The sequence below is a fragment of the Pseudozobellia thermophila genome (assembly GCF_900141855.1).
Lineage (GTDB): Bacteria > Bacteroidota > Bacteroidia > Flavobacteriales > Flavobacteriaceae > Pseudozobellia > Pseudozobellia thermophila.
Window position 1 is genome coordinate 461,373 of record NZ_FQYU01000001.1, and the last position, 57,671, is coordinate 519,043.

36 protein-coding genes and 1 tRNA gene (2 of these 37 cut by a window edge) are annotated in these 57,671 nt (G+C 48.4%); 24 read left to right on the forward strand and 13 right to left on the reverse strand.

Features of this window, described 5'->3' with window-relative positions:
* Window positions 1-727, reverse strand: partial view of a cation:proton antiporter gene (locus BUB37_RS01970; protein WP_072987676.1) — the 5' portion only. It extends 1,130 nt beyond the left edge of the window; only the first 727 of its 1,857 coding nucleotides appear in the window; it begins with the start codon at window positions 725-727; its stop codon lies off the left edge, out of view.
* A 234-nt stretch (window positions 728-961) separates the two neighbouring features.
* Here BUB37_RS01970 and BUB37_RS01975 point away from each other — a divergent pair, with 234 nt between their 5' ends.
* The 7 genes from BUB37_RS01975 to BUB37_RS02005 all read left to right on the forward strand — a co-directional run bounded on the left by BUB37_RS01975 (window position 962) and on the right by BUB37_RS02005 (window position 10,388).
* A complete protein-coding gene (locus tag BUB37_RS01975) occupies window positions 962-2,743 on the forward strand; it encodes a cation:proton antiporter domain-containing protein (protein ID WP_072987679.1) in 1,782 nt (593 codons plus the stop codon).
* A gap of 206 nt (window positions 2,744-2,949) precedes the next feature.
* Complete coding sequence (locus BUB37_RS01980; protein ID WP_072987683.1) at window positions 2,950-3,813, forward strand: MBL fold metallo-hydrolase; 864 nt, start codon at window positions 2,950-2,952, stop codon at window positions 3,811-3,813.
* A gap of 22 nt (window positions 3,814-3,835) precedes the next feature.
* Window positions 3,836-4,702, forward strand: a complete 867-nt coding sequence (locus BUB37_RS01985) for an SMP-30/gluconolactonase/LRE family protein (RefSeq protein ID WP_072989672.1) — start codon at window positions 3,836-3,838, stop codon at window positions 4,700-4,702.
* A 15-nt stretch (window positions 4,703-4,717) separates the two neighbouring features.
* Complete coding sequence (locus tag BUB37_RS01990; RefSeq protein WP_072987687.1) at window positions 4,718-6,349, forward strand: S8 family peptidase; 1,632 nt, start codon at window positions 4,718-4,720, stop codon at window positions 6,347-6,349.
* Between the two features lie 37 nt (window positions 6,350-6,386).
* On the forward strand, window positions 6,387-8,237 hold the full coding sequence (locus tag BUB37_RS01995; protein ID WP_072987690.1) for a M1 family metallopeptidase: 1,851 nt from the start codon (window positions 6,387-6,389) through the stop codon (window positions 8,235-8,237).
* A gap of 98 nt (window positions 8,238-8,335) precedes the next feature.
* Window positions 8,336-8,719 (forward strand): ribonuclease P protein component, encoded by a 384-nt coding sequence (gene rnpA, locus BUB37_RS02000; protein ID WP_072987693.1) that lies wholly within the window; start codon window positions 8,336-8,338, stop codon window positions 8,717-8,719.
* Window positions 8,720-8,756: 37 nt separating this feature from the next.
* Window positions 8,757-10,388 carry a S41 family peptidase gene (locus BUB37_RS02005; protein ID WP_072987696.1) on the forward strand — a complete coding sequence of 544 codons (1,632 nt, stop codon included), beginning with the start codon at window positions 8,757-8,759 and terminating at the stop codon, window positions 10,386-10,388.
* Window positions 10,389-10,415: 27 nt separating this feature from the next.
* On the opposite strand, the gene BUB37_RS02010 is transcribed toward BUB37_RS02005, so the two are convergent.
* Window positions 10,416-13,046 carry an MGH1-like glycoside hydrolase domain-containing protein gene (locus BUB37_RS02010; protein ID WP_072987698.1) on the reverse strand — a complete coding sequence of 877 codons (2,631 nt, stop codon included), beginning with the start codon at window positions 13,044-13,046 and terminating at the stop codon, window positions 10,416-10,418.
* A 373-nt stretch (window positions 13,047-13,419) separates the two neighbouring features.
* On the opposite strand from BUB37_RS02010, the gene BUB37_RS02020 reads away from it, so the two are divergent.
* The 4 genes from BUB37_RS02020 (at window position 13,420) to gloA2 (ending at window position 16,992) form a co-directional block, all read left to right on the forward strand.
* Complete coding sequence (locus BUB37_RS02020) at window positions 13,420-14,811, forward strand: purple acid phosphatase family protein (protein WP_072987703.1); 1,392 nt, start codon at window positions 13,420-13,422, stop codon at window positions 14,809-14,811.
* A gap of 119 nt (window positions 14,812-14,930) precedes the next feature.
* Window positions 14,931-15,824: an SMP-30/gluconolactonase/LRE family protein gene (locus tag BUB37_RS02025; RefSeq protein ID WP_072987706.1), complete on the forward strand. Its 894-nt coding sequence runs from the start codon at window positions 14,931-14,933 to the stop codon at window positions 15,822-15,824.
* The gene (locus BUB37_RS02030) at window positions 15,824-16,609 is read left to right on the forward strand and encodes an SDR family NAD(P)-dependent oxidoreductase (protein ID WP_072987709.1); all 786 of its coding nucleotides are present in this window, start codon (window positions 15,824-15,826) and stop codon (window positions 16,607-16,609) included. The genes BUB37_RS02025 and BUB37_RS02030 overlap by 1 nt, the downstream gene beginning before the upstream one ends.
* On the forward strand, window positions 16,606-16,992 hold the full coding sequence (gloA2, locus tag BUB37_RS02035; protein WP_072987712.1) for an SMU1112c/YaeR family gloxylase I-like metalloprotein: 387 nt from the start codon (window positions 16,606-16,608) through the stop codon (window positions 16,990-16,992). The genes BUB37_RS02030 and gloA2 overlap by 4 nt, the downstream gene beginning before the upstream one ends.
* A 23-nt stretch (window positions 16,993-17,015) precedes the next feature.
* On the opposite strand, the gene BUB37_RS02040 is transcribed toward gloA2, so the two are convergent.
* Window positions 17,016-17,816, reverse strand: a complete 801-nt coding sequence (locus BUB37_RS02040; protein WP_072987715.1) for a 3-keto-disaccharide hydrolase — start codon at window positions 17,814-17,816, stop codon at window positions 17,016-17,018.
* 36 nt (window positions 17,817-17,852) lie between these two features.
* Window positions 17,853-18,959 carry an acyltransferase family protein gene (locus tag BUB37_RS02045; protein ID WP_072987718.1) on the reverse strand — a complete coding sequence of 369 codons (1,107 nt, stop codon included), beginning with the start codon at window positions 18,957-18,959 and terminating at the stop codon, window positions 17,853-17,855.
* Between the two features lie 137 nt (window positions 18,960-19,096).
* Between BUB37_RS02045 and BUB37_RS02050 the strand changes: the two genes are divergently transcribed.
* The 7 genes from BUB37_RS02050 (at window position 19,097) to BUB37_RS02085 (ending at window position 30,210) form a co-directional block, all read left to right on the forward strand.
* Window positions 19,097-19,843 (forward strand): phytanoyl-CoA dioxygenase family protein, encoded by a 747-nt coding sequence (locus BUB37_RS02050; protein WP_072987721.1) that lies wholly within the window; start codon window positions 19,097-19,099, stop codon window positions 19,841-19,843.
* Window positions 19,844-20,707, forward strand: a complete 864-nt coding sequence (locus BUB37_RS02055) for a fructosamine kinase family protein (RefSeq protein ID WP_072987724.1) — start codon at window positions 19,844-19,846, stop codon at window positions 20,705-20,707.
* Between the two features lie 66 nt (window positions 20,708-20,773).
* Window positions 20,774-22,876, forward strand: coding sequence for a pyrroloquinoline quinone-dependent dehydrogenase (locus tag BUB37_RS02060; RefSeq protein ID WP_244526696.1), 2,103 nt, complete (start codon window positions 20,774-20,776; stop codon window positions 22,874-22,876).
* 454 nt (window positions 22,877-23,330) lie between these two features.
* Window positions 23,331-24,926 (forward strand): alkaline phosphatase PafA, encoded by a 1,596-nt coding sequence (pafA, locus tag BUB37_RS02070; RefSeq protein ID WP_072987733.1) that lies wholly within the window; start codon window positions 23,331-23,333, stop codon window positions 24,924-24,926.
* 263 nt (window positions 24,927-25,189) lie between these two features.
* On the forward strand, window positions 25,190-27,952 hold the full coding sequence (locus tag BUB37_RS02075) for an ATP-binding protein (protein WP_072987736.1): 2,763 nt from the start codon (window positions 25,190-25,192) through the stop codon (window positions 27,950-27,952).
* A gap of 260 nt (window positions 27,953-28,212) precedes the next feature.
* Window positions 28,213-29,187: a serine hydrolase domain-containing protein gene (locus BUB37_RS02080; RefSeq protein WP_072987739.1), complete on the forward strand. Its 975-nt coding sequence runs from the start codon at window positions 28,213-28,215 to the stop codon at window positions 29,185-29,187.
* A 294-nt stretch (window positions 29,188-29,481) separates the two neighbouring features.
* Window positions 29,482-30,210 (forward strand): hypothetical protein, encoded by a 729-nt coding sequence (locus tag BUB37_RS02085; RefSeq protein ID WP_072987742.1) that lies wholly within the window; start codon window positions 29,482-29,484, stop codon window positions 30,208-30,210.
* 95 nt (window positions 30,211-30,305) lie between these two features.
* Here BUB37_RS02085 and BUB37_RS02090 read toward each other — a convergent pair whose 3' ends face one another.
* Entirely contained in the window at window positions 30,306-31,514 is a 1,209-nt protein-coding gene (locus BUB37_RS02090; RefSeq protein ID WP_244526698.1) for a C40 family peptidase, read from the reverse strand.
* Window positions 31,515-31,554: 40 nt separating this feature from the next.
* Between BUB37_RS02090 and dcm the strand changes: the two genes are divergently transcribed.
* The 3 genes from dcm to BUB37_RS02105 all read left to right on the forward strand — a co-directional run bounded on the left by dcm (window position 31,555) and on the right by BUB37_RS02105 (window position 34,033).
* Window positions 31,555-32,781: a DNA (cytosine-5-)-methyltransferase gene (gene dcm / locus BUB37_RS02095; RefSeq protein WP_072987749.1), complete on the forward strand. Its 1,227-nt coding sequence runs from the start codon at window positions 31,555-31,557 to the stop codon at window positions 32,779-32,781.
* A gap of 4 nt (window positions 32,782-32,785) precedes the next feature.
* On the forward strand, window positions 32,786-33,388 hold the full coding sequence (locus tag BUB37_RS02100) for a hypothetical protein (protein ID WP_072987752.1): 603 nt from the start codon (window positions 32,786-32,788) through the stop codon (window positions 33,386-33,388).
* Window positions 33,389-33,658: 270 nt separating this feature from the next.
* Window positions 33,659-34,033 carry a hypothetical protein gene (locus BUB37_RS02105; RefSeq protein WP_072987755.1) on the forward strand — a complete coding sequence of 125 codons (375 nt, stop codon included), beginning with the start codon at window positions 33,659-33,661 and terminating at the stop codon, window positions 34,031-34,033.
* Window positions 34,034-34,085: 52 nt separating this feature from the next.
* On the opposite strand, the gene BUB37_RS02110 is transcribed toward BUB37_RS02105, so the two are convergent.
* From BUB37_RS02110 to rpiB, 3 genes are all read right to left on the reverse strand, one after another.
* The gene (locus tag BUB37_RS02110; protein WP_072987758.1) at window positions 34,086-34,532 is read right to left on the reverse strand and encodes a GNAT family N-acetyltransferase; all 447 of its coding nucleotides are present in this window, start codon (window positions 34,530-34,532) and stop codon (window positions 34,086-34,088) included.
* Between the two features lie 2 nt (window positions 34,533-34,534).
* Window positions 34,535-35,458 carry a cation diffusion facilitator family transporter gene (locus BUB37_RS02115; protein WP_072987761.1) on the reverse strand — a complete coding sequence of 308 codons (924 nt, stop codon included), beginning with the start codon at window positions 35,456-35,458 and terminating at the stop codon, window positions 34,535-34,537.
* A 100-nt stretch (window positions 35,459-35,558) separates the two neighbouring features.
* A complete protein-coding gene (gene rpiB, locus BUB37_RS02120; protein ID WP_072987764.1) occupies window positions 35,559-35,990 on the reverse strand; it encodes a ribose 5-phosphate isomerase B in 432 nt (143 codons plus the stop codon).
* A 663-nt stretch (window positions 35,991-36,653) separates the two neighbouring features.
* Between rpiB and rnr the strand changes: the two genes are divergently transcribed.
* From rnr to BUB37_RS02135, 3 genes are all read left to right on the forward strand, one after another.
* The gene (gene rnr, locus BUB37_RS02125) at window positions 36,654-38,846 is read left to right on the forward strand and encodes a ribonuclease R (protein WP_072987766.1); all 2,193 of its coding nucleotides are present in this window, start codon (window positions 36,654-36,656) and stop codon (window positions 38,844-38,846) included.
* 58 nt (window positions 38,847-38,904) lie between these two features.
* Window positions 38,905-39,585, forward strand: coding sequence for a head GIN domain-containing protein (locus BUB37_RS02130; protein ID WP_072987768.1), 681 nt, complete (start codon window positions 38,905-38,907; stop codon window positions 39,583-39,585).
* Between the two features lie 108 nt (window positions 39,586-39,693).
* The gene (locus tag BUB37_RS02135) at window positions 39,694-40,374 is read left to right on the forward strand and encodes a LysE family translocator (protein WP_072987771.1); all 681 of its coding nucleotides are present in this window, start codon (window positions 39,694-39,696) and stop codon (window positions 40,372-40,374) included.
* A 65-nt stretch (window positions 40,375-40,439) separates the two neighbouring features.
* Here the strand turns inward: BUB37_RS02135 and BUB37_RS02140 are convergent.
* From BUB37_RS02140 to BUB37_RS02160, 5 genes are all read right to left on the reverse strand, one after another.
* Window positions 40,440-40,510: transfer RNA gene (locus BUB37_RS02140), tRNA-Cys, on the reverse strand.
* A 43-nt stretch (window positions 40,511-40,553) separates the two neighbouring features.
* Entirely contained in the window at window positions 40,554-40,916 is a 363-nt protein-coding gene (gene folB, locus BUB37_RS02145; RefSeq protein ID WP_072987774.1) for a dihydroneopterin aldolase, read from the reverse strand.
* Window positions 40,917-41,000: 84 nt separating this feature from the next.
* Window positions 41,001-41,954 (reverse strand): PorP/SprF family type IX secretion system membrane protein, encoded by a 954-nt coding sequence (locus BUB37_RS02150; protein ID WP_072987777.1) that lies wholly within the window; start codon window positions 41,952-41,954, stop codon window positions 41,001-41,003.
* Between the two features lie 21 nt (window positions 41,955-41,975).
* Window positions 41,976-56,597, reverse strand: a complete 14,622-nt coding sequence (locus BUB37_RS02155; RefSeq protein WP_072987780.1) for a T9SS type B sorting domain-containing protein — start codon at window positions 56,595-56,597, stop codon at window positions 41,976-41,978.
* On the reverse strand, window positions 56,597-57,671 hold the 3' portion of the coding sequence (locus BUB37_RS02160; protein ID WP_072987783.1) for a PorP/SprF family type IX secretion system membrane protein. The gene runs 1,034 nt beyond the window's last position; the window shows 1,075 of its 2,109 coding nt (coding positions 1,035-2,109); its start codon lies off the right edge, out of view; its stop codon occupies window positions 56,597-56,599. Before BUB37_RS02160 ends, BUB37_RS02155 begins: the two co-directional genes overlap by 1 nt.

Sequence of the window (57,671 nt, forward strand, 5' to 3'; positions counted from 1 at the left end):
CGAAAACCGAAAGCACCACGGACAAAGACACCACATTCAACAAATAATGGGGTACATAGTTCTTTTTTATGGCCAGGGTCAGGGCGTGGGCAAAAGTGAAGCCAAAGGTAAAGCCCAGCAACAACACCTTTACAAACTCCAACAGTCCGGTCTGGGTATACCCCTGTCCCTCACCGATACTGATAAACTCGAAGACCAGTACCGCTACGAGCGCACCAATGGGGTCAATAAGTATGCCCTCCCATTTCAATATGGCCGATAGGTCTTTCCTTAGGGGAATATTTCTGAGAATGGGGGTAATGACCGTTGGACCGGTTACGATGATAAGGGCCGAAAACAAAAAGGAAATCTGCCATGAGAGTCCGAAAACGAAATGGGCAGCCGTACCCGCCATAAAAAAAGTCACCGCACTGCCCACCGTAATCAGCTTGGTAATTACCGGCCCCACCCGGGTCACCTCGGAACGTTTAAGGGTGAGTCCGCCCTCGAACAGAATGACCCCTATGGCCAAAGAGACAAAATGGTAAAGGCTTTCCCCGAGAAAAAGGCCTTCCTTCTCGTTCCAGATAGGTCGGATCAACTTTGTCCCGTCTTCGGTAAACAATGTAGATATCGGCCCCACCAAAAGGCCTATAAGGATAAGGGGCAAAATGGCCGGCAGTTTAAATCGCCATGCCACCCATTGTGCAACTATTCCAAGAATGATTATTCCGGCTAATTCTACCATAAAAAAATTTCAGGCAAGATAGGTTTTAATATAGAAAAAAATCCATCAACGGGAAAAAAACCTTGGGCCCGACCTAAAACAAGCCCTTCCAAATCCAATAAAAATCAAGGCCCGCATTATTTCGACGGCATAGCGCCGCACCCTCCCGCAAATTATCTTTTGCCCCCCCTTGCATGGTAATCTTTATTTGGTTATTTTTTCTACTTAATTTCCTGAACCCCAAAAATTTAACCTATGGAAGAACTTAGTATCGTCAACCTGCTATTGGTACTGTCGGCCGCCTGGATTGGCGGAATAACGGCAAAGCGTATGGGTTTCCCCTCTATTTTGGGGGAGCTCCTTATCGGAATCGTACTGGGTCCTGCCATACTCGGAATTCTCGACACCTCCGAAGCCCTTGATATTCTGGCCGAAATAGGAATCCTCTTCCTTATGGCCTATATCGGAATGGAAATCAATTTTAAGGACCTGGGCAAGGCTTCCTGGGCAGGCCTATTGGCTGCCGTGGGGGGCTTTGTGGTGCCTTTTGCCCTCGGCTACTATACCATCTTGGCCTTTGGGGGCACACAAATAGCCGGCCTGTTCGTCGGTATCGCCGTGGGCGTTACCTCTTTGGCAACAAAAAGCAGGATTTTGGTAGACCTAAAACTTTTGGACACCCGGATAGCCTATGTGCTGATGGCCGGGGCCCTGATCTCCGATACACTGGCCCTGATCATTTTTGCCGGGATCATCGGTTTTGTCGAGGCCGGAAGCATCGATGCCCTGGGCTTGGGCTGGGTAGCGGCCAAGGCCATCCTCTTCTTTGCCTTTTCGGGACTAACGGGGGTGTATCTGTTTCCCGTGATAGGAAAATTACTGGCCAAGGCCCAACTTTCGGGCCGTACGGCGCATTTCAGTATTATGGTCATTATTATCCTGGGCTTTTCCGAATTGGCGGAGCTGGCCGGACTTCACGGAATTTTAGGCGCCTTTATGGGCGGACTCTTTATACGCGATGGCGTGTTTTCAAGACCCGTACTTAAGGAGGTAACCGGGGTCTTTCACGACATTTCAATCGGCTTTTTGGCCCCCATATTTTTCGTTACGGCCGGGTTTCACGTTACCCTCGAGGTCTTTCAGACCGACCTCGCCTTATTGGTTTTGATCATCGTAGGCGCCGTTGTGGGCAAAATCTTGGGGACCACCCTTTTTTACCTGCCCAGCGGATACGGATGGCGCGAAGGATTTACCATTGGTACGGGAATGAACGGCAGGGGTGCCGTAGAGATCATTATTGCGGGTATCGGCCTGCAAATGAACATAATCTCCCAAGAGATTTTTTCCATATTGGTGTTTATGGCCATTTCAACAACCCTTACCGTACCCGTCTTTCTAACATGGACCACCAATTGGCTCAGAAAACGGGGCGAACTCGTAAAACAGGATGCCCGAAAGGGATTTCTGGTACTCGGGGCCAACCCCTTGGGCCTATACCTCTCCAAACAGCTGGCCCAACAGAACGATGTAACCCTGATCGACTCCAATAAAGACCTGGTGAACGAAGCCCTGGCGCAAGGCCTCAACGCCATACACGGAAACGGCCTTAAGGAAGATGCCTTCGAAGCCGCCGATGCCCTGTCCAAACACACCTTTATCGCCTTGACGGGCAACAGTGAGATCAACCTTCTATCGGCACAATTGGCCTACAATTCGTTCTATATACCGAACAGGATAGTGCTGATGTCGCCGGTTGAAAACGGGGCCGGACCCAACCTTTTGGGACACATCGATGCCTCTTCGCTGTTTGCCAACAAAACCGATATGGACTCCTGGTCGTATAAGATCTCAACAGGTGATTTTGAGGAAAGGACGGAAAGGATAGACAAAGAGATCAGCACCAGGGAATGGGTAAAGAAAAACGCAAAAGACCAGGAAGTGCTCCCCATTGTGATCCTCGACGGGCAAGGGATCAAGCGGCCCTTTCATTTCAACGACACGATAAAGCCCGGGGAACAAGTGGTCTACATCCGATGACCGGCATGGAGGCCACCCAGCGACCATCAAAAGGACGTCTGCCACCAAGGCTGGGATATTCCCCCCATAGAAGGGAAACCCACAAATATAACGTTAGGTATATTTATGAAGGGGCGCAGGCTGCCTTCGTTTTCCCCGATATTCCCCCATTTGTTGTACTTCATCAAGGCTTTTCTTAATTTGCGCATCTTCTAGAACCAAGACCCATGACCCTTTATCCCATAGAAACCGGAAACTTTAAGCTAGACGGCGGAGCCATGTTCGGTGTCGTGCCGAAGACCATTTGGCAAAAGACCAATCCTGCCGACGCCAACAACCTCATCGATATCGCCGCCCGAAGCCTTCTGATCGAGGATGGCGACAGGTTGATCTTGATCGATACGGGCCTGGGGAACAAGCAATCGGACAAGTTCTTCGGTTATTACTATCGCTGGGGCGACCATAGCTTGGACGCCTCCCTTGAAAAATTCGGCTTTCACCGCGACGACATCACCGATGTCTTTATGACCCACCTTCATTTCGACCATTGCGGGGGAAGCATCCAATGGAACAAGGACAGGACGGGCTATGAGCCCGCCTTTAAAAATGCCAAGTTCTGGACCAACGAGGAGCACTGGAAATGGGCCACCGAACCCAACGCCCGCGAAAAGGCTTCCTTTTTAAGGGAAAACCTCCTGCCCATGCACGAAAGCGGCCAGCTCAACTTCATACAAAGGGATTCGGGCCGTTTTCTAAAAAATTCCGAACTCGGCTTCGATATTCTTTTTGTCGACGGCCATACCGATAAACAAATGTTGCCCCACCTCAGGTACAAGGGCAAGACCCTCGTCTTCGTCGCCGACCTGATCCCCACCGTGGGCCATATTCCCCTGCCCTATGTTATGGGCTACGATACCCGGCCCCTATTGACCCTCGAAGAAAAAGAGGTTTTCTTGAACAAGGCCTTGACCGACGACTACCTGCTCTTTTTCGAGCACGACGCACACAACGAAATTTGTACCCTAAAATCCACCGAACGGGGAATTCGTTTGGACAAAACCTACACCTTCGATGAAGTTTTCAACAGTTGACCCCATCAAAATACCTTTCGGTATGTTAGTATCCGCCCTCTGGCTTTGCTCATGTGGCCCACAAAAGGCGACCAGTTCCGACTTTACGCCCGAGTGGGGCTTTACCAAGGGCATCGAAGGTCCGGCAGTCGATCAAGACGGTAAGCTCTATGCCGTCAACTACAGGGAAGAGGGCACGATAGGAATCGTATACGAAAACGGCGAAAGTGCAGTATTTACCAAACTTCCGGGTAAAAGTATTGGAAATGGCATCCGTTTTGACAGCGCGGGACACATGTATGTAGCCGACTATGTCGGGCACACGGTATACCGCATCGAAAAGGGCGGCAAAAAAGCCGAGGTCTACGCCCATAACCCCGATATGAGCCAACCCAACGATCTGGCCATAGCGCCCAACGGCACCATTTACCTCAGCGACCCCAATTGGGCCGAAGGCACCGGTCGTCTTTGGCAGGTAAAGGCCAATAAGGAAATTGTCCTGCTCGAAGACCACATGGGCACCACCAACGGCATCGAGGTCAGCCCCGATGGCAAAAACCTATACGTTAACGAATCGGTACAGCGCAACATCTGGCGATACGACATCGACCCAGACGGCAGCCTGGGCAACAAAACCCGCTTCATGACCTTCGAAGACTTCGGATTGGACGGCATGCGATGCGACGCCAAGGGCAACCTGTACGTCACCCGCTACGGAAAAGGCACCGTACTTATCGTCTCACCCAATAAAAAAATCATAAAAGAGGTACAATTGAAGGGAAAAAAGCCTTCAAATATTACCTTTGGGGGCAAAAATGGCAAAACCTGTTTTGTAACCATGGCCGATCGGGGCAATTTAGAGTCCTTCCCCGCCTTGAATCCTGGTGCATTTCACAAACGCTTACACTAATCTCAAATTGTTTATATGACACGATTATTTCCTAAATCCGTTTTTGGATTTTCAATGGCCCTTCTGCTGATGGGCTGCGGAGCCACCACCTTGGTTTCGACCCCTATCGAGAACATCGATACCACCCCCCTGAAAATATCCGACCTGACCGATGCCGAAAAAAAGCATTGGGGCCATTTAGACCTGGTTTCGGACACCATTCCCGGTATGAGCGTAGACAAGGCCTATGCCGAAATCATCAAGAACAAAAAAGGGGAAACCGTCGTAGTGGCCGTACTTGATTCCGGTATCGACCTAAAACACGAAGACCTTGACGATGTGCTTTGGGTCAATGAGGACGAAATTCCCGGAGACGGAATCGACAACGACAACAATGGCTATGTAGACGATATCCATGGATACAACTTCTTGGGCGAATCGTACAACGAACAGCTTGAAGTGACCCGTATCGTCAAATTGAAATTGGGCGATGCCGCCCTTCAGGCCAAGGCCAAGGCCAAGGTTGAGGAAGAGTACGCCAAGGCCCTACAGCAAAAACAGCAGTACGAGCAAATTTTCCAAGCCGTTAAAAATGCCGACGAGGCCGTGAAGAAGGAACTGGGAAAAGACAATTACACCAAGGAAGACCTTGCAGGAATCGCAACTGCGGACCAGGCCATGCAACAGAATGTCGGCATCTTGTCGCAAATGTTGACCTATGAGGACACCATTCCCAAAGTGCTCGAACAAATCGAAGCGGGCATCAATTACTTCACCGATCAGGTCAACTATAACTACAACGTCGATTTCGACGGAAGAAAGGTTGTTGGCGATGATCCGTACGACATCAACGATACCGATTACGGCAACGGCAACCCCCAAAGCCGTTCCGAAGATGAAAGTCACGGTACCCACGTTGCCGGCATCATTGCGGCCGAGCGCAATAACGGTATCGGCGTCAACGGGGTGGCCAACAACGTAAAGATCATGAGCATCCGTGCCGTACCCAACGGCGACGAATACGATAAAGACATCGCCCTGGGCATACGTTATGCCGTCGACAACGGTGCCAAGATCATCAACGGCAGCTTTGGAAAGGCCTACTCGCCCAAGGCCCAATGGGTCTACGATGCCATCAAGTATGCCGCCGACAACGATGTGCTTTTCGTTCATGCCGCAGGTAACGAGGGAGCCGACCTCGACGACCCCGCCAATCCCAATTTTCCGAACGACCAAGTGAACAACGGACCCGAAATTGCCGACAATGTTATTACCGTTGGTGCCTTGACGCCCAAGTACGGGTCTGAAATGGTTGCCAGCTTCAGCAACTACGGAAAGGTGAATGTCGATGTTTTCGCCCCTGGCGACGATATTTACTCGTCCATGCCGGGTAGCGAGTACGACTTTCAGGGCGGAACCTCCATGGCGGCCCCTGCCGTTGCCGGTGTTGCGGCCCTGATCCGTTCCTACTACCCCAAATTGACGGCTTCGGAGGTCAAACAGATCATTATGCAATCGGGCCTCGCCCCTCGAACCCAGGTCATAGTATCGGGCGATACCTCGAAAACGGCTACCCTGAGCGAGATATCCAAGGCGGGAACCATCGTCAATGCCTACAACGCCTTGATTATGGCGCACAATGTTTCCGCAGGAAAGATTAAATTGTAGTCGCAATAACTATTTAGAACGTTACAGATTTCGTATTATGAACTATTTCAAAGGCCTTTTTCTCTTGTTCCTCTCGGCGACGGCGATCGCCCAGAACACCTCGTATTGGCAACAACATGTCGATTATACGATGGACGTGACCATGGATGTAAAGAACTATCGATACACGGGAACGCAAAAATTGGTATATACCAACAACTCTCCCGATGCGCTTGGCAGGGTGTACTACCACCTCTACTTCAACGCCTTTCAGCCCGGTAGTGAAATGGACATCCGTTTACAGACCATCGCCGATCCCGATGGACGTATGATGACCGATGAAAACACCAGTCGAATTGCCTCTTTAAGCGAGGACGAAATGGGTTACCTCCATGTCAGTTCGCTATTGCAAGACGGGCAAAAGGTCGATTTTGTCGAAGAGGGCACCATTCTTGTGGTCGACTTGGCCAAGCCCATCCCTCCCGGGGGGAAAACGACCTTTGACATGGTGTTTGAAGGGCAGGTTCCCCTACAGATCCGAAGGGCCGGCCGAAACAGTTCAGAGGGTGTGGCCCTCTCCATGAGCCAATGGTACCCTAAAATGGCCGAGTACGACTTTGAGGGATGGCACCCCACCCCGTACATTGCCCGTGAGTTTCACGGCGTGTGGGGCGATTTCGACGTAAAATTGACCATCGACAAGGATTATGTGGTAGGCGGAAGCGGCTACCTCCAAAACCCCCAAGAAATAGGCCATGGCTATGAGGCCCCGGGAAGCAAGGTCAAAAAGCCGAAAGGCAAGACCCTGACCTGGCATTTTAAGGCCCCGATGGTGCACGACTTTATGTGGGCAGCCGATCCCGACTACCTTCACGATACCCTTCGGGTCGAGAACGGGCCCCTGCTCCATTTTCTGTACAAGGACGATAAGGACATTATCGACAATTGGAAAAAGCTACAGCCAAAAACGGCCGAGCTCATGGAGTTCTTCAACAAGAACATAGGGGAATACCCGTACGGGCAATATTCGGTTATACAGGGCGGTGACGGCGGAATGGAATACGCCATGGCCACCTTGATCACCGGACAGCGAAAGTTCGGCAGCCTCGTGGGCGTTACGGCCCACGAAATGGCCCATTCGTGGTTTCAGCACGTACTGGCCACCAACGAATCGAAACACGAGTGGATGGACGAAGGTTTTACTACGTTTATTTCCAGCTTGGCCATGAACGCCGTAATGGAAGAGAACAAGGAAAACCCGTTTGAGGGCAGCTATAAGGGCTATTACAACCTGGTGCAGTCGGGCAGGGAACAACCACAGACGACCCACGCCGATCGCTACGACCTCAACTACGCCTACGGCATCTCGGCCTACAGCAAGGGCTCCATATTTCTATCGCAACTGGGTTATGTAATAGGCCAGGACAAGCTCATGGAGACCCTTAGAAAGTACTATGCCGACTTTAAGTTCAAGCACCCCGTTCCGAACGACATCATACGCACCGCCGAAAAAGTATCGGGGATGCAGTTGGATTGGTACCTGACCGATTGGACCCAAACCACCAACACCATCGACTACGGCATCAAAGACGTGGCGGCCGAAGGCGAAAAGACCCAAATTACCCTCGAACGAAAAGGCCTGATGCCCATGCCCATCGACCTGTTGGTCGTTTATGAAGACGGTATCCAAGAAACATTCTATGCCCCGCTTCGAATGATGTACGGCGAAAAGGAAAACCCCTACCCCCAACTCAAAAGAACGGTTCTTAACGATTGGCCATGGGCGTATCCGACCTATAGTTTTACCATCGATAGGCCCCTGCAGGAGGTTAAGGCGGTAATGATCGACCCATCGCAACTGATGGCCGACGTAAAACAAGAGGACAACCTCTGGCAAAAAGCCGAATAAAGGGCGGCCACACCTCAAAGTGAAGATGCTGATGGGGCAGTCGTAAACCAACACGTTTTACGAATGCCCCATTTTTGATCAAAAATACTTCAAACCGAATGGACTTCAAATTCCCCAAAAAAGAAAAGTTAAAAAGCAAAAAGGTAATCGACCGGCTTTTTGCAGAGGGCAAGTCCGTTACCGTCTTTCCGCTCAAGCTGATCTATCTAAAATGCGAACTTCCCGAAGAGGTTCGCGCACAAGTGGGGACAGTAGCCCCCAAAAAGAACATCAAAAGTGCGGTGCGCCGCAACCGTATCAAACGCTTGATGCGCGAAAGCTATCGTTTGAACAAACATGTGGTTTTTAACAATAGTGAAGGCTCTTTTGCGTTTCTATTTTTATACCTTGGGAAAAAGATGCCCCCATATACCGAAATCGAGTCCGCCATGACGAAAACCTTGTCCAAGTTTTTAAAGGCGGAAGGGCAAAAGGGCACCTAAAAACACCTATGGTAAATCTTCAAACAATTCAGACCAAATGAAGGCTTTAGCGAAAAAAAGAATCCTGATCCCCGTAATGGCCATGACCCTGTTCGTGGTCGGAAGTGGTTTCGTAAAGACCGATTTCTTCGAAATCGCCAAACAGATCGAGATATTCACCACCCTTTTTAAGGAACTCAACATGAACTATGTCGACGAGACCAACCCGGCCGAGTTGATGGACACCGCCATAAAGAACATGCTCGACGAGCTCGACCCGTATACCAAGTTTTTGAACGAACAGGACGTGGAGTCGTACCGCATAAACAATGCCGGTGAGTATTCGGGTATCGGAGCCCTTGTCCGCTCATATGACGACAAGTTGCTCATCGTTGAGCCCTATAAGGGCTACCCCGCCGATAAGGCGGGACTCAAAGCGGGCGACGAGATCCTCAAGATAGGCGACATCGAAGTGGCCAAGTTCGACGATAACGCCAGCGAGCTCCTAAAGGGGGCCAACAACACTTCGGTCGAGGTGACCTTTTCCAGACAGGGTGAAACCAAAACCGCCACCATTACACGGGGTGCCGTCGAAGTAGACGCCGTACCCTTCTACAAAATGGCCGACGACAAAACCGGCTACATTGTCCTGTCCAAATTCAACGCCAAGGCATCGAGCCAAACCAAATCGGCCCTCATAGACCTTAAGGCCCAGGGCGCCGAAAAAATCATCCTCGACCTGCGCGGCAACCCGGGCGGCCTCCTATCGGAGGCGATCAACGTAACCAACCTATTTGTCGACAAGGGCGAGTTGATCGTAACGACGAAGTCAAAGGTGAAAAAGTTCAACAGGGAGTACAAGACCAAGAACCAACCGGTGGATACCGAAATTCCCCTGGTCGTCTTGGTCAACGGCAACAGTGCCTCGGCCAGTGAAATCGTTTCAGGGGGGTTGCAAGACCTCGACAGGGCCGTAATCATGGGCGCCCGTAGTTTCGGGAAGGGCTTGGTACAACGCCCCTTAAAGCTCACCTACGGCACCCAATTGAAGGTTACCATCAGCCGTTACTACACCCCTTCGGGAAGATGTATCCAATCGCTCGACTATTGGAACAGGGACAAGGACGGCAACGCCGTCCAAAAAACCACCTTTAACGACTTTACCACGCGCAATGGACGCAAGGTACAGGATGGTGGCGGGGTCTTGCCCGATATCGAAATCGCCTCGACCAAGGCCAATGAACTGACCTCGGCCCTAATGAACAACAATGTAATCTTCGACTTTGCCACCCAATACTATTACAAACACGCCCTGGACAGTGTAGACGATTTCGCCTTCTCCGACAGCGATTACGAAGATTTCAAAACCTTTGTCTCCGAAAGCAACTTCTCTTTTGAGACCAAAATAGAAAAGACCTTAAAGGCTGCCATGACCGACCGGGAAGAGGTAATCTTCAACGAGGCGATCGAAAGCGACTTTGAAACCCTCTTGGTCGATATCGAAAAGCGTAAGATCACGGCCCTTGAAGAATATCAAAATGAGATAAAGAGCAAGCTACAGGACGAGATCATTAAACGCTACTTTTACCGCGAAGGCCTTTACGAGTACTACCTAAAGAACGACGAGGCCATTTTGGCCGCAGCCGAACTTTTGGACAACCGATCCAAATACGACAGTATTCTTCGATAGGCCCTGGTGCAATGTTCCAAGGGATACTCAGCCCTTGTTCTGCTCCATCTCCATGATCAAATTGGCGATAAGGGCCGTCCATCCGGTCTGGTGCGAGGCTCCCAACCCCTTTCCCGTGTCCCCGTCAAAGAACTCATAAAAAAGGTGTTCGTTTTTAAAATGGGCGTCTTTGGTAAAGACCGATTGCGGGTCGTCGGAATGGTAGCGGAATTTGCCTGCCCCGTCCCGCTCGAAAAGGCGTACCAATCGCTTGGTTATTTCATCCGCGATTTGGTTGAGGTTCAACTTGTTTCCAGAACCGGTGGGAAACTCGTATACATAGGTAGGGCCGTAGTACTGGTAGTATTTTCGCAAGGATTGGACGATCATGTAATTTAGGGGCATCCATATAGGCCCCCGCCAATTCGAATTGCCGCCGAACATGTTCGATTTGCTTTCCCCGGGCTCGTACTCGATCCGGTGGTGGCCGTGATGCTCGAATACATAGGGGTTTTCCTTGTGGTATTTGGACAGTGAACGTATTCCGTAATCGGATAGAAACTCGTCTTCGTCGAGCAGTCGTTTCAATAAGTGTTCGAGCCTAAAGCCCCGCATGATGGAGAAGAGGTAGTTTCCGTCTTCGTTCGCTTCCTCAATCCGGGAAATCAGCGAAGCGAGGTCTGGCCGTGTCAACACGATCTTTGCGGCCCTTACCTTAAACTCCCTCAGCTCTTGGAAGGGGTTTTTGTGAATGACCTCAACGGCGAACATGGGAATGATCCCCACTAGGGAACGTACTTTCAATCGCTGGCTCGTACCGCTCGACATCTCCACCACGTCATAGTAGAAATTGTCCTCATCGTCCCAAAGTGAGATATCCTTGGCGCCGATATGGTGCATGGCCCAGGCAATGTTCAAAAAATGCCTAAAGAATTTGGCCGCGGCCTCTTCGTAGGCGTCGTCTCCCTCGGCCAGCTCCAACGACATCCGTAGCATGTTGAGGGTAAACATGGCCATCCAGCTCGTGGCATCGGCCTGTTGCATTCTGGTGATGCCCGGGGGCATATGGTTTCGGTCGAATACCCCGATGTTGTCGAGGCCCAAAAACCCGCCTTCGAACAGGTTCGTGCCGTGCGTGTCCTTTTGGTTGACCCACCAGGTGAAATTGACCAAAAGCTTCTGAAAGGCCTTTTCCAAGAAATTGCGGTCCCCTTTTCCCGTCCGCGCCTTATCTTTTTCGTATACGCTCCACACCGCCCAGGAATGCACTGGGGGGTTCACGTCGCTAAAATTCCACTCGTAGGCCGGTATCTGTCCGTTGGGGTGCATATAGCTTTCACGCAGTACCAGCAGAAGCTGCTCTTTGGCAAAATAGGGGTCTATCTCGACAAAGGAAACCATGTGAAAGGCCAAGTCCCACGCCGCGTACCACGGGTATTCCCATTTATCGGGCATGGATATCACATGTCGGTTGGTCAGGTGCTGCCAACTGAAGTTCCGTGCGTTGGCCCGATAGGGCTTAAGTTCGCCGGGACCACCGAACAGCCACTTAAACACATCGTAATAATAGAATTGCTTGGTCCATAACAGGCCCGAAAAGGCCTTTTTGGCAATTTCGCGGTGGGCGGCGGGCAGCTCCTTGGTCAAGGTTTCGCCATAAAATTCCTCGCACTCCCCTATGCGCTGTTCAAAAACGGCATCAAAATCCTTCCAAGGTTCGGCCACCTTCCTTTTACTAAGTCGAACCTTTATGGTCTTTGCCTTGCCCGGGCCAAGCCTAAACTTGTGCCAAACGGCAAATTTTGAGCCCGTCTTCTGCGGATTGACACTTTTTCTTTTGCGGTTGACCACCCGTTCGTTGATCCCGTCCTTTACGTATTCGGTCTCGTTCGGTACCTTGTATATTTTTTCATTGTTGGTCTCGTTTTCACAGAACAGTTGCTCTCCCTTTTGGTGGTAGAGAAAATACCTTCCGTTCCGGGTACTTCTCGATTCGACACAATGGGCATCTACTGCAGTTATCCTGGGCCGGGTAAACCGTTTGTTGTGCTTCCAGAAATTTCGAAACCAAAGGTGGGGAAGCACGTGGGCGGTAGCGGCCTTTTTCCCCCGGTTGACCACCGTTACCTTCATCAAAATATCGTCCACATCGGCCTTGGCATATTCGACAAAGCAATCGAAATAGGCATTGTCCTTAAAGCAATCGGTATCCAAGAGCTCAAATTCCGGTTCTTCGCGACTGCGGCGGTTCTGCTCTACCAAGCTTTCGTAAGGAAAGCGCTTGTGCGGGTATTTGTACAAATACTTCGAATAGGAATGCGTGGGCGACGAAACCTGATGAAAATAGAGTTCCTTTACATCTTCGCCATGGTTGCCCTGGTTGTTGGTAAGACCGTACAAACGCTCCTTTAAGATGGGGTCTTTGCCGTTCCAAAAAACCGGTGCCAAACAGAGTATTTCGCGAGAATCGCAAAAGCCGGCAATACCCTCTTCGCCCCATCTATACGCATTGCTACGTGCCTTTTCGTGGTCTATAAACTCCCAGGCATGGCCATATTCGCTATAATCCTCGCGAACGGTGCCCCACTGGCGCTCGGCCAAATAGGGGCCCCATTTTTTCCAATTCCTATAGTTATCGGGTACGGCCAAACGCTGGGCCTCGACACCTTTTTGAACCATGTATTGTTTTTTCTTTGAAATAATCGCTATTTGGAAAGACGTTACTTAAATCACTAACTGTAAAAATACCTCAAAATTGTTCTTGAACTCAGGCTTAACCCCATTAGGCCCAATGATTTGTGGATAAACAAATAGGGGCGGGACTTTATTGCCAAAATCCCATTTCAACACCAAAAAATTGGCAAATACACATTCGGGCCAAAAGAATATATCCACCAAAGGAACACAAGAAGGAGCGCTTTTTGGGCTTGGGTCCAATCGACAAATTTCCATCAATGAAAAGCAAAATTCTTGACCTACTTCACCATGCTTCTTTGTAGATTTACCCAGGTATAAACCAAGACATCCATAATCATCATACCGCCTTAAACCCATGAAAAAGTTAAAATTATCCCTTTGCCTTCTAATAGCCGCCACGGTATGTATGCCTGTTGCGGCCCAAGAGCACCAGCACGGCGACGGGCACCATACCCATTATGCCGACATCGATTCCCTTCTCGGCCATAAATTAATGTTCCCTTCCAGAACGCCCGATAGGATCATTACCAACCTTACCGTCGACCCGGCCCATAGCTTTGCGGTCAATTGGCGTACCAACCAACAGGTAAGCACGGGGTTTGTAGAGATTGCCAAGGCCACCGATGGCCCCGAGTTTCTTTTGAAGGGGGTAAGAAGGATCGAGGCAACCAGCCAAAAGTTTGAAAACCAAAACCGACGGGAACCCTTGGTCAAGAGTACCTTCCATTCGGCCATTGTCGACGGTTTGGAACCAGAAACCACCTATGCGTACCGGGTAGGAAGCGGTGAAAAGGAAAATGGCTATTGGAGCGAATGGTTCCAGTTTACCACAGCCAGTGCATCGGGCGAAAGACCCTTTAGTTTTATCTACTTTGGCGATGCCCAAAACAACGTCAAATCGCTTTGGTCGAGGGTCATACGCAATTCGTACAAACAATACCCCAATGTCGATTTTATGCTCCATGCAGGCGACCTTATCAATGACCGCGATGCCAATTTGGAATGGGGCGAATGGTTCTATGCGGGCAGTTTTATCCATGCCACCGTACCCAGTATGATGACACCGGGAAACCACGAATACAGGGACGGTATTCTTTCCTCCTTGTGGAGGCCGCATTTCACCTTGCCCGAAAATGGCCCGACCGAGGCCCTTAAGGAAACCTGCTACGCCGTGGATTACGAGAATATGAAGCTTATCTCGATCGATAGTGAAGCCTTTGACGAGCACGAAGAGGCGCGGGGCACACAGGTCCAATGGTTAGACTCGGTACTTAGCAACAACACCAAGAAATGGACGGCGATTACCACCCATTACCCCATTTATTCGACCGCCAAGGGCAGGGACAACAAAGAACTTAGGGAGGCCCTAAAGCCCCTTATCGACAAATACGGGGTAGATTTGGTCCTACAGGGGCACGACCACACCTATGCCCGGGGCAGCGATAAAAACCGAGGTCAGGGATTGACCGTAGTGAACGATGCGGGTACCGTATACGCCGTATCGGTCAGTGGGCCCAAAATGTACGAATCGCAAGACCAAGACTGGATGGTTCGAAGGGGCGAATACACCCAGCTCTTTCAAATTATATCGGTCTCAAAAGACACCCTTACCTATGGGGCCTATACCCCCATAGGAAGCCTCTACGACTCGTTTGAGCTCATCAAAAGGAACGGCAAGAAAAAACTGATCAACAAAGTGCCCGATAGCAAGATGCGCCTAAAAAAGGATTTTGTAAAGGAGAAGTAAATTCGCCCATGTAGCTCGCAGGGAGCGCAAAGGTCCTTGACTTTTCGGGGGGAAGGGCCAATGGGGTTTAAACTCGATTATCGAGTAAATTCCGTAACTTTCTTTTTGAAAACAACGGCATGCCCGAAACCTCAACCCATAAAGCGGAACCCATACTCGATAACCGGTCCTTACTTGGTGAGGGACCCGTTTGGGACGAAAGAAGCCAAACCCTGTACTGGGTCGATATCGAGGGTAAAAAGCTCCACGCCCATCGGCCCGCCACCCAACATAATGCGCATTGGGACTTTGATGAAATGCTTGGCGCGGCAGTGCCCATGGAAAATGGAAACCTGTTGCTCGCCCTTGAAAAAGGCCTGGCGGTCTTTGATGTCGATACCGGGTTTCTGCATCGACCGGGCGTGCTTGAAAACAACGACCCCATGATGCGTTTTAACGATGGCAAAACCGGACCCAACGGTCATTTTTATATCGGTACCATGCACAAAGAATTCGCGCCAAAAAGCGGCACCTTGTTTCGGGTAGACCCGACCCTGAAGGTAAAAACCGAAATTTCGGGAACCACCATTTCAAACGGCATGGCCTGGACCTCCGACCGAAAAACCTTCTATTTTAGCGACACCGACACCTATAAAATCGACCGTTACGAATACCATCTGGAAACGGGCTCCCTTTCGAACAGGCAAACGGCCTTTAAAATTCCCAGTACCTATGGGGGTGCCGACGGTATGTGCATCGATTCTGAAAATATGCTGTGGATCGCCCATTGGGGAGGTAGCTGTGTGCGCCGGTGGAACCCCAAAACCGGGGAGGTGCTGCAAAAGATAGACGTAGACGCGCCCCATGTGACCTCGTGCTGCTTCGGTGGCAAGGACCTCGACACCCTTTACATTACCACCGCCCGGAGCGGACTCAGCCAGAAGCAAATTGAAAAGCATCCAAAAAGCGGCGGATTGTTCGCCTATAGACCCAAGGTCAAGGGAAGGCCCATAACCTATTTTAAACACAGCTAATGGCCTATTCGGGAATCAAAGACAAAACAGCTATAGTTACCGGTGCCGGCGAAGGTATCGGCCGCGCCATTGCCGAAGCCCTGACAAGGCAAGGCGCCAACGTAGTTCTCAACGATATCGATACCGCCCTGTGCGAACGTTCGGCGCATGAAATCGACCAAAGCCATAAAGGCCGTTGCCTCCCTTTTGCCGGTGATGCGGGCAATGTGGGCTTTATTGACAAGATGGTGGGTTTTGCCCTGTCGCAATTCGGAAAAATAGACTTTGTGATTCCCAATGCGGGCATTACCCTTTTCGGCGATTTTCTGAAGTTCACCCCCGAATCGTTCAACAAGGTGGTTCAGTTGAACCTGCAGGGCGCCTTTTTTCTGGTACAGCGCGCCGCCAAGGAGATGATCCGGCAAAAAAGCGGCGGAAAAGTGGTGCTTCTATCCTCCCAGGTAGGCATTAGGGCCTACCGCAACCTTACCGCCTATGCAATGACCAAGGCCGCCCTGCGGATGATGGCCGTCAACCTGGCCTTCGAGCTCGACAAACACCGAATAAACATCAATGTGGTGGCGCCCGGCGCAACACTTACCGAGCGTACGCGACAGGAACAGCCCGATTACGAAGGGATATGGGGCAAATTGAACCCCAATGGGCGCGTAGGCAAGCCCGAAGACATCGCCAATACCTGCCTGTTCCTGCTTTCGGACGAGGCCGGCCATATCAACGGACAGACCATCCCCGTCGACGGGGGATGGACCACGGCGGGCAAATACCCCGAAGACCTCGGCCAATGAGCTTGAAACGCATACACCATATCGCCATTATCTGCTCCGATTATAAAACCTCCAAAAGGTTTTATACCGATATTCTGGGGCTTCAGGTCTTACGGGAAACCTATCGGGAAGAAAGACGGTCGTACAAGCTCGACCTGGCCCTTAACGGCGAATACCTTATTGAGCTCTTCTCCTTTCCCGATCCGCCCAAACGCATTTCTAGGCCCGAAGCGGCCGGACTTAGGCATTTGGCCTTCGAAGTAGACGACGTGGCCGCTGAAAGGCAAAGGCTTATGGCCGAGGGCCTCGACGTGGAACCCATCCGAACGGACGAATTTACGGGAAGGCAATTTACTTTCTTTGCCGATCCCGACGGGCTGCCCATCGAGCTCTACGAAAAGTAGTTTTGAAAGCAGGCCAAACGCTCTTACTCCTTAAGGTTTTTGATTTTTATATTTCTAAAATCAATGGGCTGGCCTTCGCTTTGTAGGGCAATCATGCCTTGGGTCAGGGGCGTGTCGTCGACCTTGTATTTGGGGTCGTAGCCGTCGACCACCCCGCCCCCGATCCGAGGTTTGGTGTATTCCAATACGGTCTTGCCGTTGATTATATGTTTGACCAAGGAGTCGCCGTAAACAATCAGCTCGGCCTTGACCCATTGGTCGCCAAAAAAGGTGTCGGAGGTAGAGTTCAAACAGTGTCCGGGATACATTTCGCCCTGAAAGTCGATTTCGGTTCCCGGGGAACACATGTTCCCCGTAGGCCGTTCCTCGCCCTCGGTTATTCCCGCCAAAAACTGCATCTCTACCGAAATGGGCCAGTTTTGCTCCTTAAGCATGGTTCTGGGGTCTTGCGAGTGAAACATTACCCCGCTGTTCTTTAAGGTATACGAAGGTGCCCCGGGATGCAATTCCCCCACAAAGCGATATTCCATCGATAGGTGAAAATGCGAAAAGGGCTTGTCGAAATACAAATGCCCGAAACGGTCGTTAAAATCGCCCTCGTACTTATCGTAGCGTACTTTAATGATCCCGTCTTCGGCCCGAAAGGTATCGCCATAGTTGTCGCCCGTTTCATAATGGTGGATTTTGGTGGTCCATCCCTCCAAATTCTTGCCATTAAAAAGATATTCCCATTCGTCGTCTGGCTTATCGCCTTTTTTTACGCCACAGGCCAAAAGAACAAAAAAGGCCAAGAAAGATAGGCTAAGGACATGTTTAAATCGCATAGTTTTAAGTTTGATGTTGAATTAAAGGTTAGGCACTTATACTTTAAAATAAATCTTGTGCTTGTCGAGAAAATAGGTAATATACCAAAAGATAAACAATACCAGTAAGGCATTGAGAACCATTATAAGCTGTTCGGACAATCCCATGGGCGCCAAGAGGCCTTCCGTCCAAATACGGCCAAAGCCCCGGAACCATTGGGCGCCAACGGTTTCTGCAAACAGGTAGATAAAAATGGAATTGGTGCCGACCACGGAAAATATTTTAAGCCAGTTCGCCTTGTACCCCCTTATATCGATAAGCCAATAGAAAAGCGTTAGCGTTAAAACGGCAAAACCCCCCGATGCCAGGGTAAAGGAACTGGTGGCTATACGTTTGATGATGGGCGTAATGTTCAATAGGTCCAAGGCAAAGCCGAGTAGCAAAATCGCCGTTCCCCAAATCAAGAAAGGCCTGATTTTTTCCTTGGCGGGAATATGCGACAACAGCATCTTGCCACAGACCACGCCCCAAATGGTATGGGCGGCCGTAGGGATAAAGTTCACAAAGACCCAATACCCGTCGTTTACTTTTCCCATAACCAGCATATCTATGTACGAACCGAAACTGTCATGCCCTTGCACATAGGGTCCTGCCGGGTTGTAGGCGCGATACAGGATTTCGGTAAGCACGAGCAGGGCCAAAGATATACCGATTTGTATTTTATTGGGCAGGTTCATGATGGCGTATGCTATCAATATCGTAAAAGCAAGTTGTACGAGCACGTTCCAAAGCTCCCAGACCAGGGCATGGCTGTACACGCAATGCAAGAGGACACCAAAGAGGAACAAAAGAAAACACCGTCTTACGATGTGCTTGGTCACCTGTTTTCTATCGCCCTGTGCCAGTCTTTTTCGCAACGAAAAGGGCATGGCCACCCCAACGATGAACATAAAAAAGGGTTGAATAAGGTCCCAAAACCTCAGCCCGTTCCACGGGTGGTGGTGCAATTGCCGGGCGAAGCCCGAAAAGGCCGTCCCTTCGACCAGTTCCGAAAAGTTATGGTGAAACCCTGCGGCCTCGGCAATCAATAAAAACATGGTAAGGCCCCGAAAAACATCCAAGGAAAAAAGACGTTTCGAAACGCTTTCGGCGAGTTGTGACATGTGGTGGGTTATTTAGCTGGTTGATTCTTCTAAAGTAACGAAAATATTGGAGTAATCTCCGCCCTGTATTTTTGCGCCATTATGGCTATCTTAGTTCCATCGTGCCAAGCGGCCCCCGCTTGTTAAAACCATACCCTATGTACCCACTGGACCACCGCCAAAAAACGTTCTTCGAAGAAGAAGGCTATCTGGTTATCGAAGACCTTTTGTCCCCTGCTGAAGTCGCCTACTACAGTGATGTTTACACCTCCTTTTTAGAGAATAGGGTCGATGCCTCCCGGTATCGTTCCGACCTATCGGGAAGCAAGGGAAAATCTGAGAAAATTACCCAGATCATGGTACCCAGCAAGGTGCTTCCGCAATTATTGGAAAAACCCTTGCACCAAAAATCCCTAGGTATCGCCAAAGCATTAATGGGCGACGATATTGCGCTCGATTTCGATATGCTCATCAACAAGGCCCCCTTTACCAACACCATAACCCCATGGCACCAAGATGCGGCCTACTGGATCGATATGCCCGACAAACGGGCGGCCAGCTGTTGGGTGGCCATCGACCCCGCCTTTAAGGAGAACGGGTGTATGTGGTATACGCCAAAATCGCATTCGCAACCGCTATTGCCCCATGTACAAACAGGGAACAAAGGCGCCTTGAAATGTGAGGGAAGCGAAGCTAATTCGGTTTGTGTCGAACTCCGTCCCGGCTCCTGCGTTTTTCACCAGGGCGGAACCTTACACTACAGTAGGGGGAATTCGACGGCCCAACACAGACGCGCCCTGATTACCAATTTCAGGCCGGCCGCCATGATCGCCCTCGAACGCCAAAAAGGGGTCGACCATACCGGTGAACGGGAAATAAAGGCCCAACAAATGCCCAAAAATTAAATGAACAAGGCCCTTAAGGAACATATTGAATACTTGCTCGGCGTAAAGGTTCGAAGAATGCAGCCCGTTTCGGGAGGCGATATTTCCGAAGCCTACCTGCTGGAAGCCGAAACGGAACGCTTTTTCTGCAAAATCAATTACGACGACAGGGCCCACGACATGTTCAAGGCCGAAAAAGCGGGTTTGCAGGCTATTGCCCAATCCAAAACCATAAACGTACCGAAGGTTTTGCTCTGTGAGCCTCTTGAAAAAGGTGGTTTTTTGGTGATGGACCATATCGAACCCAAACGGCCCACGGAAGCCGACTTTGAAGCCTTGGGCCATCAACTGGCCGCCTTACATCGCCAAGCCACTGCCAAGGAGTTCGGGTTCCCGAACGACAATTTTATCGGCAGTCTTCCCCAATCGAACTCGAAACATGCCCTGTGGTCCGACTTTTATGTTCAAGAACGCTTGTTGCCCCAGTTGAAGCTGGCGATCGACACCGGCAAACTCACATATAGCGAAATCCCCACGGAAGAAGGACTTATAAAGGGCTGTTCCCAGCTGTTTCCCCATGTTACACCGTCTTTGTTGCATGGCGACCTATGGAGCGGCAACTACCTGATTTCAGCAAAGGGCGCCCCCTATTTGATCGATCCCGCCGTGTATTACGGGCATTATGAGGTCGATATGGCCATGACCCGCCTCTTCGGGGGGTTTGGACCTTCGTTCTACCGCGCCTATCAAGAGCATTTCCCTCCTGTGGGCCACGAAAAAGAACGGAACGACATCTACCAACTCTACTACCTCTTGGTCCATTTGAACCTGTTCGGCAGTTCGTACAAAGCCTCGGTAACCCAAATACTTGACCGTTATTTTTAGGTTTTTACTTACATTTAGGGGAGCCATACCATTCTTGCCATGTCTTTAAAAAAATTAGTTTTACCCGTGTTGTGCACTGTTTTGGGAACCCTGCTTTTCAGTTGTCGATCCAACACCGAAAAAGGGCCGGCCCATAAGGCCTATAGAACTTGGTCGTCGTATCTGGGCGATCCCGGCCGAAGCCATTACTCCACGCTATCCCAAATAAACAAGGACAACGTCAAAGACCTAAAAGTGGCCTGGACCTACGAGGCGCCCGATTGGGGCCAGATGCAGATGAACCCCTTGGTCGTAGACAGTATCTTGTACGGGGTTACCGCAGCGCTCCGGGTAGTCGCCCTAAATGCCGAAACGGGGAAGGAGATTTGGCAGTTTGGCGATTCCATACAAGTGTGGCATTCTACCAGCAGGGGGGTGTCGTATTGGGAAGCGGGCGATGACAAACGGATCCTTTGTACCCGCGGGCCCCATCTCTATGCCTTGGATGCCCTTACGGGAAAGCCCATACCCACATTTGGCGATAAGGGCAAAATCGACCTGCGTTCGGGAATGCCCGAAAGCGCACGGGAAAAGTTTGTAATATCCAACACCCCCGGAAGCATCTTCAAAAACCTCATCGTAATGCCGCTTCGGCTCTCCGAAGGGGCTGGCGCGGCTCCGGGAAACCTTATGGCCTTCAACGTACTTACAGGGGCCTTGGAATGGGTTTTCCATACCATTCCACATCCAGGGGAGGAAGGCTATGATACTTGGGAAGAAAACGCCTATCGAAGCGACGAAGTGGGTGCGGCAAATAATTGGGCCGGTATGGCCGTAGACGAGGAACTCGAAATTATCTATGCCCCCATAGGTTCCGCCGCCCCCGATTTTTACGGGGGAGCCCGAAAAGGAAGCAACCTTTATTCCGACTGCCTGCTCGCCTTGGATGCGAATACGGGCCAAAGGCTATGGCACTTTCAATTTACCCATCACGACCTTTGGGACCGCGATCCCCCTGCCCCGCCCAACCTGTTGACGGTAGAACGGGAAGGCAAAAAAATTGCCGCCGTGGCCCAAGTGACCAAACAGGGCTATGTGTACGTCTTCGACCGAAAAACGGGCGAACCCCTTTTTGATATCGAAGAAGTGCCCGTACCGGCCTCCACTTTGAAAGGGGAAGAAGCATGGCCTAGCCAACCCATACCTGTAAAACCAAAACCCTTTGCACGGCAATCTACCGACATCACCGAAGACAATGTGAGTCCCTATGCCGAAAACCCCGATTCGCTCAGGGCCATATTACGGAAACTGGACAAGCGCATCTACGCCCCGCCCAGTTTGGAGCCTACCTTGCTCTTGCCCGGTTACGACGGAGCGGCGGAATGGGGCGGTACGGCGGCAGACCCCGAAGAAGGCATCATTTACGTGAATTCAAACGAGATGCCCTGGATCATGCAAATGGGCCTAAACGATACCGATTGGGAAGCCCTCCCCTTGGGCGAGGCCACCTATGCCCAATATTGCGTAAGCTGCCATCAAGCGGATAGAAAGGGACTGGCCGCAAGCGGATTTCCTTCATTGGTAGATATTGAACTCCGTAAATCTAGGGAAGAAATCTCTTCTATCATTGCAAACGGAAAAGGTATGATGACGGGCTTTCCCCAATTGAAGCCAAAGGAAAAAGACGCCCTCATAAGTTTTCTGTTCAACCAGGAAATCAAGCATAACGTTGCGGAAAACACGAATGCCGAAAAAGGATACCGCACGCCCTATAAGCATATGGGCTACAACAAATTTTTGGATAAAAACGGCCTCCCGGCCCTAGATCCCCCGTGGGGCACAATGCACGCCATCGATTTAAATACCGGAGAGTATATTTGGTCCATTGTTTTGGGCGAATCTCCCGAACTCTTGGAAAAAGGCATTAAAGGAACAGGAACCGAAAACTACGGCGGGCCAGTGGTTACCGAAAACGGACTCTTGTTCATTGCGGCTACCCGCGATGGTTATTTTAGGGTTTTCGACAAGCATACGGGAGCCAAGTTATGGGAATACCGACTGCCCGCCCCGGCCTTTGCCACACCTGCCATGTACGAAGTAAACGGAAAACAATTTATTGCCCTGGCCTGTGGCGGCGAAAAATTGGGAACAGAAAAGGGAAATACGATCATCGCCTTTGCCTTGGAGTAATATCATTGGCCTTTTGGCCCAGACGGAACAAACCTGTGTCTGTGTGAGAAAACACCCCCTACAAAGACACGGTTTATCTACTTGATTCGATACAAACGTGACGCTTACGACAGCGGAGACACCTTATGCCTTGGGATCCCTAGTGTACGCCGAGGTATTGAAGCAGACCCGATTTTTGATTTCAAGCCAAGGAAATAGTCAAATAGTTACATGTTTTCTATTAAATTCTATATGATTTTGATGGGGAAAGATGGTAAATTTGATCCTGTTTGTGGCCAAAACGGCCAAAAGAACAAGCATTCTATGAAGCCATCTAAAATGTTCGGATTTTGCCGAAAACTCAAAGTTTCCTTCCCCTCGCCGTCCCGAAACCCACGGGCAAAAGATGGGTGAAACCGTCAATCTAACTAAAAATTAAATACATCTACACGAGTTCATTACCTAAAAACAAATCATGAAAAAAATCAGTTTCCTCATTTTAATTGTGATGTCGCATTTCATCTCCAAGGGATGTCTTGCGCAAACCCCAACTGCGGATAAACCCAAAATTGTAGTAGGCCTGATGGTCGACCAGATGCGGTGGGATTATTTGTACAAGTATCAGGACAGATACGTCGACGGCGGCATCAAGCGCCTTCTTGCCCAGGGTTTTCGTTGCGAAAACACCATGATCCGGCATGTCCCAACCGTTACGGCAGCTGGTCATGCGTCGGTGTATACGGGCTCGGTACCTGCCCTAAACGGCATCGTCGGGAACGATTGGTACGATCGTTCCTGGGGGCGGGAAATCTCCAATGTCGAAGATTCGACCGTAACAGGGGTGGGCGGAAACCCCGACCTGAACCGATCTCCGCGCAACCTCCTTACCACTACCATTGGTGACGAATTACGTATGGCCACCAACTATCAAAGCAAGGTCGTGGGTATCTCCATTAAAGATAGGGGGGCCATCCTTCCGGGCGGCCATACGGCCAATGCGGCCTTTTGGGAAAAATCAGGCAAGTTTACCACCAGCACCTACTATATGGATGCCCTCCCGGATTGGGTAAATGCGTTCAACAAAAAGAAGTGGGATAAAATTTTGATGCCCAAAGACTGGCAAACGCTACATCCTATCGACACCTATGTGTTAAGTGACAAGGACGACAAGGATTATGAAAGCCTTAGCGGCGACGAAAAAAAACCCGTCTTTCCCCATAAAACCTCGATATCAAGATCGCCGTTCGGAAATACCTGGACCCTCGAATTTGCCAAGGCGGCCATAGACGGATATGGGTTGGGACAGGGAAAATTTACCGATTTTCTTGCGGTCAGCCTTTCGAGTCCGGACAAGATCGGCCATGCCTACGGGCCGAACTCCATTGAGGTAGAAGACACCTACCTCAGACTGGACAGGGACCTGGAAAACTTTTTCAACTATCTGGATGAGCGTTACGGCAAAAACGGCTATCTCTTTTTTATAACGGCTGACCATGGGGGGAACCATTCCCCTGGCTATTTGGAGGAACACCGAATCCCGACCGGGGTCTTGACCAATGATGTTTTTAAACAGCTCGGCCAGGCACTGAAGAAAGAGTTCGGTACCTCCGATATCATTCTGGCCAAAAGCGGTTTTCAATTGTACCTGGATTACGATGTGCTTGCCAAGATCGGCGTAGACAAGACCACGGCCGCCAATTTCATCATAGACCAGCTCAAGCAGGTTCCGGGAATAGAAACGGCATTTATAAACGAGGACCTCGCTTCGGCAGCCTATCCGGAGCCTGTAAAAACCATGTTGATCAACGGCTATAACCCAAAACGAAGTGGCGACATTGTAATCGTTAAATCTGCCGGATGGAAGGCCGGATCGCGAATGGGGGCCACCCACGGCGATTGGAACCCCTATGATTCCCATATTCCCTTGGTGTGGATGGGAGCGGGAATACGCCCCGGAAAAACCCATAGAAACATCGGAATGACCGATATTGCCCCTACCCTTGCGGCCCTCCTCAACATTCAGCAACCCAGCGGGTGCGTCGGACAGGTAATTACGGAGATTACCGATTAATATCCCGCTTCAAAACATTTAGGTAAAGCGCTCAAAAGGGCGCTTTACTGCTTTTATGGGGACAAGAAACCCCTAAAAATCCTTTTCTGATGTGGCACAGGCGCGAGGCATGCGCCAGCGGGGGGACAAATCCCCCTTCGAAGGGGGTGCCCGAAGGGCGGGGGATGTTGCCTTGCATTCTATTTTTTAAGTATCTTGGATACAACAAAAAATTCAACAGCAGTATTACAAATAAATCTGCGTTATGATGAATTATAAAGAACATGATGAATACTGAACAAATATTGAGAATTAAAAGCGCAATGATTATTTATTCTCTTGAAACTTCCTTAGGAAATTACATAATTAACGCAGATAGAGTCGAAAATATAACAGAAAAGAACATTGCGAACATCACGTCCAGAGAAATTGACAATGGTAAAAACATTGACAAAAACAATATAGCAATGTTAGTGGAGTCTAGCTATTTGGATGAAGTATTCAATTTAGCAATAGACACAACTACTGGTACTTCCTATGAGTCAAAAATGAAAGCTCTAAAAAGTTTATGTGCAAACCTCAATATTTTTGATATACGCAATGCCATAAGTCATCCAAACAGGCCTTTTCCAGATACTTTTTGGTTTAGAGCAGCAGCAATAGCTAGCGACCCACTAATTCTTCAATTAGATTTAGGTGATGTTAGACAAGCATTAAACTCCGCTCTAGACGAAAACTTATCTCCTCCTCCTGAAGATTGGTTAAACAACGTTCATTGGGCAATTCCTAACACGCTACCCACAACTTTTGATCATGAGATAACAGGTTTACTAGGAAGAGACAAAGAGTTTAAAGACCTAGAGACAACCCTATCAAAAGTTAGAAATAACTTGATTGCTGTTGTTGCGCCCGGAGGAGTCGGAAAAACGGCTTTGGTTTTACAATTTTTAAAAGATATTAGTCTAAGTCCCAAATGGAGCACCAAAATTCATTGCATAATATTTTGCACGTTAAAAAATGAGAGATTAACTCCAGACGGCATTGAGTTAATTGAAGCAATCAATGGCATTGATCAAATTAAAAACTCCATTCTTCATGATATTAAATCAATATATCCTGATAAAGAAATAGAGTGCTTTAAAGATGCTTGTGAAAAACTAGAAAATGAAAAAATTTTAATATGCATTGATAATCTCGAAAACTTGCTTATTCATACTCAAGAAGAATTTATAGAATTTAATGAATCCCTTCCTTTGCTATGGAGAGTTATTGTTACTAGTAGAATCTCAATCGATTCGGCAACTACTGTGCCTCTTCAAACATTAGGTAAAAGGCATGCAGTAAATCTCTGTAGAAATTACTTCAAAAGAAGGGGGGTGAGTGACTTTAAACAGGAAGACCTTGAATTGATTGCTCATAGAGCAAACAACAACCCCCTTGCAATTCGATTGACTGTTGATTTATATATCAGAGGAATAGACATATCAACATCCATTAATAAATCTCAAAAAGATATTGCGGCCTTTTCTTATACTAATTTGATTGAATCATTAAGTAACTGCTCTATTTCAATATTAGAAGCCATTTATGTAACTGGTGAAGTTGTAAAGACTCAATTAATTGACCTATTAGATTTGTCAAATGATGAAATTTCAGAATCAATCAATGAATTATCTAAAACCAGTTTAATTGTTAGAAGTACTAGTGAAACTGGAAATGATAAATTTAAATTAAGTGATTCTATTAAGGATTTACTATTAATTAATCCAAGGAATATTGAAGTAAGAAATAAAATCTCTCAAAGTATTAAAGAAAGAAAAACCAAGATTCAAGAACAGCTAAATCGAAATCAGATACTCGGGATTAATGAATTCGATGCTGAATACATTTCTGAATATATTTCTGACTCAATTAGAGCTCTTGTGGTTGACCTAAATAAAGTTCTCGGTAGACATTATTCAAAAAGAAACCATTCAGAACTTGTTGCTTTAAAAAGTAAATTTGGAGAATTAATCGCTTACAACTCTCAGAATCATGAATTACTTTTTCATTACTCAAGGATTTTGAGAGCTTTACAAGATGAAGCAAGTGAAGTTAAAGTTCTCGATGAAGCTCTTACCCATAAATTAGAGCCACGATATTTACTTGCTAAAGCTCTTAATTTATTTCACAATAAACATTATAACCTTTCAAACGAAATATTTGAAAAACTTCTTGAAAGTGGATATGGTAACCCCGAAAAGTCATCAAAAAAGTTTTCGGCTTCGTTGACAAAACTAAACTTCTTATGTCTACTAAATTTAGGAGAATATATATCAATAATAAACAAGACTGAAGATTGGGAAACTAATCCAAATTGGTCTGTCATGATGGGCACATATAGAGCTTCTGCTTTCAAGAGAAGTGTAGAGTTAATTAGAAACAATTATTCGGAAAAAGAAAGCGCTTTTGGTAAAGTAATTGAAATATTCAATGAAATTTTTAAAAGTGAAAATTACGTAGCATTAGCATGTAATGAGGCATTAAAATTTCTTAAAGAACTATCAAACATTAATTATGACAAATTGTTATATTCAGAAGAATTCTTATATAACTTTGTCCAGTTTGTTAAAGACCACTATTTTGAAATAATAAACACTTTACGTGGGCAATCAATCGACTCACAAGACAGCCAATCCTTTTTAAAGAAAGTATACTCTCTAGAATTTAAATCATATAAGAACCCTCTTCATGATGCAAGGTGGTATACACCAGAAAAAGTAGAACATTATGACCAAGAACACATAGAAGAGTTAGAAGCTGCTGGTTATACAATTACGAAAGTATATAACATTCCCGATAATAATTATGGTATGTCGAGCTTTATCTTTGCAAAAGACAAAGACGAAAACCAGTTTTTTCTTCATGTAGATAACTTCGAACATGGATGGAATCGCTGGGGATACATTAGAATCAATGATAAATTAGCTATTAAATACGACACTTTATCAACAGAGGGGGCTACAACTGTTTCAGAAATTAAAGAAATTGATAAATATGAAATGTAATTCATAGTAACCCTGGTAAACATTGCCCTGTAGCCTTACCTGAAAATAGTCTATTCCCTTCAGTACGAGCGTGGCGCCCTTAGCCCGAAAAGATCATAATTCCCCCTTCGAAGGGGGTGCCCGAAGGGCGGGGGATGTTGCCGACCTCGATAACCCAAGAAGAATATACAGGAAACATGTATCTCTTGGTTTAAAAAATACCATAGCACCAATAAGAAAGCTGCCTATATTTACGTGTTGTGAATATTTATGGGCGTATAATGAAACAACTTTCCGACCAGCTTATAGAACTGATCCGATCAGAATATGAGAACATTGCAGGTATCGTGGTTTATAAAAATGGAAGTATTGCTTGTGAAGAATATTTTCATGGCTATAATGAACACGATACCATTCATATTGCTTCCGTAACAAAGAGCATTGTATCCATCCTGCTGGGGATAGCCATTGACCAGGGGCATATTAAAAGTATAGAACAAAAGGTGCTGGATTTTTTCCCCGGTTATACAATCAAAAGAAGGGAAAAAACAATCCAAAAAGTGACCCTAAGGCATCTGATAACGATGACAGCTCCTTATAAGTTCAAATCAGAACCTTATACGAAGGTATACTCAAGCGAAGACTGGACTAAATCGGTATTGGACCTATTAGGAGGCAAAACCCTAACCGAAGAATTCAAATACACGACCATAGGTTTACAGGCCTTATCGGGAGTCCTTATCCATGCAACGGGCCAGCCCCTTCTTGATTTTGCTGCCGAAAATCTATTTTCCCCTTTGGGAATTAAGGCCCCTAAAAACATCAGGATCTATAACAAAGAAGAACATTTTGCTTTTCTAAAGGACAAATATGTCAACGGTTGGGTAATCGATCCAAAAGGAGCCAATACTTCGGGTTGGGGGCTGACTTTGACGACTCGCGACATCGCTAAAATCGGACAGTTATATCTGAACGGAGGAAGGTGGCAGAACCGTCAAATTGTGTCCTCGCGATGGGTTGCCCACAGTACTAAAAAACACAGCCAATGGAATGGCTTGTACTACGGCTACCTATGGTGGATAATCGATGGAAAGGAAAATAAACGCTATGCCGCCATCGGGGATGGGGGAAATATAATTTATGTGGACACCGAAGACGAGTGCGTTGTCGCCATTACCTCTCGATTCAAACCCCGTGCAAAAGACAGGATCGAGTTGATAGAAAAGAATATTCTGCCCCAAATAGGAAACAACTAACCGCCCGGGTATAGTCTTAGGCCTGAAAAGCGTCAGTTCTCCTTTGGAAATCGGGATTATTTTCCTGCGCTAGCACAAGCATCACGCCCGTGTATAAACAAGGCCATTAATCCCCCTTCGAAGGGGGTGCCCGAAGGGCGGGGGATGTTCGCCCTTGGTCGCCCAAGAAAAAAATATATCGAATATTTTTTCGTTCTGATAATCAAAACGATACATACCACAAACAAGACACTTATGTGTTGTGCGAAAGTCGAAAAACGAATATGAAGCCGTCGGCAAAAATTTAAAAAGAATATGAGAGTTCTTGGAACATATACCATCAAGATAAAAACATACAGTGCCAAGGATCTAGGAGTTGAAGGCGAATACGATGGTATAACCTTTAATCTCTACCAGAAGGTCTTTTTTCTATTTCTAATTCCTACCTGGCCCATTGACAGCTATTGGAAAATTAAAAAAAACAATACAAGTGAATCCTTCATCTCCGACCCCGAACTAAGAACCAAACTCAACCTGATTGAACTCAAAAGAAAACCCCCATTTTGGGCCTATATTGGCACAATCCTATTATCAACGCCAATTCTGTTATTGATTGGATTCCTGATAATGAACCTTGCCGGGGACTTTTTAAATGAGAGACAGAAAAAGAACAAGATTAAAGAAAACACGGCAATTGCTATTTCCAGGATAAATAATCCTGCTGTAAATGACCTGTATGAAATAAGGAAAATACGAATCGAAGAAAAGAAAAACAACTTGGGCAAGGTCGTTGGTCATGACCAAAAATGGGACGGGGATCATAATTATAAACTCATACGGTTCTCCAAAGACAGTTTGTTCTTGCGTAAAGAGAAAAAAATCTTTGGTAGTGAACTGGTCAATACCATTTCAGCCCCAAAATCGGAATTGGTCGAATTGGCCAAAAATTACATTCCATTTAAACTGTCAAAGGAAGATATGGACGGGGATTCCAAACCAAAGAATCTCTATAGAATTAGAAAGGTCGAAAGAAACGAAGAGTAACTTTTTCCGTATAAACCTGCTAGTGTAAAGTGTGGTGTCTCCTCTACCCAACCTTCCGATACCGCAAGCATCACGCAGTGCCTACATCCAACCCCCTAGTCCTTAAAAAGTGGGTTGTCGGCCAAACTGATCAGGCCTTCGTCCTTTTCCTTTAAGATGCGTTTTGAGCGCAGGTAACGCTTGTGGTTGAACGCGTCGTAGTTGTCCGCATCGGGGTCCATACTGCTGATCCGTACCCTATCCGACGCGTGGATAAATTCGTTGTTGCCGATCCACATGCCCACGTGTACGACCTTCTCGGCCGTGGAATCCGTTGCCTTTTTTCCAAAGAACAAAAGATCGCCCCGCTCCAAGCGGTCAAAATCCTGCACCGAATCAACGGGTTTTCCGGTATGCACCTGCTGCGAGGCATCCCTGGGGATGACCATTCCGTTCAAAAAGTAAACGGTCTTGGTAAACCCACTGCAGTCCATTCCCTTGGTAGAGGTCCCTCCCCACAGGTAGGGCACGCCCATCAGCTCCTTTGAGGTTGCGACCAGGTTTTCGGGGGAAGGGTCGAGGCCCTCCAACCATTCGTCATAGGGTTGGGCCTCGGCCATGGCCACCAATGCCTTTCGCCCATCGGGATAAGCCACCTGAAAATAATCGCCGGTAGTGCCCGTAAGCTCCAATATGTTTCCGGCCACCAGGTCGGAGACGACTTGATTTCGGCCTTCATCGGCAAAGGAATGGCCATAGGTTTGGGTAAAGATGATCTTTTTAGCACCCTGCCACCGGTCAAAGGTCGTTTTGTCCATGGGTTCGATTCCTCCGTCATCGACCCACGACAGGTATTTATCGGGGGTTTGGATATAGTACCAGCCTCCATCTTGCTTCAGCACCTTTACCGGGGTGCCCAGGGTCGCCTGGGTCGCCAGTTCGGCCGAATGTTTGGGATTGCTCCGTAAATTGGCCACGGAAAGGTTGACAACGGCCTGTGTAAGTCCGTCGAGCGCTTCGGAGGGCAGCACCTCTATTTCGTCGGTAAAGTCAAAACCCGATTCCGTCAGGGTTTCACGTAGCTTTACAAGGGCCCCTTCGTTATCGGTCTCCCCTTTGAGGATATATTTTTTGCTGTCGGTAAACACGCGAACATCGAATAGGGCGGTCCGTTTATCGGGTGCAAATTCCTGGCGTACCTCCTCTATTTTCTTGAGCAAGGCCTGCTCCTTTTTCGACAGGCCCTCGCAGCTTGCCATTACCAAGACAAGAAGGCCAACTAAACAGCCCAATAATTTTTCCCTAGTCATTTCAATTCGTATCATTGCGTTTCTTTCCCTTATCTAATTGTTTAATTTTAACTGCATGGGTAAACTCAAAGTTATAGAACTTTTCGCAGGTGTAGGCGGTTTCCGTTTAGGACTTGAAAAAAAAGGCAAATATCAGGTGGTATGGAGCAACCAGTGGGAGCCGAGTACCAAGACCCAACACGCCTCCATGGTCTACGAGGCCCGTTTCGGGGCAGAAAACCATTCCAATGAGGATATCGCCGAGGTGGCTACCGATCAAATTCCCGATGCCGACCTTTTGGTGGGCGGTTTTCCCTGCCAAGACTATTCGGTGGCGACCACTTTACAGAATTCGAAGGGCCTTATCGGAAAAAAAGGGGTACTGTGGTGGAGCATCCACCGCATATTGTCGGAAAAGAAAAACCCGCCCAAGTACCTCTTCCTCGAAAACGTCGACCGCCTGTTAAAATCGCCCTCGACCCAACGGGGACGCGATTTTGCCATAATGTTGAAAAGCTTGGACGAGCTGGGCTACGCCGTTGAATGGCGGGTAATCAACGCCGCCGATTACGGCATGCCCCAAAGACGAAGACGGATCTTCTTTTTGGGCTACCACCGATCGACCGCGGCCTACAAGGAACTTAAAAAAGCCGATAAGGGCGAATGGATCCAAGAAACAGGAACCATAGCCCAGGCCTTTCCCGTTGAACAAACGAACCATGGGCCCGTCCGTTTTTTGCTCGACGAAGATTTGGTGTCGATCTCGGAAGACTTCAACAAGGGCGAAAAGCTTTCGCCCTTTCTCAATACCGGGGTTTTTGTCGATGGAAAGGTATTCACAAAAAAAACAAGCCCCGCCCCCCAAGAGAACAAGACGGTATTAAGGGACGTTCTGGAAAACGGAGAGGTAGACGAAGCCTTTTACATTCCCGAGGAGGATTATCCAAAATGGGCCTACCTAAAGGGGGCGAAAAAGGAGGTACGCACTTCAAAGAACGGCTATACCTACAATTACAGCGAAGGAAGCATGGTCTTTCCCGATGACCTCGACAAGGCATCGAGAACGATCATAACGGGCGAAGGGGGCAAATCGCCCTCGCGATTCAAACACGTGGTAAAGACCCCTAAGGGCTTGCGCCGATTAACGCCCCTCGAGTTGGAACGGCTGAACATGTTTCCCGACAACCATACCCGGTTAGAGGGCATAAGCGACACCAAGCGCGCCTTTTTTATGGGTAACGCCCTGGTCGTGGGCATCATCGAAAAAATAAGCGACGCCTTGTACGAAAAGATCAATCATTGATGTCTTGAATGCACGAAGTAAGTTTGGCGAAGACCTCCAAAAGGAAAGGAAGCTACAGAGCCTCCTCGATACGTACTATGCCCAATACCTAAAACAGTATTCGTTCGAACGGGTCGTTGACCTCGACCGGCAGCTTGCGGGCATCGACCTGCTTTTTACCCATAAATCTAACGGCGAGGTGTTTTCCCTTGACGAAAAGGCCCAGCTCGATTATATAAACGACGACTTGCCTACCTTTGCCTTTGAGGTGAGTTACCTTAAAGACAACCGGCTAAAAAAGGGGTGGCTCTTCGACCAAAGCAAAAAAACCGATTTTTACGCCTTGGTAACGGCCATCTATGCCGATGAGCCAGATCGCTTCACCTCGTGCAAGGTTACTTTCGCCAACCGAAAAAAACTGCTCCGCTTTCTCTCCGATAGAAAACTCACTGCCGAACGTTTGGAAAACAGGGCCTTGCCCCACGGTAAGATTGCCATTGGGGAGCTCGATCAAGCCACGGAAGGATACCTGTATTTTTCGAGGGCGAACAAGGCTGAAAAACCCTTGAACTTGGTTCTCAGGCTTGACTTTTTGATCCATGAAGGCATTGCAAAACGCTTCGTTTAACATTTTAAAACCGACCTCCCGGTCGGTTGTCCGCACTTATTCCCTTCCCATCCGGCCCATCCGTGCACCTTAACAATCCTAGCCTTCGATTGGCCTTATCCGATTACGGGAAACCTCTGTGACCGGGCCTTCGCTTTCGACCAAGCGGTCGGTTTTACCATTTGCCCTAAACGGGTTTGGGTACCGAAAAGGGTGCAAAAATACACTTAAACTGTTGTTAATCAATTGGTTTAATTTGTGGTTCCGATAAAAAATCGTATCTTGTGAGGTATGATAAAAGTAGAAAAATCAGAAAATAAGGAATTTATTGAGAAGTCGATAAATCATTTGGAAGCCACCGGTTTTGAAAACATCAAGGCCGACATCGAGGGTTATGAAAAACCCAAATCCTATGTTCGCAAGGGCAGTGACATGAAAATTACCCCCGATATCGTAGCGGTCAAAAATGGCCGGAAGTATTATTTTGAAATCAGTCTAAAATCGGCCAAACCCAGGTTACTAAAATCGAAATGGTTGTTTTTGGATACCCTGAGCCGAATGAACTCCAACCGGTTTAGGATCATCACGACAAGGGGCCATTACAAGTTTACCGACAGCATGTTGGAAGACATCAACCTCAGCAACAAGGAACCTATCAAAATATAGGCTTCCACCAGTTTAAATGTAGTTTATCGACCCAAAGTCGGCCATGGCCGACCTATGCCTTGCGTACCATGGCTATGTGGGGTATCCCGTCTTCGAGGTAGCCCTCCCCTACTTGGTTGAACCCGAAGAAATGGTAAAACCTTTCGAGGTATAACTGTGCCGATACCTTAATGTCGCCTTTGTCGAAATAGTCGTTAATGCCGTCTATGGAAGCCTTGACAATGTTCTTGCCGTATCCGTACTTGCGCTCCGACTTTTTAACGGCCACCCTACCGATCGAGGCCTCCTTGAAATAATCCCCTGGCTTAAAAATGCGGGAATAAGCGACTATTTCCCCGTTTTTACGGCCAATGACGTGCAAGGCCTTAAAATCCTTACCATCGATATCCTGGTAAACACAATCTTGCTCTACAACGAATATTTCACTTCTCAGTTTTAAAATGTCGTGAAATTCCTTTAAACCCAATTCGTAAAAAGGTTTGATTTCTATGTTTATCATATCTAATCTTGAACTATTACGTGTTTGCTATCGCATTTGCCATATTCCGGCTGAATATTGACATGGTTGATTCCGTATTTGTGATACATTATGTCCTCGATCTGGTCTAAAATGGCCTCGAACTCCGACAAGCGGATATCGCTCTTGAAATCGATATGGGCCTCCAAGTGTACTTCGGCTTCGTTCAACTGCCATATATGTACGTGATGTACGTTCTTTATGGAATCTATATCGATTTGCGAAATGGTATCCACAATGTTCCTTACCTGTATGGTATTGGGCGTAAAGAGCATGAGTACGCGGGTAGCGTCCTTCAACAAATCGTAGCCCATATAGATCAGATAAAGGGCAATGGCGAAGGTAAGAAAGGCATCGATCCAGTATACCTGGTAAAACTTCATCAAGATACCCCCTATCAACACCGCAACGGAGGCCATCATATCGGTCAAAAGATGCAAATAGGCCGACTTCATGTTCATGTTACTGTCCGCATCCCTTTTTAACAGGAGGACACTGAACCCGTTGGCCGCGATACCTAAGAACGAAAGCCAGATGACCAGGTCCGAGGCTATGGGTTGGGGATTTAAAAAACGTTCGAAGGCTTCTTTGATCAAAATCAGGGCCACCACGATCAAAGAGGCCGCATTGACGAAGGCCGCTATAATTTCGGCCCTTTTATAACCGAAAGTCTTGTTGGTCGAAGCCTCCTTTTGTGAAAGCAGGGTGGCAATGTAACTTACGATAAGCGAAAGTACGTCGCTAAAGTTGTGCAGGGCATCGGACAAGAGGGAAAGACTGCCCGATATGAGGCCGCCGATAACCTGCGAAACGGTAATTACCAAATTCAATAAAATGGAGATTACCAGATTTCTTCCCCTTAGATCTGTATGGGTGTGCGTATGGGAATGATTGTGGTGTATGCCCATTTTACCGAATAAAAAGCCAACACATTATTACATCCGTACCGGGGCCTGGGGCCCTGGTCGCCTTTTCGATGGTTACCTGAACCAGTACCGTAGGGAAACCCTATGCGCAGGGTATCTTTTCTATTCTACGCTCGTGCCTTCCTCCTTCGAATTCGGTATTTAAAAAGGTCTTTACCATGTCAAGGGCCTGGGGCAGGGAAATAAAACGTGCCGGAAGGCTCAAGATGTTGGCATCGTTGTGCTCCCTTCCCAGCTGAACGATCTCCTTCGTCCAACACAGGGCACATCTTACTTTTTGATGTTTGTTGGCCGTCATCGAAGCCCCGTTGCCACTACCGCAGACAATAATACCGTAGTCGACCTTTCCGTTTTCAACATCCGATGCCACCGGATGCACGAAATCAGGATAATCGACACTATCGGTACCATCGGTACCATAATTTTTTACCTCTATGTCCATCGATTTCAATAAGCCCACTATGGCCAATTTGTAATCGGTCCCTGCGTGATCGTTACCTATAGCTATTTTCATTGGTGTTCTTGGTTTATCCGCCGCTTACAAAATTGATATGGGGGTATCCTTAATGTGGTGGCTTTTCTCGTTCCTATGGGTGCAAATGTACAAATAGAAGTGCTTCACTACAAAATAGTAGCCGTTCACAACAAGAGTTTTCATATATTTTATACCTGTTGTTAATTTGTAGGGTAGATAAGGTAGATTTATTGTTGATAACCTCGAAACAAAAAATAGATCTTAGATTTTGTTTTCTGAATAAAATAGCTCCTTATAAAACTTATCTTAATCCCGGCAAAATACTTGTTCCATTTTTATAGCCACATATCAAACGTAATTCAACATTAATTAACAATAAATTTACGTTGAGTTATTAAAAATTTTATGTTGATAGTTGTTATCCACTTGCCTTTATAAAATTGGTAACCCTTTGATACTTCGATACATCTTGAGTGTATAAATTGTCAATAACTTTCAAGTTCGGTTCGAAGCAAGTTTTACCCCAATTTTTTTTAACCGTTATTAACAAGCTATCATAAAGCCCAATTTTATTTTAAATTTTAAAAAGAAAAAGATGATATTAATATATGTGTTGATAACATCAAATTAACGTAGATAATCCATTTGGACATAGTCTATGGATTATAATTCGTAATTTTCCACTTTATAAGAAATTACTTAATGTCGAAAAAGAAGAAGAAAGCTAGAAACCACAAAAAGAACGAGATTACCAAAGGAATCTTTACCGTACTGGAAAAAGACCGAAATAAGACCTTTAATTACAAAGAGATAGCTGCCCGGCTGGGCTTGAGCAATACCGAAGACCGGAACTTACTGATCAAAAGGTTGGGCCAGTTAAAGGAAAGCAAACGTATCGAAGAGGCGGAAAGGGGCAAGTACAAGGCCATTGGCCCTAACAAAACCTACCATACGGGTACCGTCGACCTCACCGGTCGGGGCAATGCCTATATAGTTGTAGAGGGGCTGGACGACGATGTTTTCGTGCCCTACAACAAACTGAACAAGGCCTTTCACGGCGATACCGTAGAGCTCTATATCTTTCCTAGACGGAAGGGCAAAAAACTCGAGGGGGAGATTACCAAGGTACTGGAGCGAAAGAAGACCGAGTTTGTCGGTATATTGGACCAACAAAAGACCTTTTCCTTCGTCAGGCCCACCGATTTTAGGATGTATACCGATTTCTTCGTGTCGAAGGGCAAGGAGAAGAACGCCAAGGACGGCGATAAGGTAATCGTTAAGTTGGACGATTGGCCCGAAGGTGGCGATTCGCCCACGGGAACCGTTGTCCAGGTACTGGGCAAACCCGGGGAGCACAATACCGAAATACACGCTATTTTGGCCGAGTACGGATTGCCTTATGAATTTCCTGAGGAAGTACAGCGCTTTGCCGATACCTTGGATACCTCGATCAAAGAGGACGAAATCGCCAAGCGCCGCGATATGCGCGACGTGCTTACCTTTACCATAGACCCCAAGGATGCCAAGGATTTCGATGATGCCCTGTCTTTTGAGGTATTGGACAACGGAAATTATGAAATAGGCATCCATATTGCCGATGTTTCGCATTACCTACGACCTGATACCGTACTCGACGACGAGGCTTACGAACGGGCGACTTCGGTATACCTGGTCGATCGCGTGGTACCCATGCTTCCCGAGGTCTTGTCGAACAATGCCTGTTCGCTTAGACCCAATGAGGAAAAATATACCTTTTCGGCCGTTTTTGAAATGGACCCAAAGGCCAATATAAAGAACCAGTGGTTTGGAAGAACGGTCATCAATTCGAACGAACGTTTTGCCTATGAAGAGGCCCAACAGATCATCGAATCGGGCAAGGGGTATATCCCCGAAGGGATATCCATTCGCGGCGAGGCCTATACGGTCGGAGATGACATTGTCGAGGCCACCCTACAAATGGACCGCATGGCCAAGATCATGCGCGACAAGCGAATGCGCCAAGGGGCCATATCTTTCGATAAGGTAGAAGTGCGGTTTAACCTCAACGAAGAAGGGGAGCCTACCGGTGTATATTTTAAGGAATCGAAGGATGCCAATAAGCTTATCGAAGAGTTTATGCTGCTGGCCAATCGAAAGGTAGCGGAGTTCATCGGTAAGAAAAAACCGAAGAAAACATTTGTTTATCGGGTACACGACGACCCCGACCAAGACAAATTAATGGCCCTTAACGGCATTATTTCCCGCTTTGGGCACAAGATAGACTTTAAGGACAAAAAATCCATCAGCGCGTCTTTAAACCAGCTTTTGGAAGACGTTAAGGGTAAAAAGGAACAGAATTTGGTAGATACACTTACCATCCGTAGTATGAGCAAGGCGATCTATACGACCGAGAATATCGGGCACTACGGCCTGGCCTTTGATTACTATACCCACTTTACCTCGCCCATACGCCGATATCCCGACGTTATGGTGCACCGTTTGTTGCAACATTACCTGGATGGGGGCGATTCGGCCAATACCGAGGTCTATGAGAAAAAATGCAAGCACTCCTCCGATATGGAGTATCTGGCATCGAGTGCCGAGCGCGACTCGATAAAATATATGCAGATAAAGTTTATGCAAGACCACCAGGACAAAGAGTTTGTCGGTGTGATCAGCGGGGTCACCGAATGGGGCGTGTACGTAGAGATCATCGAGAACAAATGTGAGGGCATGGTACGCATCACCGATATAAAAGGCGATTATTATATCTTTGATGAAAAGGAGTATGCCATCGTGGGCGAGCGAACCAAAAAGACCTATCAGTTGGGCGACGAAGTGGTGGTCATGGTAAAAAACACCGACTTGGTCAAACGCCATCTCGACTTTTCCCTAATAGGAAAACACGGGGAATAGGTAATTTTTTTGGAATGGAATTTGTTTATACATTGACAAATCAACCTAAAGAAACATCATGAAACAGTTCGTGTTGCTTACCGTTGTTGTATTGGGCTCGGCCTTGGTACGTGGCCAGGATACCAAGATTACCCAAGACCTGACCAAGTTTACCGAGGTAAAGGCCTTTGACGGTATATCGGTAAAACTGATCAAGTCGAATGAGAACAAGGCGGTCATTACCGGCGAAAACATTCAAAAGGTGGCCATAGTCAACAACGATGGTGTTCTGAAGATAAGAATGCAAATCGATAAGATATTCAGTGGATACAGAACCTTCGTAGACCTGTATTACACCGAAAAGTTGGTGGTCATAGATGTCAACGAAGATGCCAAGATAACCTCCGACGATGTTATACGTCAAGACGTATTGGAGTTGAAGGCACAGGAAGGTGGCGAGCTGATCATCAATGCCGACGTGGAGCAGTTGTTGATCAAGACGGTTACGGGCGGGGTTATCGAGACTTCGGGCACATCCGATCTTCAGGACGTGGCCATCAATACCGGGGGCGTCTACCAAGGGAAGCAACTAAAGACCAAGTTTTCAACGGTCAACGTCAACGCAGGTTCACGGGCCGAGATTTACGCCTCCGATTACGTAAAGGCCACCGTAAAGGCCGGTGGGGAGGTTTTGGTATACGGGGATCCCGCAAAAATGGACGAAAAGACGGTTTTTGGCGGAACGGTGACCCGAATGTAGAAGATTTGTAAAGGGTTCCTTAACTTGTAAAGGGCTTGGGTAACCTGGCAATTGAATAAGGTAAAGGGGAATGCGGTCCCTTACCTAAAAATACTTCATTAAGTACGAATGATCGAAGATATACAGGCAGCGATACCTTTGGGCTTTTTATTGAGCTTCATGATCGGGCCTGTTTTTTTTGTGCTTTTGGAAACCAGTGCGATCAGGGGCTTTAGGGCGGCATTGGCCTTTGATATCGGGGTTATACTGGCCGATATGATTTTTTTGGGTATCGCCTACTTCAGTAGCTTCCAGCTCTTGGAAAACCTTAGCAACCAACCCGGACTCTATGTCTTTGGTGGCGTCATCCTATTGGTTTACGGCATCATTACCTTCTTTAAAAAACCCAAGAAACAGCTGCTTACCAAGATAAAGGCCAGTAAACGGAATTACCTGGGGCTTATGGTAAAGGGTTTCTTATTGAACTTTATCAACATAGGGGTACTTATATTTTGGCTGGGCGTTATAATCGTTGTGGGGCCGAGCTTGGACAACGATCCCAAGCGCTTGGTCACTTTCTTCTCCGGAATGCTGGGCGCTTATTTCGCAACGGATGTATTGAAGATCCTTTTGGCCAAGCAACTCAAGCGAAAATTGACCCACGAACGGATATATATGGTCAAGAGGGCCCTGGGCATAATTCTTATGATATGTGGGGTAGTGCTGATCGTAAAGGGGTTTCTGCCGAAGGATAAATTTAATATAGAGGAAGGCATAGAACGCATGGAACTGGGCCATTTCAAAAGATAGGAAGGCGGCCTTTACGTGAACAAAAAAAGAAACCTCCGGTACCAAGGGTGCTGGAGGTTTTTTTGAGGCATCGAGCGGATTCGAACCGCTGTACAAGCTTTTGCAGAGCTGTGCCTAGCCACTCGGCCACGATGCCATTTGCGACTGCAAAGGTAAACGTTTCTTGGATAATGGAAAACCTAAGGGATCCTTTTTTCTTTGATCACCACCGTAACCTTTTCAACATCGCCACCAATGGGCGGGTTGATCTTGGATACCCAGACCTTTGCGGCCGTGACTATGGGTATTTCGTCGAATATACGTTTAATGATCCTTTGGCCTACGTGTTCGAGCAGTTTCGAGGGCAGGCCCATTTCCTCTTTGACAATGCGGTTGATGTGTACATAGTCTACGGTATCGGACAACCTATCGGAGAGGGCCGCTTTCGATATATCGGCATTTACCGATACATCTACCCGGTATTCGCTTCCAATGGCGGTCTCTTCCTTTAAACATCCATGGTGGGCATAGGCCCGGATGTTTTCCACCTTTACTTTTCCCAATACAAAAGAATTTTTTGCAAACTTACGCCAAACCGTTCAATCGAGACAAGGCGCGCCCCTATTAAAATGGATGGGCTTAGGGCTTTAATAGGTGCAGCGGCAATTACTAAGCCCTTGAAAGAGATCTACACCAATGGTAACCACGTGGGTACCGGTACTATAGGTGATAATCTCGTTAAGGATAATCTGGTACGAATATCCAAAGTAGAAATTACTTTTCTTAAGGCCGGCGAAGGGGGCTATGTACAAAGGGCTTCCGATTTGGTCGTTCAAGAAGCGGTAGTTGACCCCGGCGTAGTAATAGTCTTCAAAATCGTACCACCTGAATTTTAGGTTTAAGTCGGTTTCAGAACGTCCGTCGCTCTCGAATATCTTAAATAAGAGCGAAGGCTCTATTTCAAGGTCGCTGTTTTTGTTCTTTCGGTATCGATAACCGGTATATACATAGTAGTTTCTAAGTTCATTGGGCTCGTCTACGTCGAAGGTAAAGTTGTTGGGATCCTTGTTCAGTAGGTTCGAGGCATTCGCACTGAGGTAAAATTTGCCGTAGCGGTACATGGCACCCACATCAAAGTTATGGTTGGAGGTCTGCCTGTTGTTGATTACCCCGGGATCAAGGTTGGCATCTACGAACTCGTCGATGTCTATACGAAACTGGTTAAAGTTGTACGAGATGCCGAAGGAAAGAAACTCGTCGTCGTATCGGTCCAAGGTCAAATGGTGGGCAAAGGATACGCGCGCGCCTTGTTGTTTGGTATAGCCGTTTTTATCGTTGTACAAAAACACGCCCAAACCCGATTTTTCGCCCAGGCGCATATCAGCGGCCAGCGATTGTGTTTGGGGAGCATCTTTAATACCTACCCATTGTGCAAGACCATTGAGCCTAATTTTTACGTGATCACCAATACCCGCATACACAGGGGACAAAACAAAGGGGTTGTCTGCCAAATACTGTGAAAGCTGGGGCGAGTTTAACTCTTGGGCCCGGGTGGCAATGACACCCGAGAAGAGCAGCATGGTCCATATAAATTTACGCATGGTTCAGTTAGGTTAAGTTTTTTATCGATATAGGGTAAAGTGTCCGACAAACTCCCGATCATCATTCTCTCCTTGAAGTTTAATGATATACCAGTAGTCGCCCGTTGGTAATTCTTTTTGTTTGTAAAGTCCGTCCCAACCACGATCTCCGGCACCCATTCGGTACACCTCCCTACCATAACGATCAAAAATTAGGGTTAGTATCTCGGGGAAGCCTTCATCGTTTTTAGGTTTCCAGAAATCGTTCTCACCGTCGCCATTGGGGGTAAAGAAATTAGGTATGTCGATGTCGATGAACTCCATGTAAATGCTGGCGGAAGCCTCACAACCGTTCGCATCGACCACGGTTACCACATAGGTGTCCGTTCTGTTGATGTAGAAGGTGTTGTCGGATCCATTGTTGACATCGCCGAAATAGATCGTGTACGCTTCCTTGCCACCCGATACCGTCGCGGTTATCTCGTTGATGTTGCTTTGTTCCACCGTAATGGTCAAGGGATCAAAGTGTTCTATGGCAAAATCATGGGTACTTATACATCCGTTTTCATGGAAAATGGCGATGAAATGATTTCCTGCGGCAATATCCCTGAAATACGGACTGAGCTGCATTTCGGCGGGATCGACCGTATCCAGGCCATAGATTACCTGTTCCGCCATGGCGGGATCGTCGAGGGTTATATTGACATAGTTGTTCGGTATCTGTCCGTTACAGCCATAAACAGGCTCTATGGTAGCACCGAGGTTGACACCCGGATCCACGGTAACAAAGACATTTTCTTCACACCCTTGGTCGTCTTTGATGAAGACGATGTAATCGCCTGCGGCCAAGCCCGTAATGGTATCCCTGTCCTGTACGTAATCCGTTTCGGTGGCCAATCGTGTACTGTATGGCGCCGTACCTCCCGTTATGGTCAATTCGATGGAACCGTTTTCCTCGCCTTCGCAAATTTCGGGTAGGGCCAGGGCGGAAACCTCCAAGGGGGCCGGTGCCGTAATGGTATATTCCAGTTCTATGAAACAACCGTTGCTGTCTTGGGCGATAATGGTGTAGTCGCCCGGTGCCAGCCCATCAAAGGTGTTTTCGTCGTCAAACCGGTTAAGGTTCGGTGAAATGGCGTATTGATATGGGGCTACCCCACCGCTTAGTTCTACCGTAATGCTGCCGTCTTCCGCGCCGAAACAGCTTATGTTGGTAAAGTCATTGGCGTCAACTACCGATAAGACCGTTGGTTCGGTAATAACGACTTCTTCTGCAGGGGCCGTACAGTCTTCGCTTACCACATTTACGTAGTAGGTACCTGCCGTGAGCCCATCGAACTGGCCGAGCGGCTGGGGTCCTGCAATTCGCGATGCGGCACTTAATGAGGCGTCGGTATACAATTCGTATTGGTAATTTCCGAGTCCGCCTTCCGCATCGGCATAGATTATGGCGGTGTTGTCACCATTACAGTTGATAAAGGCGGCGCTGGTGTCTACGGTCAAGGTCAAGGGATCGATCATATCCTCTTCGATCGAATTCGATTGTACGGCGGTACAAAGGTTGACCGCATCCCTGACGTAGTAGCGATAGGTACCGGCGGACAACATACCGCTGAGGGGCAGGTTAACACTGTTTCCGGGCATGGCAGTCCAATTGACATTGTCGGTACTGTATTCGTAGGTTCCGCTTCCTCCGGTGGCGCTCAACTCGAATTCAACGCCTGTAGCACAGGTCAACGGACTTGTTCTGATCAATTGGGCCTGTACCTCGGTAGGATTGGCGATTTCAACGATCAAGGTCTCATCGGAACAGTTGACCTCGTCGGTTACCGTAATGCTGTAGAAACCGGCGGCCAAACCATTGAACGTCGGGCTGGCCTGGGCCACGGATGTGCTCAACAGGTTGCTTCCCAAGAGATCGTCGTACACATTTAATCGATACTGGTAAACCGGTGTTATGTTCCTTGGATCTACCGTGGCGCTCACGCTTGCCGTATTGTCATTGAAACAAGACAATGAGGTTGCCGAAATACTGGCTACGATATCGTCTGGCCTAATTAGGGTAATATTGTCGGACAGTACGCATCCAAAGGCATCCGTAACGGTCACATGGAAGTCTCCCGCGGATAAATTTTGGAACAGGAAGGCCTCAACATTGGTCTCGGTATACACCTGCGAGGTGGTGGTGTTTTCGAGACGAATGGTATAGGGTCCCTCCCCTCCGGTCGGATCGACCAAGATACTTCCCTGGTCGTTGGAACAGCTTACGTTCGATTCCTCGGTGATGGCGGCCGTAATCGGGTCACTTGGCGCCAATACGGTGATGATATTGGAATCGTCGTCGCACAAAGGCGCACTGGTTTCGGTAATCCGCACATAATAACTTCCTCCAGGAAGGTTTGATATGACCAAGGGTGTACCGGTATTTCCGGTTCCGCTGAATGCGGCCCCGGGTACCGGGTTATCGTTGATGTCATATACCTGATAGTTATACGGGCCCGTATAGTTGTTGATGGCTACACTGAAGCTACCGTCGTCCACACCGTCGTTCAAACACTCTTCGTCCGTCAATTTTGTGGCCAAAACTTCAATTACATCCGGGTCCTCTATGGTGTGTACGGTTTCGATAACACAGCCTGTATCCAAATTGGTGATCGTTACCCTGTAGTTGCCTACTTCCAATCCTGTAAAGGTTTCGGGATTGTTGGTAGATGTGATCGTCTGATTGTAGACCACATTTATTCCGGTTACGGTATACTCCAAGTTCGGTGTTGCCGTAGCTGGGCTAACGGTCACCCCGACCTCAATTTCCCCGTTGTCCAATGGGGAACAGGCAGCTTCTTGGGTAGTTGTTACGATCGCATCGCTGATTTCTACAAAAGGCAATACGGTATTCGCGGTGGAAATGGCCGAACATCCCGCATCGTCATATACCCTTATTTCATACGAACCGCCTAAGCCGTCGGTTTCAAAATAGGTAGTGTTGGCACCGTCTTGAACAACGCTTCCGTCACGTACGAATACATATCTCACATAAGTACCCGTACCTCCCGATGCATTGGTAAACGATACGCTGGCATTGTTTCCGTTGTTGCCGTCCGTACATCCATACTGAACAATGCTGATGGGATCTACGGTAATAGCTTCCCGTTCGGTAATGGTAACATCGGTGGTTATTGCGCAATTGTTGTCACCACGGGCTTCAATGGTATAGGTTATTCCGGTTGTAGAACCTTCGAGTCCATCAAAGAAAGCGGAGGTCGTGGTAGAGGAAGTAGGGGATATTGGGAATGTTGCCGTACTTCCGGGTCCCGCCGTGATGGTAAAGGTATAGGGGCCTACTCCATTGTCGGTAACACTAACGGAAATTGTACCGTCATCTGCGCCGTTACAGCTTACATTGGTAGATGAATCTACGCCTATTACAGGTATTACCGCTGGTTCCAATCTTTGGGTTAGGGTCGTGCTACAGCTATGATCGGCATCTAAATCGGTAATCGTAAACACGTAGTCACCAACTTGGGTCAGACCTGTAAAGATTCCAGTAAGGTTACTATCATCTACGGTAGCAGGGGCCGATGATGGGTATTGAACATCGTATCTAAAGTTGCCCGAACCTCCCGTTTGGCTAATCGTGATCTGACCGCCCGGATCGGTAACGGAGCAATCTATGGTCTTGACCACCGTGGCAAATGGCGAGATAGGCTCATGTAGGTCAATGCTTGCGCTTGTGGCGCTACTACAGCCCCATTGGTCACTAACGATCACTTGGTATTCGCCCGCACCCAGACCACCAAATATAGGAGAAGTCTGTATCGGTCTCAGGTCTTCGAAGGCCGAAGTTACCGTATTGAACACCTGGAGCTGATAACTATAGTTGCTACCCTGTCCGTTAAGTACATTGATAACCTCGATTTCTCCTTCCAAATCGGTACAATTCGGTTGGTTTATCCTTAAGTCTGCCGTAATCGGTGTTGGGTCGTTAAGCGTAACATCGGGCAATTGATGTGCACATCCCCTTGAATCCATAACCCAAACTTGGTAGGTTGCCGCGATTAGGTTTTCCGCTTTCGGATTTGGTCCGTAATTGGCAGGGTCGGTGGTATCGACAACCGGACCGGCCGTATCGAAAATCAGGTACGAATAACCGCCCCATCCCCCGGTAACGTTGGTGACCTCTATGGTTCCGTTGTTTCCGGGTGCGCAAGTGATATCGGTAAATACCCTGTTTGCGCTGATCGGGTCGCTAGGACCTGCAATTGTGAACATTTCGGAAGCGACACAAGACGGGTTGCTGTCTTGGGTTACCTCTACGCGGTATTCGCCCGCGCCGATGGCGAAAGGTGTTGTGGGACCTGCATCGGTCGAGGTTCCGGTCGCACCTACAATGAGGGTATCATCGCTGGGGTCGACCGTACCTTGTGAATTATAAATTTGCCATGTGAAACCGCCGCCATAGGGCTTGGTGCTATCGCTTATGGTAAAGCTAACGGAACCATCTGTCCCGTGACAAACCACATCGACCGTCGTAGCATCGATTTCAAAGGTATTTGGATCTTCAATTTCAAAGGTAGTCTGAACAAAACAACCGGTAACGGTATTGGTAACGGTTACTTCATAGTTTCCTACTCCTATTCCGCTAAAGGAATTGGAAGCTTGACCAAGTTGGCTATAGGCATTATCGGTACCTACTACGGAATATTCGAGTGTTGGACTTCCTGAAGGAGGCGTTACATCTACCCCTATGGTAACCACGGCATCATCACCGGGGTTACAGCTTACATCGGTATCAATGCTTACCGTAGGATTGCTTATGGCTACAAAAGGCGCTATTATGGCCGTAGTGGTGCCTACACAGCCCTTGTCGTCATATACGTTGATGGTATATGCGCCGCCTAAAAGGTCGGTTTCGATATAAGTATCGTTGGAGCCGTCCTGAACCACAACATCGGGTTCTACCACAGCAGTGGCCGGATTGTCGTTTTTAATGAATTCGTAACGGACATATGTGGTTGAACCACCGGTAACGTTTGCCACGGAAATGCTGGCATCGTTCTGGTTGTTGGCCGTGGTACAGCCAAACTCTACTACCGGATCCAATGTTACGTTGATGGCGGCAGGCTCGGCGATGGTAATTGGGCTGCTAACGGTCGTACAGTTGTTCGTGGCCACATCGCCCCTAACGGTAACCAAATAGCCGTTAGGCGTAGTCGTTGGCGCAAGCGCGGTGAAGGTGGCCGAAGTATCTGTCGTACTGAATGGCGCGATACTTACGGGAGTACCGTCGAAGGAGGTAATTTCAAAGGTATACGGACCGGTACCATGGTCAACCGCCGAGATCGTAATGGTGCCATCCGTAGCGCCCAAACACGTAACATCGGTTGCTGTAACGGTATTGATCACGGGTACTATCCTATCCGGGACATTGACAACGAATTCCCTGTTACACGCTGCACTGTTCGGGGTATTGGTATCATAGATGGTTATTGTATAATCTCCTGCCGCCGGTGCCTGGTAATCGAACGGATTACCCGGGATGGCCGTCTGGGCGACTGCCGGTACACCGGCCGTGTTGGTAATCGAGTATTCATAACTTCCTGAACCATCCAATACTTCGATGGTGATAACCGCATCGGGCGATCCGGTACAATCCAATACCTTGGTCAGCTCGGCCTTGGCCGAAAGTACGGGGTTGACCACATAACCCAATTGTGAGTTGGTACAGCCATTGCCGTCCATAATGTAAATATCATATGATCCCGGGGCTACATTTTCAAACAGGCCGGCATTGTCCAAATAGGTCGTCGGGGCGGGGTCTCCGGCCGGAACAATGGCGTACCGGATGTTTCCTGCGGCCGAACTGCCTACCACGGTAAGGTCGATAGGCGCGCTACAGTTGTCTTGGGTAACCGAGTCTATGGTCGGGTTCGGCGATAGGTCGAGATGAACCGGGGCCAAGGTTACGGAACAATTGTATTGATCATAAAGTGTAACGGTATAGCTTCCTGCTGGTGAATTCACAGGAATTTCAATAGGATTCGAAGTGGTTCCCGTCAAGGGGGTAAATCCGCCAGGACCTGTTACATCGTAGGTGTACGGGGCTCCGCCACCACCGGTAACATCGGTAATGGTAATCAACCCTGGAAGGTTACAGGAAATATCGCGGGTAACCGTCGGTGTAGCGTTGATGGCATCCAATTCTTCCAAGAGTGCGTTCTCGCCACCGCCGATACAGGCATCTGCATTTGATGCATCCACCTGAACCAATCGGATATAGTATTCCCCTTCACCAAGACCTGAAACCGTAATTTCATCGTTGTAGGGAACGTTGCTGGCAGAGGGACCGGGTCCGCTGATATCTATGGGTGTTGAATTACCTAGCTCATAGATTTCATACCGCATAAATGGGTGGGCGGTATTTGGATTAATGTGGAATGTTATTTCACCTGTCGATGAACCGGAACAGGTAGGTACAATATCCGTAGTAATCTCTATAGGCAGATTGACACCTGGCAATTCATTCACATTTTCATTGCTCTGGCGCACACAGCCCGCACCGTCCCTAACGTAAAAGACATAGGTTCTACCGGGAACCAAAAGGGGCAAGCCTGGTGTTTGTGGTGTGGTAGCATCGATATTTTGGAAAATATGGGGCGTTCCGGCCGGTATTGGGGCGGTCCAAATAGCAGTGGCAGGGTCAAAATTCGCCGGATCGTCGCTATAGGTGTACTCGTAGCCCGGAATCGGGTTTCCTTCGCTACCCAATACACGAACCTGAAGGTCGTTACAATTGACAACCACGGCCGCCAAGGTTATATCCAGGTCATCCAAGGGATAAGGAATGGTATATCGGTCAAAATCTCTTTGACAAACCGTACCACTTGGTAGGGTCACCCGAATGGAAGGGTAGACCTCGGTACCTGAAACACTACCTCTTAATTCATTGGAAAGTTGCCAAGAGGCACCGCCATCATCGCTATATTCTATGGTTCCCCCGGCCGGAGCGGTGACATTGTCAAACTGGAAACCATATTCGTTGGCGTCAGGGTCATTACATGCCGCCGGCAATATAGGGATGATGTCGGCCGTAATCTCAACGGCATTGTTGATCGTTACCGTTGTTGAGGTAACGGTACAACCATTAACATCGGTAATGTTTATTTCGTAGTCTCCCACCCCGATACCGTTAAAGGTCAGCGAAGGGGTAAATACGTTTGTACTCGTATTGCCATAATCGATACCATCCGCTGGGGATAGATCTACCAGTTGATAGGTGAACGGGGCCGTACCGCCGGTAATGGTCGCATCTACGGAGCCGAGCCCGTCAAAACATTCGGGGTCGGTGGCCGTACCGCTTACCGATAAAGGAGTGGCGGGAGTGAATATAATATCTTCCTGAACAAAGGAACAAGAGGGCGATGCTCCATTGTTATCCAGTACATAGACATCATAACCGGCCGGATTGGCGGTCGCCATGGCATTGGTTACGGTCAAGGTATTGGTTGTGGTATAAAGTCCTGATGGGCTTGTATCTGCCGGTACAATGGCATACACCAAAGTTCCGTTTCCACCTGTGGCGTTGACCGTTATCGATCCGTCGTTACACGAATTGATAGCAACAACATCAACAGATACTACAAGCTGTGGGTCTATTGTAATGCTTTGTTGTACGGCTGTACATCCATAGGCGTCCCTAACGTCTATGGTGTAGGTGCCATTCGATAAATTGTTAAAAGTGTACGTAATAGCGGTACTTGGCGTAGGTGCCACAAAGGGTCCGCCGTTGATACTGAAGGTATATCCGCCGTTTCCATCGGTAACATCAACCTGAATGGAAGCATCGTTGGTACCGGAATAGCAAGGCGTAGGAGTCGCGTCAAAAGTCGGTACTGCGGGAGCGGTTACGGTAATCGGGGCATCGATGGCATCACTACAGTTGTTTTGGTCCCTGACACGTACGATATAGTCCCCTGCGGGAATGTTCGGGAAAACGGCGTTGTTTCCGTTGGTAGCGAAATCATAGGTTCCTATAACGGTGCCCAGGTCGTCCTCCAACTGGTATTCATAGGTGGGCGTACCCCCTATGGCACTGGCCGTAATGGTAGCACCGGTGTTGTTACAGGTAAAGACTTCCGTAATGTTGGCGAAGGCCTCAACGACATCGGGCTGCGTCAAGGTTTGGTTCAAGGTAACGGTACAGCCTGCAACGGGGTCGTTTACATCCCTTACGACAATACTGTGCGCTTGGGCGGCAAGACCGGTAATTTGTTCCGGTGCGCTAAACGGACCAACAAAGGCCGCTCCGTTCAAGCTGTATTCGAATCCGCCTGCACCGTAGTTGTCGGCGTCTATGGTGATGGTACCCGAGTTGTCGCCGTTACAATCGAGGTTTTCAAAAGCGGTAATATTGGCTTCAAAGGCATGGCCATCCTCTACGATTACGGTGGTGTCGACCGTACAATCACTGCCATAATTGACCGTAATGGTGTGGTTTCCTGTGGCGACAGCGTTAAAGAGGTTGCCCGTTTGTGGGGAACCCCCATCGATGCTGTAAGTGTATGAGGCATCGTTTGGAAGAACAGTTATGTTTCCGGTTCCATCGCAGTTGTATGCCACGGAAGTGGTAAGCGTAGGTTCGGCCGGTAGGGGGGCAATTATAATGTCGGCCAAGGTAATCTCGCAGGAGGTAGCGTTGGCGTCCCTAACGCGAATACTGTGCGTTCCGTCGCTTAGACCGGTAAAGGTATGTCCGCCCGTGGTAGAGGCCGTCCAAGCGCCTCCATTGATGCTGTATTGATAATTTCCTGAACCACCTGATGTTGGGGTGATGCTTCCAACGGTGATCTCTCCATCGGCAAGACAGGTATAGTTTTGTGTAATAGCGGCTTCTGCGACCAATTGGGCCGGTTCGGTAACGATTACATCCTGGGCTACGGTTTCGCAATTGCTGGCGTCCCTGACACGAACGGGATAGGTTCCTGCCGATAGGTTCGGGAAGCTGTTTCCGGTTACATAAGTGACACCGTTGTCGATACTGTACATAAAGGGAGCGTTTCCGCCCGAATCAACGTTAATTGAAATGGCTCCGTCCGAACTTCCGAAACAGCTTACCGCCGTGGGTGTTGCGGTTATGGCAATAGGGTCGTCCTTGGTTACGGTCAGGGTATACATGGCCTGGCAGTAGTCTGGGGTGCCCCCGTTGTCGCGTGCGTATACATCGTAATCGCCGGCGACAGAAACCGTTACGGTAGTGTTTGTATTGAAGTCGCCGTCGGTCACGGCGGTACCGTGGTCCACTACGGCATAAACGTAGTTGTTGTCACCACCAGCAGCTGAAATGGTGATGTCGGTATCCGAAGCACAGGCGGTAATTCTTGGCGCCGTGGCACTAACGGTCAATTGTGGGTCGATAGTAAGGGTCTGTAGCGTTCCCGTACAGCCCAATCCATCTTGCACGTTGATCGTGTATGTTCCGTTTGATAGCCCTTGGAACGTATGTGTCGTGCTGTTCGCAGGGCTCGGAATGACCCATGGGTTTCCGTTGATACTGAAGGTATAATTGCCGTTCCCATCGGTTACGTCTACTTGAATGGAAGCCGTATTTCCGCCCGTATAACAAATTGTAGGGGTCACATCGAAGGTAATCGGGTTTGTCGGTGCAACGCTAAGGGCTGCATCAAGGGCATCTTCACACGTATTGGCATCCCTAACGCGGACGATGTAATCGCCGGCCGGAAGATTGGGGAAAACGGTATTGTTACCGTTGCTTGCGAAGTCATAGCTTCCGACAACATTGCCCAGTCCATCCTCCAATTGGTATTCATAGGTAGGCGTACCCCCTGTGGCGCTTGCCGTGATGGTGGCCCCGCCATTGGTACAGGTAAGTTCGGTGGTGACGTTCGCGCTAACCACGACGGCGGTTGGTTCCGAAAGGGTATGGGTCAACGTGGTCGAACAAGTGGTCTCATCGGCTTTTCGGAGCTCAATCGTATAGGAACCGGCACCCAATGGGGCAGTGGTCGTTACCGGGGAAGTGGTTGCGGCCACGAAGGCACCTCCGTTGATGGAGTATTCGAATCCTGCGGCGGCATTGAAATTTTCCACTTCGAACGTAATACTGGCATCGGTTGCCCCATTACAGGATGCATTGGTGGAGCCTGTGATGCTGGCGGTAAATACCTTGCCGGCAACTACGGTGACCGGGGTTTCGACCGTTTGTTCACAGACTTCGGGCACCTGGTGGATAACAATGTCGTCCAAGGCAAAGTCGTTGCCCCCGTTTCCGGGAATTTCGGAACGGATTACAAAATCGAGTGTCGTGTTGCTTCCGGGGTTGAGTTCGGCCGTAAATTCGACCCAATCGTTTTCCCCTGTATTTTTGGCAATTGTACCCGTGGTGATCGAGCGCACTACGGTGCCCGTTCCCGGTTCCCGAATTTCAATGGTCAGGTTGGGGTCGAGACCGCTTGTACCCTGGCGCAAAAGGTTCATGATATACAGGGTTACACTGATATCCTGGTTGGGAATAATGTCGTTTATTTCCTTGGAATAGATAATCTGGTCCGGCGAAGGCGTACCTACGTTCATGACCAAATAGCGTCCCTGTCCGGTTCTGGTTCCGGAAGTATGGTCGATAGGGTTGATCCAGGTACCGAACGGAGCGACAATTTCACTGGTTACGGAGTACTCAAAATCATTGATATTGCTGTTGGCATCACCCGGAGGGTTGGGGGTTTGATCTTCGTAAGTGTAGCCATTGGTATTCGGACTGGGGATGGTGGGTCCGCTTCCGAAGTCTTCTATGAGCAATATACTGGGGGTCGGCGGTGTTTGCGACGAGTAATTCGTACTTACGGTATAGGTGCCGGGAGGAACGTTAACAAAGACGTTGCTCGTGGGGTCGGGGGAGTTGGGAACCCCGTCCAGGGCATAGGTATAGTTGTAGGTGGCGATATCTGGCGTTGCCGTTATGGTTGCCGTACCGTCGCATCCATAGCTTACCTCGGGGGTCAAGGTAACCTGGGGCTCTTCGGGCTCTTCTTCCACGGTTACGTTCATGGGATACTCGCATGAACCGTCGGTTACGACCACGGTATAGTCTCCCGGAGGAAGCACGGCAGTGCTCGAGGCACCATAACTTGCCCCACCGTCAAAACTGTATTGGTACGGGGGGTTGCCGCCTACTACGTTGGTTACGCGAACCTCGGCCCCGTTGGGGTCACAGGTCGCGTCACGGGATACCCCTGCCGAGGCACTTAAGGGAAAAGGCTCGTTGAGCAGGTAGGTCTGTGTAAGTTCACATCCCGAACTATCGAGTACACGGATGGCATAGGAGCCGGCCGATAAATTGACGAAAGTAGGGGTCGACTGGTAGGTGGCCCCGTCGTCGATACTGAATTGGTAGGGGGCCACGCCACCACTATAAACGATGGTGATCGAACCGTCGGCATCGCCGCTACACGAAGGTTGCGTTTCGGTAATGGAATCAATGGTCATCGCACCATTGTCGTTGATGGTGACTTCGTTCGAAAAGGCGTAACAGTTGTTGGCGTCGATGATAACAAAGGAATAGGTGCCGTCTTCTCCGGGAAAGTACTCATCGACACCGTCGGCATCGGTATCCCTCCAACCAAAAGTGAAATTGGGGTCGGTTTCATAGGCATCGCCCGGTATGGAGGCCACGTCCGGGTAGAGATCGGTTCCGTTCCTGCTCCAAATAGCATAGGAATAGTCGGGGTTGGGGAACCCGTTGCTTCCCGTCAATTGGATAACTCCCGCCGTACAGCCGATATCGCTGATGGTCAGGGCGGTTACCGTAGGGTCGGGTATGCGGTCGACCCTTACGTCTTCGGTATGGAAACAACCATCTTCGGTCGAAACCTCGATCGTATAATCGCCTTCGCTTACATTGAAGGTGTGGGTGTTGCTGGTCTGTGCCGTTTCATCGTCGATCAGGGTACCGTCGTCCCTTCTCAATACGTAGGTATAGTTGGGCTCAACATTAAGTACGTCGATTTTAATGGAACCCTGTTCGTTACAATTGGCCGAAGTGGTTTCGATATCGACCTGAAAGTCGCGATCGCGGATACCGATATCCGAGGTACTGAAAATACAGGCATTCGGTATCGGGTTGCCCGAACCGTCCAATTGGGTGATATCAACGCGGTAGGCACCATTGGTGGAAATATCAAAACTAGGGCCGTTATTGGCGCTGAAGGGAACGACAATGGTATTGTCGGCCACGTTTACCAATTGATAACCGTAATTGGCCCCTAGGCCGGTAACGGTAATGTTCCCGTCCGTACTACAGATGATGTCCCGGGTGTCGACGTCAAAATCGAGGACGTTTTGATAGACGTCGAAATAGAACCGGCTAAAACATCCATATTGATAGTTAACGACCAACCGGTATTTTCCAGCTTGGCTTACGTTAAAGTCATTGCCGCTCTCGACGGGGGTCCAGGTACAAGAGAGGTTTTTGTTGGCGCAACCGTCGGGGGCGTCAAGGCAGCTTCCCTCGTCCAAACGTTCCCAAGACAGGCTTATGGCATCGGTAATATTGACCTGAAGCAGTTGTGAGGCGTTGGATCCGCACAAGTCTATTATGGGCAATAGGTCGCCATCGACACTACATTGGGCAATTTCCCCCTGTATGTCGTTGGTGGGGTCGCTATCGGAATTCAGGTCGTTGAAATAGTCAACTATAGGGTTGGTTTGGGTAGTGCCGTAACGTTCGACAACGATAATTTCCTTAAAGCCCTTACAGGGATCCGCAACGATTTTGTCGACGATGTAGGTTCCTATTTCCGAGACGACCAGGGTACTCGGGTCAGCGTCGGGATCTCCGTCGTCGAGTACGGTGTCCGATGGGTCTATTTGTCCGTTTTCGTTATCGTCGCGTACCCAAATATAATCGTCGAAGTTATCACCGGCATCGAGGGTTACGTCTACCCCACAGAGTTGTACGGTACGGTTAAAATTACAATCGGAAAGATCGTCCAACAAAAAGTTGGTGGCTCCGGGGGTTACAAAACCACAATCGTCAAAGTCGGATACACTGGGGTCGTCGGTGATTTCGTTGTTGTTGATTTCACCGCGGTAGGTCGAATACGCTAGGTTTTCGATCAGATCGGTACAGGCATCGATAAAATCAAAACAGTTTTCGGCCACTTTTACCCGCATGCGTATTTTGTGTTCGGTGGCGCCGACTTCTACGTATTGGTTCGGTATGCTAAAGACCACTTCCCTGGTGGCCGGGTTGTAGGTGTATGTCGTTCCGGACGGCATGGAGATGTTCGCCTCGTCCAAGCTTACGTTTATGGGTAAAACATCGCGAATCGTATAGTTTACCGCGTTGTCGTTACCCGTATTTTGAAAGGTTAGTACGTAATCCAGTATCTGCCCCAGGTTGACACCCTGCCCCGTAATATCGACACCGTCAATGTTCTCGACCCGTTTTTCGAGAACGATCTCCGGCTCGATGATTTCAATATTGAAAGAGTTGAAGAAGGGGTAATACTGGTCTCCGTTGGTCTCGAACCTGAGGGTGGCGGAAGTTTCGCTGTTGGGTATTACCGAATTGCTCGGGTTGTTCACCGAAAAAATGTCGGTATCGTAGCCCAAGGTATTGTTGCTGTTGGGGTCTCTGTTGGTGGTATAGGCACCGTTCAGGGTAATGTTACTGTTAAAAAAGTTGTTGGATGGATTGACACTGTTGCTCAATGTGGTATAACTACCGCTGCTGGCCGCCCGTATGCGTAGCCGGTCGCCCGTAAGTCTGTAGTCCCCTTCGAGTGCCGCTGCTCCCACGTTTGCCTTTACGGGACCTACGGGAATGGTATTAAAACCGGTATAATTGATGTCTACCCTATCGGTATTCCTAACACGCGCAAACCCATCAAAGGTGGTGATGAGCTTTCCTGTCAAATTCGGGTTTTCGTATACGATTACAAGGGTCCACCCGGCAGCGGAGCCCCCATCGCCATACATGGTGCCTGTGGTGGCCCTGATGTTGGCCACCGTATATTCGCCCGTTGGGTCTGCCAAAGGGGTAATGAGACTGGTAACATCGGCATAACAGGCGTACGGACTGTTGTTTCGCAGGTCGGGATCTGAGCTGGTAAAGCCGTCGAACAATACTTCGTCGGCCGTAATATCGACGTAGGTTCCCCCGGGAACCTTGAGGCGCACCTGATTAAAATCGTTCTGTCGACCTTGGCCTACGGGAACGGTGTTGGCCTTGCTGTCTAGGTGCCCATTCGCCGTGGCACTGGGGTAGGTGGCCGACCAATAAAGGCCAGCGTATCGGATAAGGTTACACTCCGAATTCGGAAAGGCGAAAGTGGCGGAACTTGAGCTAAATGTAGAGGGGTCACCATCTACATCGATGTACTGCATGTCCTTGTTGTCGTTGTAGTTATAACGACCTCCGGTTTCCGTATTGCTGCTCCACCATGCAGTGCTTAGGTTATTGTATGGGTCCTCGGGCTCCGTAGAGGAGGTTCCCCCATCCCTGTTCAAAATATTGTTTGAAATAAAGGTGAGGTCGCCCTTGATGTTCGTCTGGTAACGAACCTCGAAGGAATTGTATTCTTGCGAAAAGGCCGTAAGGCATAGTAAAAATATACCAGCCGATATAATTTTTTTAATAAGATTAGGTATCATTAAGCCAGTTGGTTTGGTTTAACCCGCATGATCCACATTTTGTCGTCGTACGAGTTATTGAGGTGGTTATAGTATGATATTAGGGCATTGTTCCACGATTCGTGCCTTTTGAGGTATACGTATCTCCAGTTGTTCTCTGGGTTGATAAAGTAGCTGGCACTTAAACCGTATGAGTTTAAAAGCTTAACAAACCGATTGGCATTTTTTGGATTGGCAAAGACATTGGCAATAATGTAATAACCCGATCCGACACCATCGATGTTGTACGTTTTCGAGGTCAGTTCCTTAGTGGCTATTTGGTCTTTTACCACTACGTTTTGACGGAGAACGTTATTGTCGTATTTAGCTGATTTTTCCTTTAGTTTGTCCACATTGCTGGCATAGGCCTCATTGGTGTACTTGTTGTCCACATTCATGATCCAGAGGTCGCCGTCGTATGAACCGTTCATGTTCGAGGCATGGGCATCGGCTGCTTCCTGCCAAGTATCGTAGCGTTTTAGGTAAACGTATTTAAGTCCGTTCTTAGGGTTGTCGATATAGTCGGTCGCAAAGCCCTTGGCATCCATATCGTTGATGAACTTCTCCATGTACTTTCCGCCCTTGTACACGTTGGCCACGACATAGTAGCCGTCTTGTACGCCTTCAAGGTTTCTGAACTTTCTGCTCTTTACCTTGTCTTGGCCTACTGACCCGGGACGTTTTGAAGTGTTTTGAACCTTGTCTTGGGCAATGGTCGGCCGAGGTGTTTCAACCGTGGTGGCCAAGGCCTTGTCTTGGCTTTCCGCACCATTGGTACCGTTTGGTATATAGGTGTCCTTACCCGAACCGTTCGAGGCCACGGTGGGTTTTTCGAGTTTGCCGAGGAACATTTTTTCGGCCTGCTCCTCTAGATCCGGACGCTCTCCCTTCGTTTCGTTTCGCACCATGCGCATGACCATATTGAACCGTCGTTCAAGGTCCCTTTGGCGATTGGCCTCGATCGAGTCTTGACGGAACATAAGCTCTTCGATAATGGCGTCGTTTTCGGCCAGTTTTCTTTTAAGCTCGGCAATCTCTTCATTGGTGGCGAGTTCG

What these genes read in the sequence shown, in the direction of transcription:
- BUB37_RS02020 (WP_072987703.1), top strand. Translation starts at nt 13,420, where the DNA reads ATGAAAAAGTTAAAATTATCCCTTTGCCTTCTAATAGCCGCCACGGTA.
- BUB37_RS02025 (WP_072987706.1), top strand. Translation starts at nt 14,931, where the DNA reads ATGCCCGAAACCTCAACCCATAAAGCGGAACCCATACTCGATAACCGG.
- rnpA (WP_072987693.1), top strand. Translation starts at nt 8,336, where the DNA reads ATGGACTTCAAATTCCCCAAAAAAGAAAAGTTAAAAAGCAAAAAGGTA.
- BUB37_RS02085 (WP_072987742.1), top strand. Translation starts at nt 29,482, where the DNA reads ATGAGAGTTCTTGGAACATATACCATCAAGATAAAAACATACAGTGCC.
- BUB37_RS02045 (WP_072987718.1), bottom strand. Translation starts at nt 18,959, where the DNA reads ATGTCACAACTCGCCGAAAGCGTTTCGAAACGTCTTTTTTCCTTGGAT.
- BUB37_RS02115 (WP_072987761.1), bottom strand. Translation starts at nt 35,458, where the DNA reads ATGGGCATACACCACAATCATTCCCATACGCACACCCATACAGATCTA.
- BUB37_RS02040 (WP_072987715.1), bottom strand. Translation starts at nt 17,816, where the DNA reads ATGCGATTTAAACATGTCCTTAGCCTATCTTTCTTGGCCTTTTTTGTT.
- BUB37_RS02030 (WP_072987709.1), top strand. Translation starts at nt 15,824, where the DNA reads ATGGCCTATTCGGGAATCAAAGACAAAACAGCTATAGTTACCGGTGCC.
- BUB37_RS02055 (WP_072987724.1), top strand. Translation starts at nt 19,844, where the DNA reads ATGAACAAGGCCCTTAAGGAACATATTGAATACTTGCTCGGCGTAAAG.
- BUB37_RS02110 (WP_072987758.1), bottom strand. Translation starts at nt 34,532, where the DNA reads ATGATAAACATAGAAATCAAACCTTTTTACGAATTGGGTTTAAAGGAA.
- BUB37_RS02050 (WP_072987721.1), top strand. Translation starts at nt 19,097, where the DNA reads ATGTACCCACTGGACCACCGCCAAAAAACGTTCTTCGAAGAAGAAGGC.
- rnr (WP_072987766.1), top strand. Translation starts at nt 36,654, where the DNA reads ATGTCGAAAAAGAAGAAGAAAGCTAGAAACCACAAAAAGAACGAGATT.
- BUB37_RS02005 (WP_072987696.1), top strand. Translation starts at nt 8,757, where the DNA reads ATGAAGGCTTTAGCGAAAAAAAGAATCCTGATCCCCGTAATGGCCATG.
- BUB37_RS02105 (WP_072987755.1), top strand. Translation starts at nt 33,659, where the DNA reads ATGATAAAAGTAGAAAAATCAGAAAATAAGGAATTTATTGAGAAGTCG.
- BUB37_RS02075 (WP_072987736.1), top strand. Translation starts at nt 25,190, where the DNA reads ATGATGAATACTGAACAAATATTGAGAATTAAAAGCGCAATGATTATT.
- BUB37_RS02130 (WP_072987768.1), top strand. Translation starts at nt 38,905, where the DNA reads ATGAAACAGTTCGTGTTGCTTACCGTTGTTGTATTGGGCTCGGCCTTG.
- dcm (WP_072987749.1), top strand. Translation starts at nt 31,555, where the DNA reads ATGGGTAAACTCAAAGTTATAGAACTTTTCGCAGGTGTAGGCGGTTTC.
- BUB37_RS01975 (WP_072987679.1), top strand. Translation starts at nt 962, where the DNA reads ATGGAAGAACTTAGTATCGTCAACCTGCTATTGGTACTGTCGGCCGCC.
- BUB37_RS02135 (WP_072987771.1), top strand. Translation starts at nt 39,694, where the DNA reads ATGATCGAAGATATACAGGCAGCGATACCTTTGGGCTTTTTATTGAGC.
- BUB37_RS01985 (WP_072989672.1), top strand. Translation starts at nt 3,836, where the DNA reads ATGTTAGTATCCGCCCTCTGGCTTTGCTCATGTGGCCCACAAAAGGCG.
- pafA (WP_072987733.1), top strand. Translation starts at nt 23,331, where the DNA reads ATGAAAAAAATCAGTTTCCTCATTTTAATTGTGATGTCGCATTTCATC.
- BUB37_RS02155 (WP_072987780.1), bottom strand. Translation starts at nt 56,597, where the DNA reads ATGATACCTAATCTTATTAAAAAAATTATATCGGCTGGTATATTTTTA.
- rpiB (WP_072987764.1), bottom strand. Translation starts at nt 35,990, where the DNA reads ATGAAAATAGCTATAGGTAACGATCACGCAGGGACCGATTACAAATTG.
- BUB37_RS02090 (WP_244526698.1), bottom strand. Translation starts at nt 31,514, where the DNA reads ATGATACGAATTGAAATGACTAGGGAAAAATTATTGGGCTGTTTAGTT.
- BUB37_RS01980 (WP_072987683.1), top strand. Translation starts at nt 2,950, where the DNA reads ATGACCCTTTATCCCATAGAAACCGGAAACTTTAAGCTAGACGGCGGA.
- gloA2 (WP_072987712.1), top strand. Translation starts at nt 16,606, where the DNA reads ATGAGCTTGAAACGCATACACCATATCGCCATTATCTGCTCCGATTAT.
- BUB37_RS01990 (WP_072987687.1), top strand. Translation starts at nt 4,718, where the DNA reads ATGACACGATTATTTCCTAAATCCGTTTTTGGATTTTCAATGGCCCTT.
- BUB37_RS01995 (WP_072987690.1), top strand. Translation starts at nt 6,387, where the DNA reads ATGAACTATTTCAAAGGCCTTTTTCTCTTGTTCCTCTCGGCGACGGCG.
- BUB37_RS02150 (WP_072987777.1), bottom strand. Translation starts at nt 41,954, where the DNA reads ATGCGTAAATTTATATGGACCATGCTGCTCTTCTCGGGTGTCATTGCC.
- BUB37_RS02010 (WP_072987698.1), bottom strand. Translation starts at nt 13,046, where the DNA reads ATGGTTCAAAAAGGTGTCGAGGCCCAGCGTTTGGCCGTACCCGATAAC.
- BUB37_RS02080 (WP_072987739.1), top strand. Translation starts at nt 28,213, where the DNA reads ATGAAACAACTTTCCGACCAGCTTATAGAACTGATCCGATCAGAATAT.